Genomic DNA, 57671 nt, shown 5'->3' with positions numbered 1-57671 from the left:
CCTGGTCGACGATCGGCGCCGCGGCGTCACGCTCGGGCAGCTGCGCGCCGGCGATCCCGCCGATGACCGTGATCGAGTTCATCAGGTGATCGGTGAGGGCCGCCACATCGAACTCGGTGCACGGCGTCTGCCGCGCCGCATCGTCAGGCCCGAGACCGGCCAACACCCGCTCGAGCACGTCCAGACTGGCCTCGCCGGCCTCGATCACATCGGACGGAATCGTCATGGGCGAGACGCTACGCCCAGGTTGACCGGCTAGCCTGCCGATCATGGGTGAAACCTCGGGAAGCTTCGAATCGCTCTCCATTGAGACCAAGGACCACGTCGCACAGGTGACGCTGCTCGGGCCGGGCAAGGGCAATGCCATGGGTCCGGCCTTCTGGGCCGAGCTGCCGGTGGCCTTCGCCGCCCTGGACGCCGACCCCGACGTGCGGGCCATCGTGCTCACCGGGTCGGGCCGCAACTTCAGCTATGGACTGGATCTGCCCGCGATGGGCGGCATGCTGGCACCCATGCTCGGGGGCGGGCTGGCCAAGGAACGCGCCGACTTCCACACCGCGCTGCGGGCCATGCAGCAGGCGATCACCGCGGTCGCCGACTGCCGCACCCCCACCATCGCCTCGATCCAGGGCTGGTGCATCGGCGGCGGTGTCGACCTGATCTCGGCGGTGGACATCCGCTACGCGAGCGCCGATGCCAAGTTCTCGGTGCGCGAAGTGAAGTTGGCCATCGTCGCCGACGTGGGCTCGCTGGCCCGGTTGCCGCTCATCCTGAACGACGGTCATCTGCGTGAATTGGCGTTGACGGGCAAGGACTTCGACGCTGCCCGCGCCGAGAAGATCGGCCTGGTGAACGACGTCTACGCCGACGCCGACGCGTCGCTCGCTGCCGCGCACGAGACCGCACGTGAGATCGCCGCGAACCCGCCGCTGACGGTGCGCGGTGTCAAAGACGTACTGGATGAGCAACGCACGGAACGGGTTTCGGCCAGCCTGCGGTACGTCGCGGCCTGGAACTCGGCGTTCATCGCGTCGAAGGATCTGAGCGAAGGCATCACCGCGATGTTCGAGAAGCGCGCGCCGGAGTTCAAGGGCGAGTAAGGGCGAATCACCTTGAGCCTCAACTACATCGAAGCGATCGTAGTCGGCGCGTTCCAGGGTGTCACCGAGCTGTTCCCGGTGTCGAGCCTGGGCCACTCGATCCTGGTTCCGGCTCTGGTCGGTGGGCAATGGGCCCAGGATCTGAGCATGACGGCCGAGAAGTCGCCGTACCTCGCGTTCCTGGTGGCCGTGCACGTCGCGACGGCGCTGGCGCTGCTGGTGTTCTTCTGGCGGGACTGGGTGGCGGTCGCCGGCGGTTTGGTGACGTCGATCAAGAACCGGAAGATCACCACCTCCGCTGAGCGCCTGGCATGGCTGCTGATCCTGGCGACCATCCCGGTCGGTATCGCCGGGCTGGCGCTAGATCACGCGCTGCGCACGTCGCTGGGCAAGCCGATTCCGGCTGCAGCCTTCCTGGCGATCAACGGCGTCGTTCTCTTTGTGGGCGAACAACTTCGGCACCGCACTGCGTCGGCCGTACCGGCCGCGGCGCACTCGGAAAACCTCAACGACTCCGACGAGCGGTTGGCCCGCCTGCCGATCCCGGAGGCCATGGGCATCGGCGCGGCCCAGATCCTCGCGCTGCTGCCCGGCATCAGCCGCTCGGGCGCCACCATGGTCGCCGGTGTGCTGCGCGGGCTGTCCCACGAGGACGCCGCACGGTTCTCGTTCCTGCTGGCGACACCGGTGATCCTGGCCGCGGGGGCGCTGAAGATTCCCGAACTCTTCGGGCCGGCGGGCGACGGCATCGGCGGACAGGTGCTGGCCGGCAGCGCGGCGGCGTTCGTCGCGGCGTACCTGTCGGTGCGGTTCCTGGTGAAGTACTTCGAGACCCGCACGCTGACACCGTTCGCGATTTACTGCCTGGTGGCTGGTCTGGGCAGTCTGGCCTGGCTGACGCTGCACTGAAATACCCTGGGGTGTAACCCCGTTGCGTATCTGTTCGCATGAACAGAATCCGCTTTTCGGCCGGCGTTGTGGCGGCGGGCATCGTCGCCGCTTCGGCGCTGGCCCCGGCGGCAACTGCCGGCGCGGTAGGTGGGCCCGGCGGCTTCGGCAATGCGCAGGACACCATCAATACGCTTCAGGCACAAGGGTTCACCGTGCTGATCAACGGCGCCATCGTGTATCCGTTGTCGGGATGCAAGGTCACCGGCATCGAGGGACTGCGCAACGACAATGTCGATTCCTCGGGCGCCATCATCGACCGGACGAAGATGACCGTTGTGTGGGTGGACATCTCGTGTAAGGGCGGCTAGCTACAGCCGTGACCCGTGCAGGTTCTTCGCCGTGGGGCTGGTCTCGACGGTGGCGGGGTCGGGATAGGTGCCGAGCACCCGGTCGGACGTGCCCGACGTCGTGACCGAGAACCAGTAGTGCTCGTTCTTGAAATGGTGCAGGCGGTGATTGCGCCACACCGCCTTGTAGAAACGGTGGCGCGGCTTGTAGTCGGTGTGGACCAGGTAGTGCGTCCACTCATAGCCCATCAGGATCAGCGACTCGACCACGATGAACGACAGCGTGGCCGATACCGGCGCACCCACGAGGGCGCCGATGCCCAGCGGCAGCGCCACGATCGCCGCGATCAGCCACGGCAGGGTCGGCGTCGGGATGAACACCAGGTCGACGTCGCGGGGATTCGCGTGGTGCCGTCGATGGTCGCGGGCGACGAGGGTATCCACGGTGACAGGGCCGAGTTTTCGCGGCCGCCAGTGCAGGATGAAGACGTGAATCACCCACTCCACGAACGGAAACAGCAGTGCCAGCACCAGCGGCGCCCACAGGTCGCGTAGCGCCAGACCGCCGACGACGCTGCGCGCCGCGACCGCTCCGATGACGAGCGCCAGGATCATCCACGGCGTCGGATGGCGCCAGAACTCGCGAGCCGCCTGGCCGAGGGTCACACCCCGGGTGCTGGTGGTCGTCACTGTGCCTCCATCTGGTCGAGAAATTCGGTGAGCACCGTCGTCGCGCCACCGAGCACCGTCGACGCGGCGCGGCGGGCTTTCAGCGCGGCGCCCGACGTCACCGCATCGGCGAGCTTGCGGTACCCGGCTGCGGGCTCGGCGGCCGCCACGGCGTCGGCGACCACGGCCAGCATCGGTTCGTACACCCGGCGCATCCCGTTGAAGATCAGCGTCATCGCGATCGAATCCGCGCCGGTGACAAGGCAGTCCCAGAAGTCGAGCGCGGCCAGTTGTTGCGTCTGGCCGCTCTGCGCGCGCTCGATGTCGGCGAGGGCCCGCGCCAGTGGTTCGGCGAGCGTGCTCCCGGACCGCTCTGCTGCCCGTTCGGCGATCCACGGTCCGAGGTACTCGCGCACTTCCAGGACGCTGCGCACCACCGACGGGTTCACCATGGCCCCGTCGGGCGCGTCCACCAGCAGGTAGGGCAGCAGGTCGAGCCCGCCCGTACGCGTGATGTCGTTGACGACGGCGCCATCCCCCTGCCGGACGTCGAGATGCCCCGACGCGACCAGCCGCTGGATCGCCTCACGCACCACCGGCCGCGATACGCCCAGCACCTCGGCCAGCTTGCGCTCACTCGGCAGGCGCGAACCCGGCGGCTGTGCGCCCGCGACGAGCTGCCTGAGCAGCTGGTCGTGCACCTCGTCGGCGGCCGAGCGCCGCTTGATCGACGTCAACTCCATGACGGCGACACTAGCGCGCGAAAGGTAAGAGGTCTAGTGGTCTTACCAATATTGTTCGACCACGACTACGGTGTCGTCCTCGGGGTGGTCGATGACGAAGCGCATCACGTCCTCGGTCATGGGTAGCTCAGCAGGACCATCACCCGGCCGTCCGGTGATGGCTCGGGAAACGCATCCACCTGAAAGCCGTAGTACTCCGACTGGGTGTCGGTGATGGTGTCGATGACCTTGCCCTGCGCCTTCAGCTTGCCGTCCTTGACATCCCGCATCACCCCGATGAAGTCGGGCACCGACATCGACTCGGCCAGCAGCAGCGCCTCACCGCCGGACGAAAGTTTGACCAGCACACCGGAACCCGCGTAGTTGTCGCCGCCGCGCCCCGTCCCGCGCGGCGCCCAGTACACCGGCTCGGAGACGACCTCGCCGTCGACACGGCGATACTGACCGACGTGGTCGACACCGTCTTGCACGGAGACCACCGGCAATGCGGCGATGGTGCGCTGCTCCTGGAACCACATCCAGCCCAGTGGGATGCCGATGATGGCGTAGATCATCACCAGCAGCATCAGCACGGGTTTCCACGCGATCTCCCACGCCTGCCGCGGCCCCTGCTTGTCCAGCTGCTTGCGGCCGAATCGGAAGACGTACCAAGCCAATACGCGCGCCAGTGCCATCGCGGCCAGGATGCACAACCCGACGATGCCGGCCACCCGGAAGTAGAACGTACTGCCGCCGTGGTCGATGGTCGCCAGCACCATCACCAGCGGAATCGGCAGGGTGAGGAGCAGCAGCAGGGCATACGACGGGTGGCTCGTCAGGTACTTGTATTCGACGGTCCAGCTCTTGACCCCGACGCCCACGGTGAAGTCACCGATGTCCGCGGTCGAGACCGGCGTCCAACTCCCGTCCACTATCCGGGGCCGGACCAGTCCCCTTACGAAGAAGAAGCCCGCCACCAGCGATACGGCCAGCGCGCCCCAGAACACCGCAGGCAGCGACCCGCCGGTGCCCGGTACCCCGAAGCCGCCACGGATGTCGATGATCTTGGCGATGAAGAACATCAGCGGAACGACGAAAAACAGCTCTCCGAGCCAGATTTGAATCAGCTGCGGAATGCGTTTGCCGACACGGTCAAACGCCAGTACCCCACTCCAGATGAACCGCAGCACCCGCATGGACGGACATTAGCTGACAATCGTTGGCGCCGGGCTGATCTCGATGTAGGCCATCGGAATATCGAACGCGGAGCTGCTCTTGTCGAGAGTCCGCTCGAACAGTTTCATGGCCGGCGACCAGTTGGCGGCGATCACGGCGTCAGCGTGCGCGTGCTCGGCCTCCGGCAGGATGCGGGCGATGCCGGCCGCCGGTTGTCCCGTCGGCTTACCCCGAAGATTGCACGGCACCACCACCACGCGCGGATCGTTGCGCACTCGCTTCACCTTGCCCGTCGACGCGTCGGTGCGGACGTACAACTTCCCGTCGGCGACACCGTGATTGATCGGGCTCGGCATCGCTTCACCCGACCGCTTGAACGTGACCAGCACGATCTGCCGCGCCCGCTCGAAGCCCGCGAAATCGGCGGCCGTCGGCTCCCCGATGTCGAAGGCCTCCCGGTGGCGCAGTTTGTCCATGCCCCGAAACATCAACTTGCTCATGGCCGAAACCGCGTTACGGGGCATCTTCTCGTCCGATCACTCTGACAACAACCATGTCTTCACCGTCCAGTCGGTCATCGCGCCACCGACGACGAACGGGTCAGCCGCCGCGAACCGCTCGGCGGCGTCCTTGTCGGTGAACACCCCCAGCGCCCCGAACTCCCCCGGCGCGGCGTCCTGAACCGGCCCCAGCATCAGCAGGACTCCCGGCTGTTCCTTCCGGAACCGATCGGCGTGCGCCTGGTGCGCCGGAAACAGCTCGGGCACCTTCGCGCGTGCCTGCTCCGTCGACGAATAGATCAGCAGGTAGCGCGGCAACCACTGAGCCGTCATGACCGAAAGCCTAATCCGGAAGTTGAATTCATCGTGGGCGCAACGGTCGAACCCCGACGCCGACGCAAATAACGTCGGCGCATGACTGCTTCCGTGACTTCCCTCAACGCGATCACCGATGCCACCCGCGCAGCCGTCGCCGGCAATCCCGCCGCGGCCGCCGTGGTGTTCAAGGCCTCAGCGCAGCCGGAAGGCACCGTCGGTAGTGAGATCGCGCTCGGCAAGTACCGGGTGCACGTCGACGAGCCGCCAGCCCTCGGTGGGCAGAACACGGCACCCAATCCGGTCGAGTACTACCTGGCATCGCTGCTGTCCTGCCAGGTGGTGACCTACCGGTTCTGGGCCGAGCGGCTCGGGATCCAGGTCGACTCCCTCAGCGCCAGCGCCGAAGGCGACCTCGATGTGCGCGGCTTCTTCGGGCTGGACGACAACGTCCGCCCCGGCTTTCAGCAGATCCGGGTGACCGTCAACGTCTCGGGCCCGGAGACCGCCGAGCGGTACCGGGAGCTTCAGGACGCGGTGGATGCGCACTGCCCGGTGCTGGACTTGACCACCGCCGCGACGCCGGTGCACACGCAGCTGAATGTGGGGTGAGACTTGGCGGAAGGAAGGCGAGGTTCTTCGAACCCTCTCTCCAGCCTTAGCAGCATGGCCGGTTCAAACTGGGTTTGCACGCCGATGTCTCCGCCTGTCATGCCCAGTGCTGCCCGTCTCAAGCCCACGGTCGATGGTGCCCGCTGGTGAGCAGCGGCGGCACCGGCCGTACGCCTCTGAGTGGACGGGCTTGACAGCATCGTTCAGCCAGGAGTCGGCGCCGTCACTCGCCGGTGCACCAGAAGTAGCCCGCGTGTGCAGAGCAGTACCTGGACGACCAATGTCGAGCACTGGCTTGACAGCTTGGCCGCCACTACGGCGTATGACGAAGACGCATCCAGTCGTCGATAAGTTCCCACACCGAATTGCGCTTTCCCGCGTAGGAGACAAACTCGCCTGAATCGGTAGCCCAGATGTCGGTGTCCTCTGGGTCGGTGTCCACAAGGATGCAGGCGGAGGTGTTTTCGTCATAGACGATGAAGAGCGTTTCAGTGTTCGGCAGCCGTACTGGCGTGGGAGTCTGAAACCGAACATCAGCACTGTCTTGGGTACTCCATGACTTCCAGTCGATCAGTTCCCCGCTCCGAATGATGCCCATCGGTACTTGAAGGTGGTATCCGATGCCGTCGTGTAGTGACGTGTAGAAGGTTTGGAATTCTGGCGAAAAATTCGTCGCCGGAGGCGTGAGCTGCGCCGTCGGTGGGTACCCAATGATGAACTTCTGACCCCGCCCCGCAGTTTCAATGGCGTAGAGCAAACCCAGACCGTCGTACAAGTCGGATGTCGCTTTCACCAACACAACATCGATGCCCTCGCTTTCGAGCACCTGCAGAAAGCGGGGCAACTGCGTCGGCAACGCCTTGCGCCAGTGTTCAATGGCGATCTGTACTGCGCTCAATGGATCGGCGGTCACCAACTGGAGCCACCATGCAGGTATTGTTTGCTGCTCCTCGAGGGTGAGCGTGCCGATCTCGTCGACCAAGGTCAGTGTGCCGTGCATTTTCGAGGAAGAGGAGTCGGCCAAATCCTTGCGGGACAAGGTAATTCCTCCATCTTTGGTGAACTGTTGTGGTTCAGTCGGTGCCGCGCTCGAGCGAGTGTTTGGCGAGGTCAAGCCGTGGTTGTTTTCGGTGGACACAGTCACGATCCGGGCGTTGCTGTCACGCGGCGAGAGAAGCGCTCAACAGCAACAACGACGCCAGAACGCTGTCCTGATCAGTTTCAACGCAAAGAAGCGAACATTTGGCGGTGGCGGAGGGATTTGAACCCCCGGTTGGGTTTAACCAACTCTCGCTTTCAAGGCGAGTGCATTAGGCCGCTCTGCCACGCCACCGCCGAACAGCCTAAGGGGTCCGGGCCCGAACAAGCTCAGAGGGTCCGTGTGTAGCGTTGCGGCTATGCGCGCGATCGTCGTCGAATCCCCAGGTCAGCTGGCCTGGTCCGAGGTCCCGGACGTCACCGCCAAAGCGGGCGAGGTCGTCATCGACGTCACTACCGCCGGGGTGAACCGGGCCGACCTGCTGCAAGCCGCCGGCCTCTATCCCCCGCCGCCGGGTGCCAGCGACATTCTCGGGCTGGAGGTTTCGGGCGTCATCTCCGAGGTCGGGGCCGGTGTCGGGAACTGGGCTGTCGGTGACGAGGTGTGCGCCCTGCTGGCCGGCGGCGGCTACGCCGAGAAGGTGGCCGTGCCAGCGGCCCAGGTCATGCCGATCCCCGCGGGGGTGAGCCTGCAGCATGCCGCCGGTCTGCCGGAGGTCGCCGCCACGGTGTGGTCCAACCTGTCCATGACCGCCCACCTGCGGTCCGGCCAGCTGGTGCTGCTGCACGGCGGCGCCAGCGGCATCGGCACGCATGCGATCCAGGTCGCGCACGCGCTGGGCGCCCGCGTCGCGGTCACCGCGTCACTCGAAAAGCTGGAGCTGTGCCGCGAACTGGGCGCCGACATCCTGATCAACTACCGCGACGAAGACTTCGTCGAGCGGATCACCGAGGCGGGCGGCGCCGACGTCATCTTCGACATCATGGGTGCGGCGTACCTGGACCGGAACATCGACGCCCTGGCGCCCGACGGCCGCGTGGTGATCATCGGTATGCAGGGCGGCGTCAAGGGCGAACTGAACATCGCCAAGCTGCTGGGTAAACGGGCCGGCGTCATCGCCACCGCGTTGCGCTCCCGCCCGCTCGACGGGCCGTCCGGCAAGGCCGCGGTGATCTCCGAAGTGGTGCAACATGTTTGGCCCATGATTGCCGACGGCCGGGTGAAGCCCATCATCGGCGCCGAGCTGCCCATCGAACAGGCGGCGGCAGCCCACCAGCTCCTGCAGGCGGGGGCGGTATCCGGGAAAGTGCTTCTGCAAGTCAGGGATTGAGCTCGCCGAAACTGACCACATGGCGGTTTCGAGGCCGGTTTTCCGCCACCAGGTCACGCTCGCGGCGCTGAGCGGAATCGATGAACTCACCGAAAGCGCAACGCCCTGAACGCAGGATCAACCGAGGCCGATAGGTTGGCAGAGTGACGTTCACGTACACCGCGCCGGTCCGCTATCTCGAGGTCGACCAGCAGGGCGTGGTCTTCAACATGTGGTACCTGGCCTACATGGACGAGGCCTTCGGCGCGTTCATCGCCCGGACGGCGTCATGGCGCGACATCTTCGAGGCGGGCGTCGACGCCCAGGTGGTCCACACCGAACTGGACTGGTCAGGCTCCCTGAAGTGGGGCGACCAGATTCACGTCGACGTCACCGTGCCGGCCCGGGGCCGCACCTCGTTCACCGTCGAATTCCTCATCCACGCAGGCGATTCCGCGCGGCCCATCGTCACCGCGCGGACCGTCTACGTCTGTATCGCGACCGACGGCTCCGGGAAGGTCGAACCGCCGCAGCTGCTGCTCGACGCTCTGGCCTACGCGTAACTAACCGAGCGACGCCAGCGCCCGGACGAGCTGGTCCACTTCGGCCGTCGTCGTGTAGTGCCCGAGACCGACCGTCACGGCACCGCCGACGTCATTGACGCCGATGGCCTCCAGCACCCGGGAGTTGCCGTCCGACACGGCCAGTACGCCGTTGTCGGCGAGCCGGCTGATGACGCGGTCGGCGGGCACGCCCTGGACGGCGAAGCTCAGCACCGGAATGGCGGCCTCGGGTGCGCCGAGCACCATGACCAACGGCAACGACCGCAGCGAGTTACGCAGGTACCCGAACACCCGGCTGAGGTAGGCCTCGGCCGACTGCATGGATCGTGCGAGCCGTTCGCGGCGGGAGCCGGTCGCGGCGTCGTCGAGGTTCGCCAGGTACTCGATACTGGCGACGACGCCACCGAGCAGTCCGAACTGGTGCGCGCCCACTTCCAGGCGCGCGGCCCCGGTGGCGTTCGGATCGAGCGAAACCGCCGCCAGGGTGTCGATCATCGCGGGGTCGCGGAACACGAGCGCACCGATCGGCGGGCCACCCCACGCGATCGCGTTCAGCGCCACCACATCGGCGTCGACGTCGTTGATGTCGAGCAGTCGGTAAGGCGCGGCCACCGAGTGGTCGACGACGACCATGCCGCCGTTCTCCCGGGCCATTTTGGTCACGGGCCGCAGATCAGTGACGGTGCCGAGCTTCGAGGATGCCGACGTGATCGCGATCAGCCGGGTCGGCCGGGTGATGAGCGTCTCCCACTGCCAGCTGGGCAGTTCGCCGGTCTCGATGTCGACCTCGGCCCACTTCACCTTCGCGCCATAGCGATTCGCGGCCCGCAGCCACGGCGCGATGTTGGCCTCGTCGTCCAGGCGGGTGACGACCACTTCGTAGCCCAGCCCCGACCGCGACGCCGACGCCTCGGCCAGCGAGTTCAGCAGGACGGCACGGTCGGCGCCGAACACCACGCCGCGCGGGTCGCCACCGACGAGATCGGCGACCGCCTGTCGCGCGGCGGTCAGGACCGCGGCGCTGCGCTGCGCGGCCGGATGCGGCCCAGCGGCCGACGACATGGATCCGCGGAAGGCGGTCGAGACAGTGGTCGCTACCGAGTCGGGCAGCAGCATGCCGGTCGGCGCGTCGAAGTGCACCCAGCCGCCGCCCAGTGACGGGTGCAGACCGCGCACCCGGGCGACGTCGTATGCCATGCCATGCCAACCTTCGAGCGATTCAGGCCTGCCAGCCAAATTTTTCCGGCGGGCGCGCCCCGCTGCACACCGGCGAAAGCCGGGCTACCCGAACAGCCATACTAGTGCAGTGAGCTTGGCGTCCGGCGTCCTTGTCGCCCTGTTGATCATGGTGGTCCCTGGAGCAATCACCGCTCGTGTAGCACAGCTAACCTGGCCCGTTGCCGTCGCAGTCGGCCCCGCAGTGACCTACGGCATCGTAGCTTTGGCCGTCATTCCACTCGGGGCCATCGGCGTCCCGTGGAACGGCTGGACGGCGTTGCTGGCGTTCGTCATCGTGGTCGCAGTGGTGGCCGGGCTTCGTCGTGCGCTGCGGCGCTACCGGGACACCGCGGCCGAAGCCCTCGCGATCACCCGCGGCCCGGCCCTGTTCGTCGCCGCGGGCATTCTCATCGGTGCGACGGCGATTGCAATTTCAGCAATCCTCGGCATGCCGCATTGGCAATCCATTCCAAGCACCTGGGACTCGGTCTGGCACGGCAACACCATCCGCTGGATCCTCGACGTCGGTCAGGCCTCGCCGACGCACATGGGTGAGCTTCGTAACGTCGAGACGCACGCGTTGCTGTACTACCCGTCGACCTTTCACGCCCTGGCCGCCGTCTTCTGCCAGCTCACGGGCGCCGCCCCCGCGACGGCCTACACCCTGCACTCCCTGGCGGCCTCGATCTGGCTGTTCCCCGTCAGCGCGGCAAGCCTGACGTGGGCCATGGTCCGACCCCACGCCTGCCAGCGCTGGAGCGCCGGAGCCGCGGCCGCGGCGGGTGCGCTGGCGGCGTCGTTCACCGCGGTCCCCTACGTCGAGTTCGACGTCGCCGCCGTCCCCAACCTGGTGGCCTACGGTCTCGCCGGGCCGACGACCGTGCTGATCATGTCGTGCCTGCGGCACCGCGACCGGATCCCGGTGGCCGTCATTGCCCTGATCGGGGTGTTCTCCACCCACATCACCGGCGGCGTCGTGGTCGTCACGTTCGTCGGCGCGTGGTGGCTGTGCGACACCCTGCGCAATCCGGTGCGCGGCCGGCTCGCCGACTTCCTGACCCTGCTGTCCGTCGCCGTGCCGTCGCTGGTGCTGTTGCTTCCCCAGTTCATCGGGGTGCTCGCGCAGGCCGACATCATCGTCGGGCACGCCTTCGTCACCCATCAGACCCGGCTTCGGGTGCTGTTCAACGCCATCGTGCAGCACACCCGTCACCTCAACGACTATCCGATTCAGAACATGCTGATCGCGCTCGGTGGCATCGGCGGCCTGATCCTGCTGATCAAGCGCGTCTGGTGGCCGGCGTTGGTCTGGGTGGTGCTGATGGTCGCGATCGTGCATTCCGGTGCGCCGTTCGGCGGCCCGATCGGCGCGCTGATCGGGCCGTACGCCGACCTCTACTACAGCGACCCACGCCGGCTGTCTGCCGTGGTCACCCTGCTGATCACGCCCTTCGCCGGCATCGCGCTGTTCGCGATGATCAAGTTCGTCGTCGACTGGCTGCGGAAGCGGGCACCCCGCACCGAACGGTTCTGGGCCGTGGTGACGGTGGCCCTGCTCGCCTTCTCGACGGTCGGACTGGCCTGGCACTACTTCCCGCGGCACCGCTACCTGATCGGCCAGAAGTACGACCAGATCATGGTCAACGACAAGAACCTCGAGGCCTTCGCCTATCTGGCGACGCTGCCGGGCGCCAAGGACACCTTGATCGGCAACGCGAACACCGACGGCACGTCATGGATGTACGCGGTCGCCGGGCTGCACCCGCTGTGGACCCACTACGACTATCCGCAGCAGCAGGGCCCGGGCTACCACCGCTTCATCTTCTGGGCGTACGCCGACGACGCCGACACCGACCGGCGCATCGCGGAGGCCGTGCACGCCCTGAACATCAGGTACGTGATCACCAGCTCGACCATCGTCAAGGGGTTCGTGATGCCCGACGGACTAGTGTCGCTGGATAGGTCGAAGTCGTGGGCGAAGATCTACGACAACGGGCGGTCCCGTATCTACGAGTGGCGCGGCGACGCCGCGCCGGCGAACAGATAGGAACAGTGCAGGCATGACGCTGAAACCAGAAGACGACGACGACAACATCGAGGTCATCGGCGGAGACCTGGCGTTGGGCGGGGAATCAGGACAGGACCCCGACCATGGCGACGAAGGCAAGTCGCTGACCGACCTGGTCGAGCAGCCGGCCAAGGTCATGCGCATCGGCACCATGATCAAGCAGCTGCTGGAAGAAGTGCGCTCCGCGCCGCTCGACGAAGCCAGCCGGAACCGACTGCGCGACATCCACCGGTCGAGCATCCAGGAGCTCGAGGACGGCCTGGCCCCGGAACTGACCGAGGAGCTGGAGCGGCTGTCGTTGCCGTTCTCCGAGGAGAAGGTGCCGTCGGCGGCCGAGCTGCGCATCGCGCAGGCCCAGCTGGTGGGCTGGCTCGAAGGCCTGTTCCACGGCATCCAGACGGCCCTGTTCGCGCAGCAGATGGCGGCCCGTGCACAGCTCGAGCAGATGCGCCAGGGCGCCCTGCCCCCCGGCGCCGACGGCGGCCGCGGCCCGTTCCAGTCCGGCACCGGTCAGTACCTGTAGACCGTGTCGGAACCGCACATCTCCACGCAGAACGCGTGGGTCGAATTCCCGATCTTCGACGCGAAGTCCCGTTCGCTCAAGAAGGCCTTCCTGGGCAAGGCCGGCGGCGGGATCAACCGCAACGAATCGAATGTCGTTGTGATCGAAGCGCTTCGGGACATCACGATGTCGCTCAACATGGGTGACCGGGTGGGCTTGGTCGGGCACAACGGCGCCGGCAAGTCGACGCTGCTGCGCCTGCTGTCGGGCATCTACGAACCGACGCGCGGTTCGGCGACCGTCCGCGGCCGGGTGGCCCCGGTCTTCGATCTGGGTGTCGGCATGGATCCCGAGATCTCCGGTTTCGAGAACATCATCATCCGTGGCCTGTTCCTCGGGCAGACCCGCAAGCAGATGCTGGCCAAGGTCGACGAGATCGCCGAGTTCACCGAACTCGGGGAGTACCTGTCGATGCCGCTGCGCACGTACTCCACGGGTATGCGCGTGCGCCTGGCCATGGGCGTCGTCACCAGCATCGACCCCGAGATCCTGCTGCTCGACGAGGGCATCGGCGCGGTCGACGCGGAGTTCCTGAAGAAGGCGCGCACCCGGCTGCAAGCCCTGGTGGAACGCTCCGGAATCCTGGTGTTCGCAAGCCATTCCAACGAATTCCTGGCCCGGCTGTGTCAGACCGCGATGTGGGTCGACCACGGCACCATCCGCATGACCGGCGGCATCGAGGAAGTCGTGCGCGCCTATGAGGGCGAAGACGCGGCGCGGCACGTGCGCGAGGTGCTCGAAGAGAACGAGCGCGAGCGCCAGGCGTGACCGACATGTTGTGCGCGGTGATCGTCACCCACCGGCGGCCGGAGTTGTTGGCGAAATCCCTTGCCGTGGTGTGCTCGCAGACGCGACTGCCCGATCACGTCGTCGTCGTCGACAACGACAACGACCCGGCGGTGCGGGTTCTCGTCGAATCGCAGCCGGTCGCGACGACGTACCTCGGTTCGGTCCGGAACCTCGGTGGCGCAGGCGGTTTCGCGCTGGGCATCCTGCATGCCCTGGCCCTCGGCGCCGAGTGGGTCTGGCTGGCCGACGACGACGGACGCCCCGCCGACTCGTCCATACTCGCGACGCTGCTGGACTGTGCGGCCAAGCACGACCTGGCCGAGGTGTCCCCCATGGTGTGCGACCTGAATGAACCTGCCCGCCTGGCCTTTCCGTTGCGCCGCGGGTTGGTGTGGCGGCGTTATGTGTCCGAGTTGCAGGTCGACAAGAATGCCGGCGTCGACCTGCTGCCCGGCATCGCGTCGTTGTTCAACGGCGCACTGTTCCGGGCCGCGACGCTGGAAGCCGTTGGCGTACCGGACATCCGGCTGTTCGTCCGCGGTGACGAGGTCGAGGTGCACCGCCGGCTCGTCCGCTCCGGCCTGCCGTTCGGGACGTGCCTGAACGCGGTGTACCTGCACCCGCAGGGGTCCGACGAGTTCAAGCCGATCCTCGGCGGCCGCATGCACACGCAGTACCCCGACGACGCCACCAAGCGCTATTTCACGTACCGCAACCGCGGCTACCTGCAGTCCCAACCAGGTCTGCGCAAGCTGGTTCCCCAGGAATGGGTGCGATTCGGGTGGTACTTCCTGATCACCCGGCGTGATCCGGCCGGGTTGCGTGAGTGGATGCGGTTGCGCCGCTTGGGACGAGACGAGAAGTTCAGCAGGCCCGGTGCGGGCGGACCCACGACAGGAGGACAGCGATGACGTTCACCGACGCGGCCGCGCAGTCCAAGACGCTGCGCCGCGCCTGGGGCGACCTGGTGACCGGCTTCGGCAAGCGCGAGCTCTGGCTGCACCTGGGCTGGCAGGACATCAAGCAACGCTACCGGCGCTCGGTACTCGGCCCCATCTGGATCACCATCGCCACCGGCACCATGGCTGTGGCACTGGGTGGCCTGTACTCGCAGCTGTTCCACCTACCGCTGGCCGAGCACCTGCCCTACGTGACGTTGGGCCTGATCATCTGGAACCTGATCAACGCGTCGATCCTCGAAGGCGCTGACGTGTTCATCGCCAATGAGGGCCTCATCAAACAACTTCCGACGCCGCTGTCGGTGCACGTCTACCGGTTGGTGTGGCGGCAGGTGCTGCTGTTCGCGCACAACATCATCATCTTCGTGATCATCGCGATCATCTTCCCCAAGCCGTGGTCGTGGGCCGACCTGTCGGTGATCCCCGCGCTGGCGCTGATCGTGGCCAACTGCGTCTGGGTCGCGTTGTGTTTCGGCATCCTGGCGACGCGGTACCGGGACATCAGTCCGCTGCTGGCGAGCCTGGTGCAGCTGCTTTTCTACATCACGCCCATCATCTGGAACGACCAGACACTGCGCCTTCAGGGTGCGGGCACCTGGTCGAAAATCATTGAGCTGAACCCACTTCTGCACTACGTGGACATCGTGCGGGCGCCGCTGCTCGGTGAACCCCAGGAATTGCGGCACTGGCTCGTGGTGATCACCTTGACCGTTGCGGGCTGGATCGTCGCCGCGCTGGCGATGCGGCAGTACCGCGCGCGCGTGCCGTACTGGGTGTAGTTCGCCACCTCGCCGATCCGGCGCGGCGTTATCCACCGGCCGCGTGTCGCGCAGGTCACTGCGCCGGGATTAGCTGGTTGTCCCCACGGATCCGGCCGGTCACCTGAGCGTCACCTCGGGTTCGGTGGCGCGGAGTTCAATTGGGGCGACCGGCTTTCCGCGTTCCAACAGGAGCAACCATGACCATCACCGAAACTCCCACCACCAACGACACCGCGAACGGGCAGGTCATCGAGGCCGAGCTCGTCGAGACCACCAAGGCCGCCGCCGAAGAGGCGACCAACACCGGCCTGGCCATCCGCGAGGTGCTGAGCGGCGTGCTGGAGCGTCAGCTCGACGCCGGCCACAGCCTCACCCGTCAACTGGTCAGCGCGACCTCCGCCGCCACCGAGGCGGTCGTCGAGTCGCCCGCCAAGGTGATCTCCTCCATCCGTGACGGCGCCACCCTGCCGGATGCGGTGAGCGAGACCGGTTCGGCTGTCCAGGACGTCCTGGCCGAGTCGGGACGCGACATCCGCAGCGCCGTCGGCGAATACGTCGGCCGTAACGCCGTCGGCCCCAACGCCATCATCGCCGGTGCGTCGCAGGTGGCCGGCTCGCTGGTCCGCGCCCAGGGCGCCCTGACCGCGACCGCGGTGGACGGCCTGTTCACCGTGGCCGGGACCGCGGCCCAGGGCGTCGAGGACGTCCGCGAGGTCGCCTCGCGCGAGTGGGGCGAGCTGCGCACCACCGCGTCGTCGGCCCGCGAGGCCATCGAAGCGCAGGTCTCGGCCTCTCGCGAGAGCATCCGGGACGCTTTCGACACCACTGCTTGATTCACCGCGACGCTCGGGATCGGTCGGAGTGCGGGCCGATCCCGAGCACCAGCGCGTCCAGATTCAGGGCACCAGTCGGCTGTTACTCACCGCCGCCCTTGGCCGAACCATGATCGCTCTTGCCGGCACCCTGTGACTTGCCGGCCGCATCACGCGAGTGACCACTGTTGGTACCGGAGCCCGACGCGGCGTTGTCCGCGCCCTTCGCCTTCGCGTCCCGCTTGGTTTTCGGGGTGCTCTTGCGCGTGGGGGTCGTCGTCCCGTCGTCGGCACTCTTGGTCCCGTCTGCGGTGGACGCTCCGGTAGCGCTGCTCGACGACTTGGCACCGCGCGTCCGGCGATCCTGCTTCACCGCGGCCGCGGCGGAGTCGGTACCCGAATCAGCCGCCGGAGCCTCGCCCTTGTCGGACGCGGCCGGCTTGGTCTCCGACGCGGAGTCGTCACCGGCACCGGCCGCGGGCGCCGCAGCGTTGTCGTCAGCGCCCGCCGCGGTCTTGTCGGCACCGGTCTTGTCAGCCCCGGTCTTGTCGGCCGCGGTCTTGTCGGCTCCGGTCTTGTCCGCACCGGTCTTCTCGGAGGCCGTCTTGTCCGGCGACGCGGCCGGAGCCACCGCGAGCGGACTTGCCGCCGCGGCCGGCTTGGCAGTCAGCGCCGCCTTCGCGTCAATCGAGACGGAGACCGTCGCCGACGCCGGCGACGGAACACTGACTGCGGCGGCGGGCGGCGGGGTCACCGGCTTGATCGCGGTTGCGATGATGCCCAACGCATTTCGCAGCCCTTGCACGATGCCGTTCGGCCCGAGAATGCCCGCGCCGTCGCCGTTGTAACCGTTGAGCAAGGCACCGGTGATGGATCCGGGCATCGCAACGATCGCGTTCACGACAGCACCCAGATTCTTCGCGCTGAACGCGTTGACCACGTTCTGCAGTCCGTCGCCGGTGGCGGTCACGACGTCACTCATCACCGCAAGCAATGGCAATCCGGCCGTCAGAACCCAGCCCATGCCGGTCGGTGAGGTGATCGCCGTGTCGATCACGTTCAGCATGTTCTGCACCGGCTTACGGAATGCCGCTTGCACATCGGTGAGGATGCTCGTGGTCAGGATCGGCAGGACAAAGGGCGTGAGCACCGCGCTGTACAACGTCTGCACCGCGTCAGCGACATGCCCGGCGGCGAGCTGCTGGAACGCCTGCTTCAAGGACTCCGGCGTCGTGCCCAACTGCTGCCCGACCGCAACCAGATAGTCCCGCACGGATCCACCGACCGCGACGGCACTGGCGATCTGGTTCCGCACCACCTGGCCGAGGACGGGCGCCGGGTCTGCGATCACGCCGGTGACGATGCCCTTGGTGTTCTGCAGCGCCTCGGTGATGATCTGTCCCCATTGGGTGATCGGGTTCACCTGCGCGGCGAGTTGTACCGCACTTGCATGCAGTGCCGGCAGGTGCAGATCCGGCGCCGGCTGGTGGGTGACCGGAGCCAGAGCGATGACCCCGGCACCCATCAGTGCGACGCCCGTCGTGAGGCTGGAGCGAACAGCAATTTGCATGGTGCTTCCCCGAAGGTAGATGTGATATTGACCACAGCACCATAAATCCATATTGCCGCGCAGTTGCCGGAAATCGACGGATGGAACGTGTTTCATTTTCCGCGAAATGGCCACCCGGAGCGCCCATTTACGCCTAGGTTATTAGCTGGTCAGCCGAGATTTGGCGTTCGAAAACCAGAGTTAGATGCATTCATAATTGACTATTACGTCTATTTTTCTCTGGCTCCGGCCGCCGCCGCGCCAATTGCTGCCAATTGGAAATATTGCGCAAGCTACTGCTCGGCTCGGCGCTCGCAGATGGCCGCGATTCGCCGACTACGCCGCGTCGGCGTCCCGGGCCCACGCTCCCCGCGAGGCGCGTTCCCGAGCCCAGCGGCACCGCCGGGCCCCGGGCATGAGAGTTGCTACCGGGTCAGCCCGACCCACCACTCACGCACCGAGGACCGATCGGGCGACAGCCTCATCGCCGTCGACTTCGACCAGCCCGAGCGCACGCGCATCACCGAGGCTGAGTGCGCCCGCAGCGAGACCGAGGATGCAGGCGGGGATCGCCGTCACGGTGGCATCGAGCTTGCGGCCGTCGTGCGGACCGACCTCGAAGCCGGAGCGCGTCGCGCGGAGTTGCAGGGTCCGGTCGTCGACCACGAGGCCGATCGTCACGGCGGAGCGGACCTTGACCCGGCCGTTGAGCAGAGCCGGGACAGCGAGGGTCAGCCACTCGGGCCGGAAGGAGTCACCGCCCGCGGGACCGCTGATCATCAGCGGCGTGGACCAGCGGAGCAGGCTCTCGATCGGCTGGCGCAGCTGCGCGCCCCACGGGGTGAGGGTGTACTCGACCGCACTCCCCTCGCCGGCCAACCGCCGCTCGACGACGCCCGCCGCCTCGAGGTCCCGGAGCCGATCCGCGAGCAGGTTGGTTGCAATACCGGGGAGATGGTCGATCAGGTCGCGATAGCGGGCGGGTGCGATGAGCAATTCCCGGACGATCAGCAGATTCCATCTGTCGCCGACGATTTCGAGCGAACGGGCGAGCCCACAGTATTGGTCGTAGCTCCGCATCGCCATCCTTCTGCTTGAATTTCTCAAGTGACTGTGAGATGTTCAAGCATACCGGGAAAGCCGATCCAACAGGGGTTGCCATGACCAACACCGCACAGACCACACGGCCCGCCTGGGTCGACGACGAACTGTTCCCGTTCGAGAGCCACTTCATCGAGATCGACGGCCACACCGTCCACCACGTCGACGAGGGAGCCGGCCCCACGCTGTTGATGCTGCACGGCAACCCGACCTGGTCATTCCTCTTCCGCGACGTGATCAGCTTGCTGCGCAAGGACTTTCGGTGCATTGCCCTCGATTACCCCGGCTTCGGACTGTCGACGCCCAGGCCCGGTTATCGCTACCTGCCCGAGGAGCACGCGGATGTCGTCACCACGTTCGTCGACGCTCTCGATCTGAAGGACGTCACGCTGGTCGGACAGGACTGGGGCGGCATGATCGGCCTTGCGGTGGCCCAGCGGCGGCCGGGGGTCTTCCATCGGCTGGTGCTGGCGAATACCTGGGCCTGGCCGGTCAACGGCGAGCTGCACTTCGAAGCGTTCGGCCGCATCATGGGCGGGCCGCCGACGCGCTTCCTGGTCCGCCAGTTCAATCTGCTGGTCAACGCGTTCATCCCCACCGGCCACCGGAGACGGAAGCTCACCGACGCCGAGATGGACCACTACCGGCGGGCGCTGGACACCGCGGACCGGCGCCAGGCGTCGGCCGTGCTTCCCGGCCGCGTGCTGGCGAGCCGGGACTTCTTCGCGGAGGTCGAGCGCGGGCTGCCGGACATCGCCCACCTACCGACCCTGATCGTCTGGGGCGACGCCGACATCGCCTTCCGCACCCAGGAGCGCGAACGGCTGGAGGCGACGTTCCCCGACCACACGACCGTCATCGTCGAGGGCGCCGGAACCTATGTCGAGTCCGACGCCCCCGACGAATTCGCTTCTGCGATCCGCACATTCAGCGGCGGCGCGGGACGGCCTTCTTCGTAGCCACATTCAGCCGGTTCCAGGAGTTGATGACGGCGGCCATGCCGATGACGTGCGCAAGCTCGCGCTCGGTGAACACGGCTGCAGCACGGGCGTACACGTCGTCGGGAACCGACCGTTGACTCAGGTCGGTGATGGCCTCGGTGATGGCCAGCGCGGCCCGCTCGCGCTCGGTGAACAGATCACCGGCCTCTTCCCATGCCGCAACCAGGGCCAGGCGCTGCTCGGTCTCACCGGACCGGCGCGCGTCGTGGATGTGCATGTCCAGGCAGAAGGCGCAGTGGTTGATCTGCGAGGCGCGAATCTTGATCAGCTCGCCGATGGTCGAATCAAGTTCCTTGGACGCGGCATTGCTGAAGGCCATCATCCCCGCGTAGAGCTCGGGAGCGACGCCATAGATGTCGATCCGCTTGGCGTGGTCGGTGGTGGTCGGTGCGTTCAGTGTCTCGGTCATGGCGTCCACGCTAGCCACCAAAAGCCCGTGAACATGGTTCAATTTGGGCGTGGTTTCATGGGCCAATTCTGCGGCGAGCAGCGCTGGGCTGGACTTGCATCTGGATCTCGGCCAGACCGTCAAACCGGGCCGGCGCGGTGCCCGTGACCAGCTGATCCAGGCCGTACGAGACGCGGTCCGATCGGGCCGACTGCCCGCCGGCACCATGCTGCCGCCCTCCCGATCCCTGGCGATCGACCTGGGATTGGCTCGCAACACCGTCGCCGAGGCCTACGCCGAACTGGTCGCCGAGGGCTGGCTGGGCTCGCGCCAGGGCGCGGGCACGTGGGTCGTCGGCTCGCACACCGAATCGGCGCCCGCCACCCAGCGCGCCAAACCGGGCACCGCCACTCACAACCTCATGCCCGGTTCGGGAAACGTCGCGGCCTTCCCGCGGCAGGCCTGGCTGGCGTCGGCCCGACGGGCCCTGACCAACGCGCCGACCGAAGCGCTGCGAACGGGCGACGCCCGTGGCCGCCACGAACTGCGCACCGCGCTGGCCACCTATCTGGCCCGCGCCCGCGGCGTGCGCACCACGGCCGAATCGATCGTCATCTGCGCCGGGACCCGGCACGCCGTCGAATTGCTGTCGAAAGTTTTTGCGCCGGGCACCATTGCGGTCGAGAACTACGGTCTGTTCCTGTTCCGGGACGCCATCGCCGGCAGCGGCGCCGGCACCGTGCCCATCCGGATCGATGACCACGGCGCCATCATCGATGACCTCGAAAAGACCAGCGCTGCAGCGGTTCTGCTCACCCCGGCACACCACTTCCCGCACGGCGTACCACTGCATCCCACGCGGCGCACCCGCGCCCTCGAATGGGCCGTCCGTACGAAAAGCTATGTCCTGGAAGACGATTACGACGGCGAATTCCGCTACGACCGGCAGCCGATCGGCTCGATGCAGGGGCTGGATCCCGACCGGGTGGCCTATCTCGGCTCGGTCAGCAAGAGCCTGGCACCGGTGCTCCGGCTGGGCTGGATGGTGTTGCCCGACAACCTGATCGATCCGGTACTGGCGGCGGCGGGCGGGCAACAGTTCTACGTCAACGCCATCGACCAGCTGACCATGGCCGACTTCATCGAATCCGGCCAGTACGACAAACACATTCGCCGGATGCGCAACAGCTACCGGCGCCGGCGCGACGCATTGGCGGCCAAGCTATCCGGGCTCGATGTCGAGATCAGTGGACTGTCCGCCGGACTGCACGCGCTGATCCGGCTGCCGGACGGTACCGAACACGAGGTCATGCGGCGCGCGGCCGACGCCGGGATCGCACTGTCCGGACTGGCACTGCTGCGCCATCCGGATGCCGCACTCGACACGCCACAGCAGGACGGCGTGGTGGTCAGTTTCGGCACGCCCGCGGACCACGAGTTCACCGCGGCGCTCGACGCATTGCACGACGTGCTGAGGGCCGTCAGCCGCTGAGCGCCGCGAGCTCTGCCTGCAGATTGGTCCGCGCCGCGTCCTCCCACAGCCGCCGCCCCGCCTCCGTGCGGTACAGCGACGGCCCGGCGAGCATCGCCGCGATCATCCGGCCACGCCACAGCGCGAAATCCGCATCGCTGACGTGGCCGTACTCGGCCCGCACCCGGGCGGTGTTGTGCTGGTAATCGACCGGCGGCACCGCCAGCACCGCCAGGTCGGCGTCGGACAACACCTGGCCGTTGTGGTCGTCGGTTGCGGGATCGTGGGTGATGGTCACCCGCACCAGGCGGCCCACCTCCACCACGAACTCCTGGGCCACACCCAGATCGGTGAGGTCCGACTCCGCGAGCCGCGCGCTGTTCTCCTCGTCGTCGGACTGCCCGGCATAGACCGCGTCGTGGTACCAGGCCGCCAGACGCACGGCGTCCGGATCGTCCGCGTACTCCTCCAGGGCGTCCACTCCGGCCAGGATGCCACGCAGGTGACTCAGGTCGTGGTAACTGCGGTGCGGCTCGGCCCACCGGCCCAGCAGCGCCGCCCCGACGTCGTCGACTCGCGGCGACGACGAATGCCGCGCCAACAGGGTGTGCCATGCCTGGAGCAAATCGGTCACGTGTCCATGGTGCACGTAAGCTGCCCGCGTGGCCGAGCCAGTGGACATCCCCGCCGAACACAACGCCGAACACAGTGCCGAGAAGGCCGTCGAGGCGTCTCTAGGCCTGGTGACACAGGCGTGGCGGTTCGTCGTCACGGGTGGTCTGTCCGCGGTCGTCGACTACGGGCTGTACGCGCTGCTCAGTGCCGTTTTCGTCGCCAACGGCATGCCCGATGCCCGGGCGACCCTCATCGCGAAGACACTCAGCTTCATCGCCGGCACGACGACGGCCTATCTGATCAACCGGCGCTGGACCTTCCAGGCCGAACCGAGCCGGGCGCGCTTCATCGCCGTTGTGATCTTGTACGCAGTCACCTTCGGACTGCAGGTCGGCATCAATCAGCTGTTCTATCTGCAATTCGCCGGCGAGTCCTGGCGGCGGCCTGTGGCCTTTGTCATTGCCCAGGGGACGGCGACCGTCATCAACTTCGTGGTGCAGCGAACCGTGATTTTCCGGCTGAAGTGAGGTTGGCCGGTACCCTTTGACCGTTATGTCTACCCAGCCTGACGCCACGCTGCCCCTGACGCGCCGCGCCCTCACCGGGTTCGGCCGCACGGCACCGTCCGTGGCAAACGTGCTGTCCACACCCGATGTGTCAGTGATCGCCGAGGCGGTCAAGCGGGTCGCGGACGCAAACTCTTCCAGCCCCGCCCACCTGCGGCGAGGCATCCTCGGCCGCGGTCTCGGCCGGTCCTATGGCGACCAGGCGTGCAACGGCGGCGGCATCGTCGTCGACATGACGGCGCTCAACCGGATCCATTCGATCAGCTCCGAGACCGCCATCGCCGACGTCGACGCCGGGGTCAGCCTCGATCAGCTGATGAAGGCCGCGCTGCCGTTCGGGCTGTGGGTTCCGGTGCTGCCGGGCACCCGGCAGGTCACGGTCGGCGGTGCGATCGCCTCCGACATCCACGGCAAGAACCACCACAGCGCGGGCAGCTTCGGCAACCACGTGCTGTCACTGGACCTGCTGATGGCCGACGGCGAGGTGCACACCATCACGCCCGACGGACCGGACAGCGAGCTGTTCTGGGCCACCGTCGCCGGCAACGGGCTGACGGGCATCGTGATCCGGGCGCGCATCAAGATGACGCGCACCGAGAGCGCCTACTTCATCGCCGACGGCATCGCGACGCACGATCTCGAAGAGACCGTCGCCGTGCACCAGGACGGCAGCGAGGACAACTACACGTACTCGAGCGCGTGGTTCGACCTCATCAGCCCGGAGCCCAAGCTCGGCCGCGCCGCGGTGAGCCGCGGCAGCCTGGCCAAGGTGGATCAGCTGCCCGCCAAGCTGGCCAAGGACCCGCTGAAGTTCACCGCGCCCCAACTGCCGGCGATCCCGAACCTGTTCCCGGTCAGCTTCATGAACAAGCTCTCGCTGTCCATGATCGGCGAGGCGTTCTACCGCATGAGCGGCAACTACCAGGGCAAGATCGTCAACCTGACGCAGTTCTACCACATGCTCGACATCACCTCGGGCTGGCAATATGCCTATGGCCCAGCGGGTTTCGCGCAGCACCAGTTCCTGGTTCCGCCCGACGCGCTCGAAGAGTTCAAGGGCATCATCCGCTGGATGCACACGCAGAAGCAGTACTCGGCGCTGAACGTCTTCAAGCTGTTCGGCCCGGGCAACAAGGCGCCGCTGAGCTTCCCGATGCAGGGCTGGAACGTCGCCCTCGATTTCCCGAACCGGCCGGGCGTCAACGAGTTCCTCAACGAACTCGACAAGCGCGCAATGGAATTCGGCGGTCGGGTGTACACCGCCAAGGACTCCCGCGTCAGCGCCGAGAGCTTCCACAAGATGTACCCGCGGATCGACGAGTGGATCGCCACCCGCCGCAAAGCCGACCCGAACGGCGTGTTCGCCTCCGACATGGCCCGCCGCCTCGAACTTCTCTAGGAGACTCAGTGATTGACGCAACCGGCAACCCGCAGACGATTCTGCTGTTCGGCGGTACCTCGGAGATCGGCCTGGCCATCGTCGAGCGCTACCTCAAGAACGCCAAGGCCCGCGTGATCCTCGCCGACCTGCCCAACGCCCCCAAGCGCGACGCGGCCATCGCCCAGATCGAGGCGGCCGGCGCCAAGGAGGTTGTCTACCTCGACTTCGACGCGCTGGACACCAAGTCGCACCCGGCCGTCATCGAATCCGCTTGGGAACAGGGCGATGTCGACGTCGCCATCGTCGCGTTCGGTGTCCTGGGCGACGCCGAGGAACTGTGGCAGAACCAGTCCAAGGCCGTGCTGACCGCCCAGATCAACTACACCGCAGCGGTTTCCGTCGGCGTGCTGGTCGGCGACAAGATGAAGGCGCAGGGCTTCGGGCAGATCATCGCCATGTCGTCGGTCGCCGGCGAACGGGTCCGCCGTTCCAACTTCGTGTACGGCTCCACCAAGGCCGGCCTCGACGGCTTCTACCTGGGCCTCGGAGAAGCGTTGCGGGAGTTCGGGGTTCGCGTTCTGGTCATCCGCCCCGGCCAGGTACGCACCACCACGACGCTCGAGCACTGGAAGGCCACCGGCGCCAAGGAGGCGCCGTTCACGGTCGACAAGGAAGACGTCGCCAACCAGGCCGTCGCTGCCGCCGCCAAGGGCAAGGAGCTCATCTGGGCGCCCAATCCGGTGCGCTACCTGATGGCCGTCATCCGGCACATCCCCCGGTCGATCTTCCGCAAACTCCCGCTCTGATGCGCAGCGCGCTGGCCGCAAGCGCCAGGGTGAGCGGCCAGATGCTGGCCGCCATGGCGCTGGCGGTGATCATCGCGGTCATTGCGCTGCAAGCGATTGCGCGCGTGCAATGGCCGGCGTTCAACTCGTCGAACCAGTTGCATGCCCTGACCACCGCCGGCCAGTGCGCCGTGCTCATCGGGCTACTGCTCGCGGGGTGGGCGTGGCGTCGCGGTTGGCGCAAGAGCGCCAAGGTCGCGGCCACGTCGCTCCTGGCGGCGTTCTCGGTCGTCACCCTCGGCATGCCGTTGGGCGCGACGAAACTGTACCTGTTCGGCATCTCGGTCGACCAGCAGTTCCGCACCGAGTACCTGACGCGGCTCACGGATACCGCTGTGCCGCACGACATGACGTACCTGGGGCTGCCGCCGTACTACCCGTCGGGCTGGTTCTGGCTCGGCGGCCGGGCGGCTGCGCTGACCGGCACGCCGGCATGGGAGATGTTCAAGCCGTGGGCGATCGTCACGATCGCCGCGGCGATCGTGGCCGCATTCGTGTTGTGGACGGCCATGATTCGCTTCGAGTACGCCCTGGCGGTGACGACGGCCACCGCGGCCGTCACGCTGGCGTACTCCTCCACTGAGCCCTACTCGGCCGTCCTCGTCGTCATGCTGCCGCCGGTGTTCGTGCTGGCGTGGTCGGGGCTCAAGGCTTCCTCGCCGGAGGCGAGCGATGGCGGACGCCGCGGCTGGGCCGCGATCATCGGCACGGGGATTTTCCTCGGCATCGCCGCGCTGTTCTACACCTTGTTGTTCGGCTACGCGGCGTTCACTCTCACGCTGATGGCGCTGCTGCTCGCGGTGTCCCGGCGCCAACTCCAGCCGCTGATCCGGGTAGCCGTCATCGCCGTCATCTCCGGCGTCATCGCCGCCATCCACTGGGCGCCGTACTACCTCGCCGTGCTCAAGGGGCACCCCGCCGACAAGGGCACCGCGCAGCACTACCTGCCGATGGCCGGCGCGCAGCTGACCTTCCCGATGCTCGACGCCACCCTGCTGGGCGTCATGTGCCTCGTCGGCACACTGTGGCTGGTGGTCAAGGGCCGCAGCTCGACACGCGCTGCCGCGCTGGGCATGGCGGTCGTGTCGGTGTACGCGTGGTCGCTGCTGTCGATGCTCGCCACCCTGGCCCGCACCACGCTGCTGTCGTTCCGGCTGCAGCCCACCCTGCTGGTGCTGCTCGTCGCGGCCGGCACCTTCGGCTTCCTGGAGGCCGCCCGCGCGCTGGCCAACCGGTACGCGCAGCCGACCACCAACCGGATCATCGCGGTGGCCGCCGTCATCGGCGCGATCGGCGCGGTGTCGTTCAGTCAGGCGATCCCGGACATCCTGCGGGCCGACATCGCCGTCGCCTACACCGACACCGACGGTTCCGGCCAGCGCGCCGACCGCCGGCCGCCGGGCTCCGAGCGGTATTACCAGGAGATCGACCGCAAGATCACCGCGGCGACGGGCAGGCCCCGCAACGAGACCGTCGTGATGACCGCCGACTACAGCTTCCTGTCCTACTACCCCTACTACGGGTTCCAGGGCCTGACGTCGCACTATGCGAACCCGCTGGCGCAGTTCAAGGAACGCTCCGGCGCCATCGAGAGCTGGGCGACCATGACCAACCCCGACGCCTTCGCCAAGGCGCTCGACACGCTGCTGTGGCCGGCGCCGACGGTGTTCCTGATGCGCCATGGCGGCACCGGCACCTACACGCTGCGCCTGGCCGAGGACGTCTACCCCAACCAGCCCAACGTGCGGCGCTACCAGGTGGCCCTCGACGAGCGGCTGTTCGACAGCAAGCACTGGCAGGTCACCGATATCGGCCCGTTTGTGCTGGCCATCCGTAGCGGCCACTAACATCTAGGCCCGTGGCCGGGGAACCTGAGGTAGAGCGCAATCACCGCACAGCGCGGTGGATCGCGATCGTGGCCGGACTGCTCGGCGCGTTCCTGGCGATGGCGACGCCGCTGCTGCCGGTCACTCAGACCACGGCGCAGCTGAATTGGCCGCAGGCGGGCGTGCTCAAGAGCGTCGACGCGCCGCTGATCGGCTACGTGGCCACCGACCTCGACATCACCATCCCGTGTTCGGCGGCGGCCGGCCTCACCGGCCCGGCCACCACACTGCTGTCCACCGTGCCCAAGCAGGCACCCAAGGCCGTCGACCGTGGCCTGCTGATCGAGCGCGTCGGCGGCGACCTGCTGGTGATCGTCCGCAACACCCCGGTCGTCAGCGCACCGCTGACCCAGGTGCTCAGCCCCGCGTGCAAGGAACTGCGATTCACCGCACATGCCGACAAGGTCACCGGCGAGATCGTCGGCCTCGTGCAGGGACCGAAGGACAAGAACCCCGGCAAGCCGCTGCGCGGTGAGCTCACCGGCTACGACTTCCGCCCGCAGATCGTCGGCGTCTTCACCGACCTGTCCGGTGCGGCGCCGCCGGGGCTGACGTTCTCGGCGACCATCGACTCGCGCTACAGCACGGCCCCGACCCTGCTGAAGATGCTGGCGATGATCTTCGGCGTGGTGCTGACCGTCGTCGCACTCAGCGCCCTGCACGTGCTGGACCGCGCCGACGGCGTCCCGCACAAGCGGTTCCTGCCATCGCGCTGGTGGTCGGTGAAGCCGCTGGACGGCGTCGTGATCACGACGTTGGTGTGGTGGCACTTCGTCGGCGCCAACACCTCGGACGACGGCTACATCCTCACCATGGCCCGCGTCTCCGAACACGCCGGCTACATGGCCAACTACTACCGCTGGTTCGGCACCCCCGAGGCGCCGTTCGGCTGGTACTACGACCTGCTGGCGCTCTGGGCGCACGTCTCCACGTCGAGCATCTGGATGCGCCTGCCCACGCTCCTGATGGCGCTGGCGTGCTGGTGGGTGATCAGCCGCGAGGTGCTCCCCCGGCTCGGCCACGCGGTCAAGAACAGCCGCGCCGCCGCCTGGACGGCCGCCGGCATGTTCCTGGCGTTCTGGCTGCCGCTCAACAACGGCATCCGGCCGGAGCCCATCATCGCGCTCGGCATCCTGCTGACCTGGTGCTCGGTCGAGCGCGGCGTCGCGACCAGCCGGCTGCTGCCGGTGGCCATCGCCATCATCATCGGTGCCCTGACGTTGTTCTCCGGCCCGACGGGTATCGCCGCGATCGGCGCCCTGCTGGTCGCCGTCGGCCCGCTGAAAACGATTGTGGCGCGGCATACTTCACGCTTCGGTTATCTGGCTCTGCTGGCACCGATCCTCGCCGCGGGCACAGTGACGGCGATCCTGATCTTCCGCGACCAGACGCTGGCCGCCGAGCTCGACGCCAGCTCCTTCAAGACCACCGTCGGCCCCGCGCTGAGCTGGTTCGACGAGCACATCCGCTACGAGCGCCTGTTCACCACCAGCCCCGACGGCTCGGTGGCCCGCCGGTTCGCGGTGCTGACGCTGCTGCTGGCGTTGGCGGTGTCGCTCGCAATGTCGTTGCGCAAGGGGCGAATTCCGGGCACCGCCGCCGGGCCGGCCCGCCGCATCGTCGGCATCACGATCATCTCGTTCCTGGCGATGATGTTCACGCCCACCAAGTGGACGCACCACTTCGGCGTGTTCGCCGGGCTGGCCGGTTCGCTGGGTGCGCTGGCCGCCATCGCGGTCGGCACCGTGGCCATGCGCTCACGCCGCAACCGCGCGATGTTCGCCGCGACGGTCCTGTTCGTCATGGCCCTGTCGTTCGCCACGGTGAACGGCTGGTGGTACGTGTCCAACTTCGGTGTGCCGTGGTCGAATCAGTTCCCCGAGTGGCACTTCGGCTTCACCACGTTCCTGTTCGGGCTGTCGTTCCTGACGCTCCTGTGGGCGGCGTGGCTGCACTTCTACGACCACGATCCCGAGCGTCCGGTCAGTCGCCGGATTCCTCAGGCGCCCTTGGCAATTGCGTCGTGGATCGTGGTGTTCTTCGAGGTGCTGTCGCTGACCCTCGGTATGACGCAGCAGTGGCCGGCCTGGTCGGTGGGCCGCTCGAACCTGCAGGCGCTGACCGGTAAGACCTGCGGCCTGGCCGACGACGTCATGGTCGAACAGGACACCAACGCCGGCAAGCTCGTTCCGCAGTCCGGGACAGTCGGCGACGCCCTCGGCGCGGGCAGCGCAGAAGGCTTCACCCCCAACGGAATTCCCGCCGACGTCTCCGCGGACCCCGTCATGGAACCGCCCGGCGGCACCAACTTCGCCGACAACGACGGCGGCCCGGTCAGCGGCGCGGAGCCGGGCACCGAAGGCGGCACCACCTTTGCCGCGGGAGTGAACGGATCAAAGGCCCGGCTGCCGTACAACCTCGATCCGGCCACCACCCCGGTGCTCGGCAGCTGGCGCCCCGGCGTGCAGATCCCGGCGCGGATGCGCTCCGGCTGGTACAAACTGCCGCCGCGCGATCAGGCCGGACCGCTGCTCGTCGTCGCCGCTGCAGGCCGTTTCAACCAGGGCGAGGTGCGCGTCGAGTACGCCACCGACGCCCAGGCCGCGGCCGGCAAGATCGCCGGCGCGGTCGGCTTCGCCGATGTCGGTGCCGCACCCGCCTGGCGCAATCTGCGCGCCCCGATGGCCGCCATCCCGTCCGACGCCACCCTGATCCGCATCGTCGCCACCGACGACGACCTCGCGCCGCAGCACTGGATCGCCCTGACCCCGCCGCGCATCCCGAAGCTGCGCACACTGCAGGACGTCGTCGGCTCCAAGGAGCCGGTGATGCTGGACTGGCTCGTCGGCCTGGCGTTCCCGTGCCAGCGCCCGTTCGGTCACAACAACGGCGTCACCGAGGTGCCCAAGTGGCGCATCCTGCCGGACCGCTTCGGCGCCGAGGCCAACTCGCCCGTCATGGACTACCTCGGCGGCGGGCCGCTCGGCATCACCGAGCTGCTGTTCAAGGCCACCCCGGTGCCGACGTATCTGAAGGACGACTGGTTCCGGGACTGGGGCTCGCTGCAGCAGTTCACGCAGTACTACCCCGACGCGCAGCCGGCCCAGATCGACCTCGGGAAGGCCACGCGCAGCGGGCTGTGGGCCCCGGCGCCGCTGCGGCACTCGTAGTCAGTGGCCGCCGGACGGCCGCGGGCGTGTCGGCTCTGCGGACACATTTTTGAGCTGTCCCGGGAGGCGAGCACGCCATTCCTGACCAGGTGGCGGTAAACCGGCCCACAAATCGCCGTGCCGTCAGTCTCGCCGCCGACATATTTGTCGCGATCGTGCGCACCCGGAAGTGGCGCACGACGAGTACGCCGTCCGGCTGTCTGCCCAGGGCAGCGGGCTCTATTGAGGGTCACATTCCGGCCAACTAGCTCGACATTCCCCGTCAGTGGCCCAGGCCACATATAACTGTCGCCTAGTCTTGAGCCTCGTGCCTGCCAGGACTGCCCGTCTCGTCGCGATCATCGCGGGCCTTGCCGGTCTGCTGCTCTGCGCGCTGACCCCACTGCTGCCCGTCAAGCAGACGACCGCGACCATCTTGTGGCCCCAGGCCCCCGGTGCCAGCGGAAACGTCTCCGATCTCACCGCCCCGCTGGTGTCGGGTGCGCCGCTGGCGCTGGATGTCTCCATCCCGTGCTCGGCCATCGCCACCCTGCCTGCGGCCGGTGGTCTGGTGTTCTCGACGATCCCGCCCGACGGCATCGACGCCAGCCGCAACGGCCTGTTCGTGCGCGCCAACGCCGCCGACGTCGTCGTCGCATTCCGGGACACCGTCGCCGCGGTCGCCAAGCGGTCCGACATCGCTGCCGGGAAGTGCAGCAACCTGCATCTCTGGGCGACCAACGGCGGCGTCGGCGCCGACTTCATCGGCCTGCCGGGAGCCGCCGGCACCGGCAGTGTGGAGAAGAAGCCCCAGGTGGCCGGCATTTTCACCGGCCTCAAGGTGCCCGCACAGCCCGGCTTGTCCGCGCGCGTCGACGTCGACACCCGGTTCATCGTGGTCCCGACGTTCGTGAAGTCGGCTGCCATGGCGCTCGGTGTGCTGCTGACGCTGGTCTCGATCGTCGCGCTGGCACTGCTGGACCGCCTGGACGGCCGCCGCGTGCACGACGGCTGGCAGCGCTTCTGGAAGGTCAGCCGCTGGCACTGGCTCGCGGACATCGCGGTGTTCGCCGGCCTGGCCGGCTGGCACCTGATCGGCGCCATCTCCTCCGACGACGGCTACAACCTCACCATCGCGCGGGTCTCCAGCCAGGCCGGTTACGTCGCCAACTACTACCGCTACTTCGGCACCTCCGAGGCGCCGTTCGACTGGTACCAGTCGGTGCTCGCACATATGGCGAGCATCAGCACCGCCGGTGTGTGGATGCGGCTGCCCGCACTGCTGGCCGGCATCGCGACCTGGACGCTGCTGTCCCGCTGGGTGCTGCCGCGGCTCGGCCCCGGCGCCCGCGGGGTGTCGTCGAACGCCATCGCGATCTGGACCGCGGCGGCTGTCTTCCTGGCGGCCTGGTACCCGTTCAACAACGGCCTGCGTCCCGAGCCGCTGATCGCCTTCGGCGTCATCGCGACCTGGGTGCTCCTCGAATACGCCATCGCCACCCGGCGCCTGGCGCCCGCGGCCGTCGCGATCATCGTGGCGGCGTTCACCGCGACGACGGCGCCGCAGGGCCTGATCGCACTGGCCCCGCTGCTCGTCGGCGCCCGCGCGCTGGTCCGCACGGTCCGCAGCCGCCGGGCCGGGACGGGCCTGCTGGCTCCGATCGCGACGCTGGCCGCGTCGGCGTCGCTGATCCTGACGGTGATCTTCCGGAACCAGACCCTGGCGACCGTGGCCGAATCGGCGCGCATCAAGTACACCGTCGGCCCGACCATCTCCTGGTACCAGGAATTCCTGCGCTACTACTTCCTCACGGTCGAAGACAGCGTCGACAGCTCCATGACCCGCCGCTTCTCCGTGCTGATCCTGCTGCTGTGCCTGTTCGCCACCCTCGCCCTCCTGCTGCGCAAAGGCCGGGTCCCCGGCCTGGCCAGCGGTCCGGTGTGGCGCCTGCTCGGCAGCACCATGCTCGGCCTGCTGCTCCTGCACTTCACCCCGACCAAGTGGGCCGTGCAGTTCGGTGCGTTCGCGGGCCTCTCCGGTGCGTTCGGGGCGATCATCGCCTTCGCGTTCGCGACGGTCGGGCTGCACAGCCGGCGGAACCTGGCGCTGTACGTGACGGCACTGCTGTTCGTGCTGGCCTGGGCGACGTCCGGGATCAACGGCTGGTTCTACGTCGGCAACTACGGCGTGCCGTGGTTCGACCGGCAGCCCGTGCTGGCCGGCCACCCCGTCACCTCGATGTTCCTGGTGCTGGCGATCATCTCCGCCCTGCTTGCGGGCTGGCTGCACTTCCGCATCGACTACGCCGGGCACACCGAGGTCGCGGAGACCCGCCGCAACCGGGCGCTGGCGTCGACGCCGCTGCTGATCGTCGCGGTGATCATGGTCGTGCTCGAGGTCGGCTCGATGGCCAAGGGCTTCGTGCAGCGCTACCCGCAGTACACGACCGCGCGGGCCAACCTGGATGCGCTCGGGTTGTCCGACAAGAGCTGCGCGATGGCCAACGACGTGCTGGTCGAAGCCGACACCAATGCCGGCACGCTGCAGCCGGTGCCCGGCCAGACGTGGGGCAAGTACGGACCGCTGGGCGGCGAGAACCCCGTCGGCTTCACGCCGAACGGGATCAGCGACTCGCTCGCACCGCCGCATCCGGTGGTCGCGAACCCCGGCACCGTGAACTCCGACGGGTCGCCCAACAAGCCCAACGTCGGCGTCGCCTTCGCGGCCGGCACCGGTGGCGGCTACGGCCCGACGGGTGTCAACGGCTCCAACGTGTTCCTGCCGTTCGGCCTGGACCCCGCCCGCACCCCGGTGATGGGCAGCTTCAAGGAGAACGGCGTCGCCGCCAAGGCCACCTCCGCCTGGTACCAACTGCCGCCGCGCAGTGCGGACCGGCCGCTCGTGACCGTCGCCGCGGCCGGTGCCATCTGGTACTACGACGAAGAGCACGAGTTCCACTACGGCCAGTCGCTCAAGCTCCAGTGGGGCGTGCACCGGCCGGACGGCAGCTACCAGGCCCTCGCCGAGGTGCAGCCCATCGACACCTTCGCCCAATATGCTTGGCGCAACCTGCGATTCCCGCTCGCGTGGGCACCGCCGGAGGCCAACGTCGCCCGCATCGTGGCCGACGATCCGAACCTGTCGGAGGACCAGTGGTTCGGGTTCACGCCGCCGCGGGTCCCGACGCTGCAGACCGCGCAGCAGTTCCTGGGTTCGCAGACGCCGATCCTCATGGACATCGCCACCGCCGCGAACTTCCCGTGCCAGCGCCCGTTCTCCGAGCATCTCGGTGTCGCGGAGCTGCCGCAGTACCGCATCCTGCCGAACACCAAGCAGGTCGTGGTGTCGTCGAACATGTGGCAGTCCGCGCAGAAGGGTGGCCCGTTCCTGTTCATCCAGGCGCTGTTGCGGACGTCGACCATCCCCACCTACCTGCGCAACGACTGGTACCGAGATTGGGGCTCCATCGAACGGTACGACCCGGTGGTGCCGCCGTCAGTGGCGCCGCCCGCAGCGATTGACCAAGGCACCATGACCGTCAACGGCTGGAGCCGCCGCGGCCCGATCAGGGCCCTGCCATGAAGCCCGATCAGGGTCTTCCGATGACCGGGACGGGAATGAACGCACAGCAAGTCAAGGTCACCCGCTGGGTGGCCATCGTCGCGGGCCTGATCGGCTTCGTGCTGTCGGCACTGACGCCGCTGCTGCCGGTGGTGCAGACGACAGCGCAGCTGAACTGGCCGCAACAGGGCCAGTTCGGCAACGTGACGGCGCCGCTGATCTCGCAGACGCCGGTGACGATGACGGCGACCATCCCGTGCGACGTGCTGCGGACGCTGCCGCCCTCGGGCGGGCTGGTGTTCGGCACGGTACCCAAGGACGGCAAGCAGGCCGCACTGAACGGCCTGCTGGTCAACGTGTCCAGCAGCCGCGTCGACATCACCGACCGCAACGTGGTGATCGCCAGCGTGCCGCGACTGAAAGCCATTGGTAATCCCGGTTGTTCGCGCATCGAGATCATCTCCGACAAGAACGGCACCTTCGCGACGTTCGTCGGGCTGACCGGCACCGACGGCAAGGAACTGCGCACCGGGTTCGCCGACCCGAACCTGCGGCCCACCGTCGTCGGCATCTTCACCGACCTCAAGGGCGCTGCTCCGCAGGGACTTTCGGTGTCCGCCACCATCGACACCCGGTTCATCAACCGGCCGACCATCATCAAGTACACCGCCATGTTCGGCGGCATCGCGGCGACCATCGTTGCGCTGCTGGCACTTTGGCGGCTGGACCGCCTCGACGGACGTCGCATGCAGCGCCTCATCCCGAGCCGCTGGCGGACCTTCAACATCGTCGACGGCGTCGTGATCGGCGGGTTCCTGCTGTGGCATGTGCTGGGCGCCGGGTCATCTGACGACGGCTACATCCTGGGCATGGCGCGCGTCGCGCCGCATGCGCAGTACATGATCAACTACTTCCGCTGGTTCGGTAGCCCCGAGGATCCGTTCGGCTGGTACTACAACGTGCTGGCCCTGATGACGCACGTCAGCGACGCCAGCATCTGGATCCGCCTGCCGGACTTGATCTGTGCGCTGATCTGCTGGCTATTGCTGTCCCGCGAGGTGCTCCCCCGCCTCGGACCCGCAGTCGTGGGCAGCAAGGCCGCCATGTGGGCCGCGGGCCTGGTCCTGATGGCCGCGTGGATGCCGTTCGACAACGGCCTGCGCCCCGAAGGCCAGATCGCCACTGGCGCCCTGATCACCTACGTCCTGATCGAACGTGCCATCGGCACCAGCCGGCTGACCCCGGCGGCGCTCGCCATCATCAGTGCGGCGTTCACCCTCGGGATCCAGCCGACCGGCCTGATCGCCGTGGCGGCGCTGCTCGCCGGTGGCCGACCGATTCTGCGCATCCTGGTGAAGCGGCGCCGCGAGGTCGGCACCTGGCCGCTGGTGCTCCCACTGCTGGCCGCCGGTTTCGTCGTCCTCACCGTGGTGTTCGTCAACCAGACCGCGGCAGGCGTGTTGGAGGCCACCAGGATTCGCACCGCGATCGGCCCGAGCCAGGCGTGGTACACCGAGAACCTTCGGTACTACTACCTGTTCCTGCCGACGGTCGACGGCTCGATGACCCGGCGCTTCGGCTTCCTGTTGGCCGCGCTGAGCCTGTTCACGTCGATGTTCATGATCCTGCGGCGCAAGCGGGTTCCCGGTATCGCCCGCGGACCGGTGTGGCGCCTGATGGGCATCATCTTCGCCACCATGTTCTGCCTGATGTTCACCCCGACCAAGTGGGTGCACCACTTCGGCCTGTTCGCGGCCGTGGGCGCCGCGATGGCCGCGGTGGCCACCGTGCTGGTGTCGCGGTCGGTACTGAAGTCGGCGCGCAACCGCATGGCCGTCACCTCGGCGGTGCTGTTCCTGCTGGCGCTGGTTTCGGCCACCACCAACGGCTGGTGGTACGTGTCCAGTTACGGTGTGCCGTTCAACAACGACATGGTCGCTGTCGGCGGAATCAAGCTCAGCACAATCTTTTTGGTGCTGTTCGTGATCACCGCGGTGTGGGCGTTCTGGCTGCACTTCAACAGCGACCGTCCCGAAGGCCGCCTCACCCGGCTGGTCACGGCGGCCCCGATTCCCCTGGCCGCCGCGTTCATGGTGGTGGTGTGCGTGGCATCGATGGCGATCGGCGCGGTGCGCGAGTACCCGACGTACTCGAACCTGGCGAGCAATCTGCGGGCGCTCAAGGGTGGCTGCGGACTGGCCGACAACGTGCTGGTCGAGCCGGATTCGAACGCCGGCTTCCTGACGCCGCAGCCCGGTGAGTACGGGCCGCTCGGCGCGCTGGGCGGCGTGGGCCCCGTCGGCTTCACCCCCAATGGCGTGCCGGATCGTATTGTCGCCGAGGCAATTCGGCAGGACTTCCCGATGCCGGGCACCGACGCCGACTGGGACGCCGCGACGAAGCTCAAGACACCGGGTATCAACGGATCGACGGTGCCGCTGCCCTACGGCTTGGACCCCGCGCGGGTGCCGGTCGCCGGCACGTACATCACCGGCCCGCACTCGCAGGCCAAGCTGACGTCGGCCTGGTACGGCCTGCCGGCCGCCGACGCCGCGCATCCGCTCGTGGTCGTCACGGCCGCCGGCACCATCACCGGCTACAGCTCGCTCAAGGGCCGCACCGAGGGTCAGACCGTCGAGCTGGAGTACGGCCGCACCGGCCCCGACGGGCACCCCGTCGCCGGCGGACGCGTCGCGCCCTACGACATCGGCCCCACGCCGTCGTGGCGCAACCTGCGCTTCGACCGTCGCGAGATTCCGGCCGACGCCACCTACGTCCGCGTTGTGGCGGTGAACCTTTCGCTCAACGAGGGCGACTGGATCGCCGTCACCCCGCCGCGCGTGCCCGAGCTCAAGACCGTCGAGCAGTTCATCGGCAAGACCCAGCCGGTGCTGATGGACTGGGCTGTCGGCCTGGCGTTCCCGTGTCAGCAGCCGATGCTGGTGCGCAACGGCGTGACCGAGGTGCCGAAGTTCCGCATCACACCGGACTACACCGCCAAGAAGCAGGACACCGACACCTGGCAGGACGGCATCAACGGCGGCCTGCTGGGCATCACCGACGTGCTGCTGAAGGCCCACGTGATGTCGACGTACCTGTCCGACGACTGGGGCCGGGACTGGGGCTCGCTGCGTCAGTTCACGACCGTCGTCGACGCGACGACGGCCGAGCTGGACCTGGGCACCGCGGTCCACAGCGGGCTGTGGTCACCGGGGAAGATGCGGATCAAGCCCTAGCTCACTGCGCCGGATGGCCAGTTGTCACACGCTTTCGTCGGAAAGCTGTGATGACTGGCCATTCGGCGTTTGTGGGTATGCCCGTCTGATGGCGCGCCGAGGCGCCCTTGACAGATTCCCAATAAAACACAATCATTAGCAATCAAATCCAAGTGTTGCAGATCACAGATCGAGGGAGGTGTCGTGGCATCCACAGGACCCGCCTCCCGCGATGCTGCGGGCGCTCTCTACGCCGACCAGCGCAAACAGCAGCTACTCGAGATGCTTCGCCGCGATGGTCGAATCGACGCCGCCCGGACGGCGTTGGAGCTCGGCGTGACGGGCGAGACCATCCGCAAGGACCTCATCCTGCTGGAGCGCCAGGGCCTGTTGCGGCGGGTGCACGGTGGCGCGGTACGCGTCGACTACCTCCCCTACGAACCTGCCGTCGAGACCCGGACCGAGTTCCTCGCCGAGAAGGCCCGCATCGCCAAGGCCGCGCTCGCACATCTTCCGGAACGTGGATCGGTTCTGATCGACGCCGGGTCCACCACCGCGCAGCTGGTCGAGCAGTTTCCCGGCGACCGCGAACTCACCGTGTACACCAACTCGTTGACGCAGGCACTGACCCTGCTCAACCGGCCACTGCTGACGGTCTACACATTGGGCGGCCGGGTCCGGTCGAAGACCTTTGCCGAGGTGGACGATTGGGCGGCCCGCGCGCTCGCCGAGATCAACGTCGACGTCGCCTTCCTGGGCGCCAACGGCATCAGCATCGACCGCGGGCTCACCACCCCCGCCCCGTCTGAAGCCGCCGTGAAACGACGCATGCTCGCGTGCGCACACCGCCGCATCCTGCTCGCCGACCACAGCAAGTTCGGGGCCGTCAGCGGCGCCCAGTACGGCCGGCTGGAAGACATCCAGCTGCTGATCACCGACACCGGCGTCGACAGCCGGCAACTCTCCGAGCTTTCCGCCGCCGGCGTGACCGTGGAGCAGGCGTGATATCTGCCGCCAACGCAACAACTTTCGCCAATCCATGAGTTCACCAGCCGTCGCCCGCTGCCCAGAAGGAGAATGCACATGGCCGATCCGAAAATCCTCGGTCTGGTCCTGGCCGGAGGCGAAGGCAAACGGCTGTCCCCACTGACACTCGACCGAGCCAAGCCCGCGGTGCCGTTCGCCGGACTGTACCGACTCGTCGACTTCGCGCTCTCGAATCTGGTCAACGCCGGCGTACTGCGGATCGCCGTCCTCACGCAGTACAAGAGCCACAGCCTCGATCGCCACATCACCACGACGTGGCGAATGAGCAGCCTGCTCGGCAACTACGTGACTCCCGTACCCGCCCAACAGCGTCTGGGCCCGCAGTGGTACACGGGTTCGGCCAACGCCATCCACCAGTCACTGAACCTCATTCACGACGAAAAGCCCGATCTCGTTGCGGTTTTCGGCGCCGATCACGTGTACCGCATGGACCCGCGGCAGATGATCAAGCAGCACCTCGACGGTGGCGCCGGCGCCACCGTCGCCGGAATCCGGGTGCCGCGTGGCGAGGCGAGTGCCTTCGGCGTGATCAAAACCGCGGGCGACGGACGGCAGGTCGAGGCGTTCCTGGAGAAACCCAGCGACCCGCCGGGCCTACCCGACGCCCCCGACGAATCGTTCGTCTCGATGGGCAACTATGTCTTCTCGACCGAGGTACTCATCGATGCGCTACATGCCGACGCCGCCGACGAGTTCAGCAAGCACGACATGGGTGGCGACATCATGCCGATGATGGTCGAACAGGGCCGCGCCCAGGTCTACGACTTTCAGAGCAACCAGGTCCCGGGCACCCATGCCGAGAACAGCGGTTACTGGCGCGACGTCGGAACGTTGGACTCCTACTACGACTCCCACATGGACCTGTGCGCCGTGGTCCCGGCTTTCGACTTGTACAACAGCGCGTGGCCGATCCTGACGCACATTCCGCCCCACCCACCGGCGAAGTTCGTCCACGATGATGGCGACCGGGTCGGCCGCGCCGTCAACAGCGTCATCTCCAACGGCGTGATCATCTCCGGCGCGCTGGTCCGAGAATCGGTCCTGTCACCTGGTGTTCGCGTCGAGGAGCACGCCACGGTGGACCGCTCGGTGATCCTGGACAACACCGTGATCGGCGCACATGCCTTGGTCCGCAACGCCATTGTCGACAAGAACGTCGTGATTCCGGCCGGCGCCCAGGTCGGCGTCGACAAGGAGCATGACAGGGCACGCGGCTTCGTCATCTCCGACGGCGGGGTGACGGTCGTCGGTAAAGGCCAACGGGTCACCGCATGACCAACAACCGAGTAGGAAGCAGGAGGTAGAACATGATCGGGAAGCGAACCGCGTTGCCACTGCCCGCACCGGCGATCCGGCCGGTGGCCGACGAATGGGAATGGCAGGAGTCTGCCCGTTGCCGCTCAATGGATTCCAGCGTCTTCTTTCACCCCGACAACGAACGGGGCCGGGCGCGTAGACAACGCGAACAACGCGCCAAAGAGATTTGTCGCCAATGTCCGGTGAAGGCCCCGTGCGCCGCCTTTGCACTGCTGTCCGGCGAGCCGTACGGCATCTGGGGTGGCGTATCTGAATCCGAACGTCTTGCTGCGCTGGGTATTTCAGATCCGCGCGCGGCCGGAAACCTGAGTACGTCGAAGCGCCGGGAGGCCCGACGCGCCGGACTGGCTGCTGCGAGCGGTGAATAGGAATAGCGCCACACCGCCGGGAACACTGAACTCACTCGTGGTCGGTGACGGCACTGCGCACGCACTCCCGCAGCCACTGGTGGCGACGATCGAGTTCGAACGCAGGATGCCAGATCATCCGGTAGGGCATCGTCGCGATCTCGGCCGGCGCGGGCAGCAGGCGTAGTTCAGAGCCGGCGATCCAAGCGTCGACAAATCGACCGGGAAGTGTTGCCACCAAATCGGTTCCATGAAGCATCGGAAGCGTCGCGGTGTGATACGGCACCGTGACCACCGCCCGGCGGACCCTGCCCAGCTCCGCGATGCGGTAATCGATATCGGGCTGCACCCCATCCGCCACGTCCACGACCACGTGGCCGAACTCGAGATACTCCTCAAGGGTTATCGCGCCTCGCGCCGCCAGCGGATGCCCTTCGGATACAACGCACTTGAAGTGCTCGGTGACGAGCTGAGTGGCGTTCAGATCGTCCGGCGTGTGGCCCCCGTAGAGCCCCAGATCGACCGCGCCACGGCGGATCTGATCCTCGATCCCGTCGGGGCGCCAGCTGCGGAAACGTATTGTCGTGCCAGGTGACTGCGATCGGATCAAGCGTGCGATGGCAGGGCCGTAGGTGTGGACAGCGTAGTCACTCCCGGCGATGTGGACCGGCTGCGTTGACGCGCCGGGATCGAACTCCGCTGGCGCCAGGAGGGTTTCGAGCAGCGGTATCAGCGTGGTGAGCTGGCGGTGAATGTCCTCGGCACGGGCCGACAGCCGGAATCCGTCCGGATCGCGAACGAGCAGCGGGTCATCGAGCAGTCTGCGCAGCCGCTGCAGGGCGCGGCTCATGGCAGGTTGGCTGAGCCCGATTCGGGACGCAGCGCGCGATACCTGCCGTTCCTCGAGCAGTGCGACCAATGGTGTCAGCAGATTCAAGTCTGCCCGCTCGGTATGCGTCGTGAGCATAGCGAATATCATAGATATGCATGTGACAAATGGTCGGTGCGCGAGCAGGCTTGGAGCCATGAAGATTTCCGGCAACACCATTTTCATCCCGGGTGCCACGAGCGGCATCGGGCTCGCGTTGGCAATCGCCCTGCGGGACAAAGGAAACAACGTCATCATCGGCGGCCGCCGCGAACAGCTGCTCCGCCAGATCACCGCCGAACATCCCGGGATCGATGCGGTCCGTATCGACACCGCGGACCCCGACAGCATCCAAGCCGTGGCCACTCAGGTGCTGGCCGAGCATCCCGATGTGAACGTGGTGATCACCATGGCCGGGGTGATGAAGATCGAAGACTGGCACGCACCGGAGAGCTTCCTGGCTGCGGCAGAAACGACCATCAACACCAACGTGCTGGGCACGATCCGGCTCATCGCCGCATTCATCGAACATCTGCAGACCCAACCCGCTGCCACTGTCATCACCGTGTCGTCAGGCCTGGGATTCACTCCGCTGAAGGTGACTCCGAGCTACAACGCCTCCAAAGCTGCCATCCACCTGCTGACCGAGACGCTGCGGCTGCAATTCGCCGGTTCCTCGGTGGAATTCAAGGAACTCCAGCCGCCCGCGGTGCGGACCGACCTGGTGCCCGGGCAGCGCGACAGCGAGTGGGCCATGCCGCTCGAGCAGTTCGTGAGCGAAGTCGTCGCGATCCTCGAGAACCAGCCGGCTGCCGATGAGATTCAGGTCGAGAACGTCAAGTTCTTACGTTATGCCGAAGTGCGCGGTGAGTACGACCATGCGGTGGCCGTTCTCAACTCGGCCGACCCGCACAGCAACTGACCGGACGGCCGACTCAGGCCACGCCGACCGCTTCGGCCGGCTGGGCGGGTTCGATCACAGGCAGCGGGGTCCGGATGTAGCGCGTCCAGGTCAGCGTCAGGGCGGCGATGTAGAAGGTGACGAACACCCAGAACGCCGCGGTGGCAGAACCACTGGACAGGTAGGACTGCCGCAACGCCAGGTTGATGCCCACGCCTCCCAGCGCGCCGATGGCACCGGCGAAGCCGATGAGGGCGCCGGACATCCCGCGGGACCAGTTCTGCCGGTCGATCTTGCTGCCCACCACCGAGTGGCTGCGGGCCTCGAAGATCGACGGGATCATCTTGTACACCGAACCGTTGCCGATACCCGACAGGATGAACAGCGCGACGAAGCCGACGATGAAGCCGGTCAGGGTGGCCGCGTCGACGGCACCGCCAGTGTGGTCGTGGTAGGTCGACACCGAAATCAGCAGTGCGCCAAACACGATCATGCCGGCGAAGGCTGCCACGGTCACGCGAGCACCGCCGATGCGGTCGGCGAGCTTCCCGCCGTAGACCCGGGCCACCGAACCGAGCAGCGGACCCACGAACGCGATCTGAGCCGCGTGCAGCGCCGCCTGCGCGGCACTCTGGCCACCCGCGACGAAGTTGATCTGCAGGACCTGGCTGAAGGCGAACGAGAAGCCGATGAACGAGCCGAACGTCCCGATGTACAGGAAAGCGATGCTCCAGGTGTCCGGCTCGGTCAGGATGGCACGCATCGCCCCGGAGTCGATTCGGTGCTGTGCAAGGTTGTTCATGAACAAAGCGGCACCGATCGCGGCGACAGCCAACAGGACAAGGTAGATCGCGCACACCCAGTGGGGTGCGCGGTTACCCGCCACGGCGATCACCAGCAGGCCCACCACCTGAATGGCCGGCACACCGAGATTGCCTCCGCCGGCGTTGATTCCGAGCGCCCAGCCCTTGAGTCGCTGCGGGTAGAACGCGTTGATGTTGGTCATCGACGACGCGAAGTTGCCACCACCGAGGCCGGCGAGTGCCGCACACACGAGATACGGCCACAACGGAAGCCCCGGATGCGCCAGCAGCCACATGCTGCCCAGCGTCGGAACGAAGAGCACGAGCGCGGAGAAGACGGTCCAGTTGCGGCCACCGAAGGTCGCGGTCGCCATCGTGTACGGGATGCGCAGGCAGCCACCCACGAGAGTCGCGGTGGCGGCCAGCAGGAACTTGTCCCCGGCGGTGAAGCCGTACACGGACTGCGGCATGAACAACACCATGACCGACCACATGGTCCAGACCGAGAGCCCGATGTGCTCCGCGATCACCGACCAGATCAGGTTCCGCCGGGCGACATTCTTGTTACCGGCCTCCCAGGCAACGATGTCTTCGGGGTCCCAGTCAGTAATGGTTCGAGATCGAAACATGTTGCAAACATAGAATTTTCATGTTTCCCCGAGGCTCCGAGCGATGACCCGGCGGTGACAATTCACTCACCCGCAGGCGGGTCATCGTGTGAGGCGTCTCAAACGCCGAACGTGAAGTAGATGACCAAGATTCGGCGATTTCTCGCTCTTGACGTTCGGCACAGCAGCAGGATCTAGACCCAGCGACTGCGAGGAGGCGGCGCCTGCGGCGTCACCCAGGCCTTCGCGTACCGACTGTTGCTGGCGCGCTGCGGGTCCCGGCTGCGGTAGACGACGTACGGCCGCACCAGGTACCCGACCGGGGCGCTGAACATGTGCACCAGCCGCGTGTAGGGCCAGATACCGAAAAGCGTCAGGACGATGAGCACGTGCACCTGGAAGGACAGGGGCGCTGTCGACATCAATTCGGGCGTCGGGTGCGGAGTGAAAAGACTCCGTAGCCAAGGGGATACGGTCTCCCGGTAGTTGTATGCCGACACCACGTTGCCCAGGGTGTTGACCATGCCGGTGACCAGTGCGCCGACCAGCAGCAGGTACATGAGCTTGTCACTGACGGTGGTGGCAGCGCGTACGGCGGGCACCTTCGTACGGCGGTACAACAGGATGGCGGCGCCGGCGATCACCGCGAACCCCGCCGGCGCACCCATCCCGATCGCCATCAGGTGATAGGTGTGTTCGGAAATGCCGATCGCCGAAGTCCACGATTCCGGGATGAGCAGGCCGACTACGTGTCCGCCCAGCACGCCGAGGATGCCGAAGTGGAACAGTGGGCTGCCGAGCCGCAGCAGTCGGCTCTCGTAGATCTGCGATGACCTTGTGGTCCAGCCGAATTGGTCGGTCCGGTAGCGCCAGATGTGCCCCAACACGAACGACGTGAAGGCGATGTACGGCAACGTCATCCACAAGAGGTTGGTCATCGTCTGCCTCCAGTCATGGCGGGATCCATCATCATCGGATCCATGCCGAACGGATCCAGGCCGACGTCCTCCTCTGGCGGGCCGTCGGCGGCGAGTTCAGTGATGCGCCGGCGATCGGCGGTGTTGATCGGCGGCAGGGTCGCCAGGACCGCGGCCAGCAGAGCGGCATATGGAGAACCGCTGTCCTGCAACGACAGCCGCAACAGCTCGAGAACCGGCACGTGCTCGGCCAGGAGTCGTTCGCCGCGCGCCTGGTCGACGGTGGCGGCGAATTCGAGCACCAGCGGCAGGTAGTCGGGCAGCTCTTCGTCGCCGATGGTGATGTCCGCCTGCCGATAGGCGTGCTTGAACCGCAGCAGCGCCATCCCTCTCTTGCGGGTGTCGCCGTAGGCGTAATACGTCAGGTGCAGGCTCGTCCGTCGGCGCATGTCGAACGTCTCGACGTACCGGGTGGCGCGCTCGGTGGCGTTGGTCTCGCAGAAGTACCACAGGAAGTCGGTCACGTGAGTGCGGATCGGCTCCGGCAGTTCACCTGCGGCAGCAGCCAGTTCGTCGGTGAGGGCGCATGTTTCGGCGGTCGGGTAGTCGAGCAACAGCGCCGTGATGCGCCACACCAGCCGTTGCTGGTGCTCGGACAGGTCCGGACCGGTCGCCGTCCGGCGCCCCAGGGACAGGAGCTTCATCGGCTCGGCACCAGTCCGTCGGGACTGCGGCCGTCCCAGCTGAGCAGGTTGACCCGCGTCGGATCGTCCTTCGGCACAGCACTGTTGGTGTCGACGAGGTGGAACTTGTCAGCCATCGCGTCGAAGGCCGACATTCCCGGACCACCGTCACCGTCGAGGCTGCAGCCGGTGGCGATCGCGTCGAGTCGGTGCGCGTCGGAACCCGCACCGCTCGGAATGACGTATCGGTCTTGGTATTTGGCGATGGCCAGCAGCCGGTACATCGACTCGATCTCCTCGCCGGTGAGTCGCACCGACTCGGGAATGGTCTCGTCGAACTCCTCGCCGAGGTTCGCCGACCGCATGTAGGCGCGCATGGCGGCCAGTCGCTGTAAGGCCGCCCGGACGGGCCCGACCTCCCCCGCGGTGAACAGCTCGGCGAGGTACTCGATCGGGATCCGCAGCGTGTCGATGGCGCCGAACAGGTTGTTCTTGTTCTCGCCGTCGTGGCCGGTTTCCTTGAGGATGTCCACCACCGGCGACAGCGGAGGGACGTACCAGACCATCGGCATGGTGCGGTATTCCGGGTGCAACGGCAGCGCCACCTGGTAATCGACGATCAGCCGGTAGACCGGTGAATTCTGCGCAGCCTCAATCCATTCGGGCGAGATGCCGGCTCGCTCGGCCTCGGCGACCACGCGCGGGTCGTGCGGGTTGAGGAACACCCCGAGCTGCGACGGATACAGGTCCTTTTCATCGGTGACCGACGCCGCTTCCAGCACCTTGTCGGCGTCGTAGAGCATCACACCGATGTACCGCAGCCGGCCGACGCACGTCTCGGAGCAGACCGTCGGGATACCCACCTCGACACGGGGGTAACAGAAGGTGCACTTCTCGGCCTTGCCGGTCTTGTGGTTGAAGTAGATCTTCTTGTACGGGCAGCCGGTGACGCACTGGCGCCAGCCGCGGCACTTGTCCTGATCCACCAGGACGATGCCGTCCTCGGCACGCTTGTAGATGGCGCCCGACGGGCACGCCGCGGCACAGGCCGGGTTCAGGCAGTGCTCGCAGATCCGCGGCAGGTAGAACATGAACGTCTGCTCGAATTCGAGCTTGACCTTCTGGCTGACCTCTTCGACCTTGGCCAGCAACGGATCCCGGCCCACCTGCTCGGGTCCGCCGCCGAGATCGTCGTCCCAGTTGGCGCCCCAGGTGACCTTGGTGTCCTGCCCGGTGATCAGCGACTTGGGCCGGGCCACGGGCGTCGTGTCCATCAATGGCGACGACAGCAGGTTGTCGTAGTCGTACGTCCACGGGTCATAGTAGTCGCTGACCGTGGGCAGGTCCGGATTGGCGAAGATGTTCAGCAGCCGCTTGAACCGCGAGCCCGATCTGAGCGTGAGCTTGCCGCGCTTGTTGAGCGTCCACCCGCCCTTCCAGCGCTCCTGGTCCTGGTACTGGCGCGGATAGCCCTGCCCGGGGCGGGTTTCCACATTGTTGAACCAGACGTACTCGACACCGCTGCGGTTGGTCCACGCCTGCTTGCAGGTGACGCTGCAGGTGTGACAGCCGATGCACTTGTCGAGGTTCATCACCATCGCAAGTTGCGCCATGACTCTCATAGGTCAGTACTCCACTTCTTGCGAACGGCGACGGATCGTCGTCACCTCGTCGCGCTGATTACCCGTGGGGCCGTGGTAGTTCAGTGCGAAGGACTGCTGGGCATAGCCGCCGATCAAGTGCGTGGGCTTGATCATGATGCGGGTCAGGGCGTTGTGAATACCGCCGCGCTTGCCGGTCTTCTCGGTACGCGGCACGTCGACCGCCTTGTCCTGGGCGTGGTACATGAAGACCAGGCCCTCGGGCATCCGGTGGCTGACGATCGCGCGCGCGTTCACCACACCGTTGCGGTTGGTGCACTCGATCCAGTCGTTGTCCTTCACCCCGATCTTGGCGGCGTCGACATCCGACATCCAGATCGCCTGTCCACCACGGGAAAGCGTGAGCATGTACAGGTTGTCCTGGTACGCCGAGTGGATGGACCACTTGGAGTGCGGTGTCAGGTAGCGGACGGTGATGCCACCACTGGTGTCACCGACGGCCGGCTCGTCGAACAATGCGGTCATGTCCAACGGCGGGCGGAACGTCGGCAACTGCTCCCCCATCTCGTCCATCCAGTCGTGGTCGAGATAGAAGTGCTGGCGCCCGGTGAGGGTGTGCCACGGCTTGAGCCGCTCGGTGTTGATGGTGAAAGGTGAATAGCGCCGGCCACCGGTTTCGGACCCCGACCACTCCGGCGAGGTGTTGACCGGCATGGGCCGGGACTGGGTGTCCGCGAAGGTGATTCGCTTGCCTTCGTTCTCGGCGGCCAGGTCGACGAGTTCGGTTCCCGTCCGACGCTGCAGGGCCTCAAAGCCCTCCACCGCCAGGCGGCCGTTGGTGGTGCCGGACAGCGCGAGGATGGCTTCGGCCGCGTGCGTGTCCTTGGCCAGCGACGGCCGTCCCGCCGCGACGCCACGATCGGACACTCCGTTGACGCCGGCCAGGTACTCGACTTCGGCATCGGGGTGGGTGGTGACGCCCTTGACCGTCAGACCCAGCGTTTCGACGAGGGGGCCGAGCGCGGCCATCTTGTCGGCCAGCGCCGGGTAGTCGCGTTCCACCGTCACCAGGCGCGGCATGGTCTTTCCCGGAATCGGTTCGCATTCGCCGGCTTTCCAGTCCAGAACCTTTCCGCCGGGCTGGGCGGTGGCGTCGGAGCTGTCGTGGGCCAGCGGCATCGCGACGATGTCCTTGCGCTTACCCAGGTGCTTCTCGGCGAGCCAGGAGAAGCCGCGGGCGATCCGGTGAAAGGCGTCGAAGTCGGTCTTGGTTTCCCACGGCGGCGAGATGGCCGGCGAGAAGGCGTGGACGAAAGGATGCATGTCGGTACTCGAGAGGTCGTGCTTCTCGTACCACGTCGCGGCCGGGAGCACGATGTCCGAGTACAGCGTCGTGCTGGTGTTGCGGAAGTCCAAGGACAGCAGCAGATCCAGCTTCCCTGCCGGTGCCTCGTCGCGCCAGCGCACATCCTGCGGATGTACGCCGTCCTCATCGCTGGCCGCCACGTTGTTGTCGGCGCCCAGCAGGTGCTTGAGGAAGTACTCGTTGCCTTTCGCCGACGAGCCCAGCAGGTTCGACCGCCACACCGTCAGGCAGCGCGGGAAATTCTCCGGAGCATCCGGGTCCTCGCAGGCGAACTGCAGGTGCCCGGACTTCAGGCCGTCCAGTACATGCTGTGCAGCGTCCTTGCCCTGACGCTCGGCTTCGTCGGCCAGATCCAGCGGATTACGGTTGAACGTCGGGTAACTCGGCATCCACCCCAGCCGGCTCGCGAGAGCGATGTTGTCCGCCGCGGTGCGGCCCGCCAGCATGCCGGTGGCGAGCGGTGAGGTCATCGGCTCGGTGGTGAACCTGTCGTAGCGCCACTGGTCGGTGGCCAGGTACCAGAAAACGGTGCCCTGCATCTGGCGCGGTGCCCGCTGCCAGTCCAGCCCGAATGCCAGTGTCCCCCAGCCTGTTACCGGACGACACTTCTCCTGGCCGACGTAGTGTGCCCAGCCGCCGCCGTTGACGCCCTGACAGCCGGTGAGCATCACAAGAGACAGGAACGAGCGGTAGATCTGATCCGAATGGAACCAGTGATTCGTGCCGGCACCCATGAGGATCATCGAGCGGCCTTTGGAACGCTCTGCGTTGTCGGCGAATTCGCGCGCGATACGCTCCGCGGCCTGCGCCGGCACGCCGGTGATGGCCTGCTGCCACGCCGGGGTGTACGGCTCGGTGGCGTCGTCGTAGCCGGTGGGCCAAGTGCCCGGCAGACCGTCACGGGCCACGCCGTACTGGGCAAGCATGAGGTCGAAGACCGTGGTGACACGCTGTCCCGCAACGATTCTGGTCGGGACGCCGCGCTCCAGGACGCCGGGCTGGTCGGTATCGAACCGAGGGAGTGCAACGGTAGCGACATCATTGGCGCCACCGTGCAGCGTGAGGAGGGGGTCGACCCCCTGCAGGTCCAGGTTCCATTTTCCTTCACCGGAGGCGGTGAAGCGATGGCCCAGGGACCCGTTCGGCACCACCGGGGCGCCGTCGGCGTCGAGCAGTACCGGCTTGGAGACCGCGGCTTCCGTGTCCGCGTGTTCGCCGCCGAGATCCGCTGCGGTGAGGAACTTTCCGGGCACCAACCGGCCGTCGCGCTCGGTCAGAGCGACCAGGAACGGCAGGTCGGTGTACTTCTTGACGTAGTCGGTGAAGTACGGGGTGTTCTTCTCGACGAAGAACTCCTTGAGGATGACGTGGCCCATCGACATCGCGAGCGCGGCGTCGGTACCCGGGTGGGCCGGCAGCCATTCGTCGGCGAACTTGGTGTTGTCGGCGTAATCCGGCGACACCACAACGACTTTCTGGCCGCGGTAGCGCGCCTCGGTCATGTAGTGCGCGTCGGGCGTGCGCGTGACGGGGACGTTCGAGCCCCACATGATCAGATAGCCGGCGTCGAACCAGTCGGCGGATTCGGGGACGTCGGTCTGGTCACCGAACACCTGCGGCGATGCCACCGGCAGGTCGGCGTACCAGTCGTAGAACGACAGCATCGACCCGCCCATGAGCGAAATGAACCGTGCCCCAACGGCATGACTCACCATCGACATGGCGGGGATCGGTGAGAAGCCCGCGACACGGTCCGGGCCGTAGGTCTTGACGGTGTAGACGTGGGCGGCCGCGGCGATCTCGGCGGCCTCCCACCACTCGGCGCGGACGAAGCCGCCGCGGCCGCGCGCCGACTTGTAGGCCTTGGCCTTCACCGGGTCCTCGACGACGTCGGCCCAGGCCAGCACCGGGTCCTGCAACCGTTCCTTGGCTTCGCGGTAGTAGTCGAGCAGGAGACCCCGGACGTACGGATAACGCACGCGCGCAGGCGAATACGTGTACCAGGAGAAGGACGCGCCACGAGGGCAGCCGCGCGGCTCGTATTCGGGCTTGTCGGCGCCGATCGACGGGTAGTCGGTTTGTTGCGACTCCCAGGTGATCACGCCGTCCTTGACGTAGATCTTCCACGAGCACGAACCGGTGCAGTTGACGCCATGCGTGGAGCGCACCACCTTGTCGTGGGCCCAGCGGTCGCGATAGAAGTCGTCCGCCGAGCGCCCGCCGACCTTGTGGATCGTGCGCTGGTCCCCGGAGATCTCGCCGCGGTGAAAGTACTTGGACAGTCGCAACAACGCATCGCCGGACGTCGCCGGGCTTCCTGCCAACTCGGCCACAAAGCCCTCCTTTCGAGCCGTCGAAACATGAGGCTAGAACCGGCCGAACGACTGTCAAAAGAACGCACAGAACCCCTCTGAGCCTGTGCGACCGCGTTAACAGGGCTGTCATGTCCTGAAACAGACGCGATTTCGGCATCGTGGTTTCTACCTGCGAAGATTCGCCCGTCAGGACTGACGCGCAGCAGCCGGTGTGCGTCACCCGTCACATTGCCGCGGCCGTGCGCCCCGGATTTCTTATCAGCGCGGTAACAAACCGGAGGCGGTGCCCGGAACGGTAGATCCCCTTCCACAGACAACCCTCACGCGCGATTCCGCCGCCTACAAAATCGACGTACACCACGCCTTCGGACGGGCTCTGGCCATCACCGCCGGGCGAGTCAACCATCATCACCGGCCTACTCGGTGAGGTCCTCGCCGAATACACCGACCCGCACCCGGCCTACGCCCGGCAACCGTCGGCCGCGCTCGCCGGTGTCCTGAGACCTCACCACAAAAATGCGAAAACCCACCGTTGCGAGTCGAACATATGTTCGATATAGTGTGTTATGGGAATCGCACCGGAACTCACCACCAGCCTCGACACCCTCCGCGGCGTGCAGGTCCCCGACGACATGCCCGCGGGCGACATTCTGGAGGCGCTGCCGTACGTGGTGAAGCTGCGCAATGTGATCGATCATCTGGCAGCGATGGTGACCGGGGTGCTGGATCGCCGCGGGGTCGCGGCCGCGCAGGGACGGACGTCGCGGGAGGTGTTGATGGCGTTGGGGTGTGCCCCGTCGGTGGCACAGCGACTGGTGCGTGTCGGCGGCGCGTTGCCAATGTTGCCGACCCTCGCTGCGCACGCTCGCGATGGGGCGATCTCCGGTGAGCATGTGGATGCGATCGTCAAAGGCATCAACCACATCCAAGCCCGCGCACCCGGTGAGGTGGACGAGGAGACCCGGTTCGCGCAGGTGACCGATCTGTTGGGGCAGTTCTTCTCCGGCGCCACCCCCGCAGACATCGACAAACGCGCCCGCCGGCTGGGCAACCGGGTCGCCGCCGCCGAAGGGGGCCTGCCGGCCGCCGAGGATCGGTCGGTCAACACCGTCGAGCACCGCGTCACCTCCGATGGTCGGGTGCAGGTGCGCGCGGACTTGGACGTGGAGGTGGGCGCCAAGCTGGTCGCAGCGATCGAGGAACACTCGGCACCGCGGCCAGAACCCGACGGCACCCCCGACACCCGCACGGCGGGCAGGCGGCGGGCCGACGCGCTGGAAGCGGTGCTGGACATCGCCGCCCGCGGCGGCGACACCGCGTCCGCGCCGCGCACCCAACTGCTGATCACCGTGCCCGCCGACGCCCCCGACCTGGCCACACTGGAATTCATCGGATCGATCAGCACCATGACCCTGGAACGAATCTGCTGCGACACCACCGTCACCACCATGATCGTCGACGGCGAACACGTACCCCTCGATATGGGGCGCGAGAAACGCCTGTTCCCGGCGCACCTACGCAAAGCGCTCTATCACCGCGATGAATGCTGCATCAAATGCGGCGCCCCACCCGGACGCACCCACGCCCACCACATCATCCACTGGACCCACCACGGTGAGACCTCACTAGCCAACGGCTGCCTGCTGTGCCCAGCCTGCCACGCCAACGTCCACCACGACGGCTGGGACGTCGTCATGGGCCTGGACAAACACCCCTGGCTCATCCCACCCGCGGCCGTCGACCCACACCGAAAACCCATCCCCGCATACAACCGCCGCACCATGCACCTCGACACAGCCGCCTAACACGCAAAGCATTGCGCACCTTGACAACTCAATAGAGAACCTGGCCCTCATGTTCGCGCGGCGGGTCGAATTCGCATCCGCCGCGCGAACATCACGGCTCGCCAATTTCGGCAGCGCCTAGGGTGTCCCGATGAAGTCGACGCCGGCGGTGATCGCCGGGCGATGCCGCAGAATCCGGTAGTGGGCCAGCCGGCCCAGGCCCTTCGTGGTCTCGAGCCGCGCGCCAGGCCACACCTCTGCGATCTCGACACTGGACGAGTAGGGGCTGTCCGGATCATCCGGATCGTGGATGAGCAGTAGCGGCCGGTCGCCGGCGTATTTGGCCGACGCGGTGATGTCGGTGCCCAGCAGCGGCATGCCGAGCCGTCGGTCCAGGCGCCGGTGCAGGCGGTCCCGGATCCGCGGCCCGAAGTTGTGGCGTTCGGCGAAAGCGTCCAGGTACCAGGTGAAGTCGCCCATCGGGGCGAGGAACACCAAGCGCCCCGTCTGCGCACCGCGCGCCGCGGCCAGCGCCGCCGCCTTTGCACCCAGCGAATGACCGACTACGGCGTGCGCCGGCCCGTGCTGAGCGATGACGGCCCGCACTGCTTCCGCGCACTCGACGATGGTGGTGCGGCCCGGCGCCAGTGCCCCCGGCTCCGAATCGTGGTGGCTGGGGAGGTCGAACGCGATGACCCGATACCCCGCCGCGACAAGGGGTTTGACGAAAACCGCCATGTGCGCCCGGCACCCGCCCCAGCCGTGTACCAGGTAGACCAACGGGCCCGAACCCCACGACTGCCCGGCAATGCGGTGGCCGTCCCACGCCGCTTCAAACGGCGTGCTGTCCGGCAGACCGGGCGGCATCTTGGTGCTCAGGTCGACGTCCGGAACCGTGCACCACAATTCGGTGGCCCAGCGAGCTCCGATCGCGGGCGCGAACCGCTCCAGCCACCAGAAGGCCCGGCGCGTTCGGGCCGGGACCGGGGGGAGCACACCGGCATCGGTGTCGGTCACCGCTTCGCCGTTTCGAGCCTGACCGGCACGCGATTCCGTCAATGCCATGCGTCAACCACCTTGGTACGAAGAGTGTCATCCTGCGACGACCGTCGCTGACGGTCTGGCACTACCCACGACGGCCCCATCGCAAACATCGGCCACCAGACGCAAATGTCCCCCAAACACTGTGTGTCGGGGGACATTTGAGTCAGCTCGCGCGAGATCAGAGTGGCGTCAGGCCGTGCTTGCGGGCGATGCGGTCGTGCTTCTGCTTGTCGCGCAACAACTTCAGCGACTTGCGCAGCAGCAGCCGGGACTCGTGCGGCTGGATCACGGCATCGATGTAGCCACGTTCTGCCGCGGTCCACGGAATCGCCATGTTGGCGTTGTAGCCCTCGATGAAGTCCGCCTTGATCTTCTGCACCTCGGGCGCATTCGGATCGGGGAAGCGCTTCACCAGCAGCTGCGCCGCACCCTGGGCACCGATCACCGCGATGCGTGCGGTCGGCCAGGCGAAGTTGAGGTCGGCCGACAGCTGCTTCGAGCCCATGACGGCGTAACCACCGCCGTAGGCCTTACGGATCACGAACGTCACCTTCGGCACGTCGGCCTCGACGATGGCGTTGAAGAAGCGGCCACCGCGCTTGATGATGCCGCCGGTCTCCTCGGCGACACCCGGCAGGGCGCCGGGGGTGTCGACGACGAAAACCAAAGGCAGGTTGAAGGAGTCGCAGAACCGGATGAACCCGGCCGCCTTGTCGGAGGCCTCGTTACCGATGGCGCCCGCCATGAACAGCGGCTGGTTGGCGATGACGCCGACCGGCCGGCCGTCGACCCGCGCGAACGCGGTGATCATCTCCGGAGCGCGCTGTTCGGCGATCTCGAAGATGTCGCCGTCGTCGAACATGCGGAGCAGGATGTCCATCATGTCGTAGCCGGCGTTGTCGGCGTCCGGCACGATCTTGTCCAGCTCGAAGTCGCTGGGCGTCAGCTCCGGCTCCAGGCCCGGGTTGACGATCGGCGGGTCGTCCCAGGTGTTGGCAGGCAGGAAGCTCAGGTAGTCGCGGACGTACTGGAAGGCGGCGGCCTCGTCCTCGACGACCTTGTGGATGTTGCCGCGCTGCGCCTGGACATCCGCGCCACCGAGCTCGTCGAACGTCACGTCCTCGCCGGTGACGTCCTTGATGACGTCCGGGCCGGTGATGAACATGTAGCCCTGATCGCGCACGGCCACCAACAGGTCGGTCTGGATCGGCGAGTACACCGCACCACCGGCGCACTTGCCGAGGATGATCGAGATCTCCGGCACCGTGCCGCGCAGCATCTCGTGGCGGCGGCCGAGCTCGGCGTACCAGGCCAGCGAGGTGACGGCGTCCTGGATGCGGGCACCCGCGGAGTCGTTGATGCCGATGATCGGGCAGCCGACCATGGCCACCCACTCCATCAGCTTGGCGACCTTGCGGCCGAACATCTCGCCGACCGAGCCCTGGAACACCGTCTGGTCATGGCTGAACACCGCGACCGGACGGCCGTCGATGGTGGCGTGGCCGGTCACCACACCGTCGCCGTACAGCGCGTTCGGGTCGCCGGGCGTCTTGGCGAGCGCGCCGATCTCGAAGAAGCTGCCCGGGTCGACGAGCGCGTGGATGCGGGCGCGGGCCGACGGAATGCCCTTCTTGTCGCGCCGCGCCTTGGCCTTCTCGTCACCGGGATCGGCTGCCAGCTCCAGCTTTCGGCGAAGCTCTGCGAGCTTCTCTGCCGTCGTGGCAGGGCTGCGCTGTTCGGTAACTTCAGTCACGGTTCTCCTACTACTTCCCGGCCTGGATCTGGTTGATGGCCTGGCTCATGTGCGCCCCGACCTTGGCAATGTACGGCTCGTCGATGGCCTGGATGTGCTCGCCGCCGATATTCACGACCTCGAGATCGGGCGCGAACTCGCCCCATCCGCCGTCGGGCTGACGGGTCGCGTACGCAGGTTCGAACACGATCGCGTCGTCGTGGTAACGGTCCGCCATGTAGAGCACGACGTGGCCGTCATACGGCTGGATGTCGATGGTGTCCAGCGCGCGGTTGTCGAGATACGACGTGCGCTGGTGCTCGATGATGCCGCCCGGGATCTGCACGCCGCTCTGCGCGACGATGTCCAGCACGAACTTCACCTGGCCCTCGTCGTCGAGCTTCTCCAGCTCCTCGTACGGAATCTCCGGAATCTCGACGTTGAAGGTGCGCTCGGCGAAGCGGGCATAGCGATCCCAGCGGGCTCGCATACCGGCCTGGCTCTTGTCGATCGGCGTGCCGGGTCGCACGCAGTCGATCAACCCGACGTACTGCACATCGGCACCGGCCTGCTTGAGCCCGATGGCGCACGCGTATGCCAGCGCCCCACCCAGCGACCAACCGGCCAGCACGAACGGGCCCTTGTGCATCTCCAGCAGCTTCGGCACGTACTCGGCGGCGCGCTCCTCGATGGAGCCTTCGACGCGTTCGATGCCGTAGACCGGGATGTCCTCGGGCAGGCGCTTCAACAGCGGCTCGTAGACCACCGTCGAGCCACCGGCCGGGTGGAAGACGAACAGGGGTACCTGCGACCCACCTTCTTTCGGTGCCCGCAGGGTGCGGACGAAGCCGTCCACCACGCCGTCTTCCAGCTGATCACGCACGATCGTGGACAGCTCTTCGATCGTCTTGGCCGTCCGCACCTGCTCGACCGTCACGATGCCCTCGGCGCGCTCGGAAAGCCGCTCGGACAGTTTGGTCGCGGTCGCGTCGTCGACGGCCGGCAGCTCGTTGAAGATGCCACCCGGTGACTTGCCGGTGACGATCGCCCACGTCGCGAAGGTGACGCGCTCAGCCGCATCGCGCGGCGGCACGTCGGCGCCGAGCGCCTCGGTGACCGCCTCCTGCGTGAGGACCTTGGCGGCAGCCGCCGCAGCGGTCGCCTGGCTCGGTCCGGCCGGTCCCGACGGGTTCGTCGGCGGCGGCGGGACGGCCGCCGGGCCGGCGGGGTTCGTCGGGGGCGGCGGAACCTCCAGCGCGACAGCGGAGTCCGTGGCGATCTCGGCCGCCGCCGGCTTGTCGTCGTCCTTGTCGGCCAGCGGGTGCCCGGCCTCGGCCAGCTTGGCCTCCAGCTCGGCGACCGTCGTCGCGCCACCCATCAATTCGGCCTGCGCGGCGGCGATCTCCTCGGCCGTCTGCCCCTTCTGTGCCTCGGCAAGCTGGCCGACCTCGTCGCGGTGCTCGATGGCGTAGTGGATCAGCTTCTCCACCGCGTACAGGTTGGCGTCACGCACCGCGGTCAGCTGGATCGGAGGCAGGTCGAAGTCGTACTCGACGCGGTTCTTGATCCGGACCGCCATCAGCGAGTCCAGACCCAGCTCGATCAGCGGCACCTCCCACGGCAGGTCCTCAGGCTCGTAGCCCATGGCGCCGCCGACGATGGCACCCAACCGGTCCGCGACGGTCTCGCCGGAATCCGGCGACCACTTCTTGAAACCGGCGGCCAGGCCGGCGCCCGCGGTCAGGTTGTCCTGCAGGATGGCGGCGTCGTCTTCGGGTTCCGGTGCGGCGGCGGCGGTTTCGGCCACTGATGCGCCGACGGCGGCCGGCAGGGCCGCACCACCCATGGCGACCGGCAGCGCCGCACCATCACCACCGCGGGTGACGACGGCGTCGTACACCAGGGTGAAGGACTCGCCCATGCGGGCGTGCACCTGCACCGTGCCGCCACCGGGGTGCCGGGTCAGCGTGGTGACCAAGCGCGCGCCCTCACCCGGGATGGCACGCTGCTCGTAAGCGGTCAGCGCCGCATCCGGAAGCACCTGCGCCGCAGCGGCTTTCACCAGCTTGGCCAGCGCCGCGGCGTCGACCTCGCCGCGCGGGGCGTACTCCCACACGTGCCGGCCGTCCGGGGTCGCGACGTGGCTGCCCGGCTCGATGGCCGAGCTGTCGGCGGTGAAGTGCGCGTCCAGCCAGTGCGGCTTGCGCTTGAAGCGCGTCGGCGGGATGGGCGCGTAGTCGACGGCCGGGTTCTCGGCCGGCGAGAACAGCGTCCGGAAGTCCAGGTCGTGGCCGTGCACGAACAGCTGGGCCATGGCGTTGGTCATCGAGTCGACCTCGTCCTGCTTACGGGCGAGGGTCGGGATCAGCTGACCGTCATGCAGGCCGGCCGACATCGTGGTGAGCCCAACCTGCATGAGTGCCACCGGGTTCGGCGCAAGCTCGAGGAAGGTGGTGTGCCCGTTGTCGACGGCGTTGCGGATGCCGTGGGTGAAGTAGACGCTGTGGCGCAGCCCCTTCTTCCAGTACTCGACATCGTGGATCGGCTCCGCACCGGCCCGGATCAGCTGACCCTCGTGCACCGTCGAGTAGTAGGCCGTCTGCAGCGGGCGCGGCTCGATGCCCTGGATTTCCGCGGACAGCTCACCGAGCAGCGGGTCCATCTGCTGTGTGTGGCTGGCGCCCTTGGTCTGCATCTTGCGGGCGAACTTGCCCTCGGATTCGGCGCGGGCGATGATCGCGTCGACCTGCTCCGGCGGACCTCCGATGACGGTCTGGGTCGGGGCGGCGTAGACGCACACCTCGAGGCCCGGGAAGTCGGCGAAGACCGTCTTGATCTCCTCGGCCGAGTACTCGACCAGCGCCATCAGGCGGATGTACTCGCCGAACAGCATGGCCTCGCCCTCACCCATGAGGTGGGCACGCGAGCAGATCGTGCGGGTGGCGTCGGCCAGCGACAGGCCACCGGAGAAGTAGGCCGCGGCCGCTTCACCGAGCGACTGGCCAACTACCGCACCGGGTTTCGCGCCGTGCGCCTTCAGCAGCTCGCCGAGCGCGATCTGCAGCGCGAAGATCACGGTCTGGACGACCTCGATCGGGTATTCGCAGGTCTCGTTGGTGTAGTCGATGGCGTCGTCGAGGATCAGCTCGACGACCGAGTAGCCACGCTCGTCCTGGATGAGCGCGTCGACCTTGTTG

The 57671-nt window shown here is 67.0% G+C and carries 47 protein-coding genes and 1 tRNA gene (2 of these 48 only partly in view); 26 read left to right on the top strand and 22 right to left on the bottom strand.

All coding sequences use genetic code 11. The features are described from left to right. On the bottom strand, positions 1-226 hold the start of the coding sequence (locus tag ACJH6I_RS11915) for a TIGR03086 family metal-binding protein (protein WP_212807452.1). It extends 332 nt beyond the left edge of the window; 226 of the gene's 558 nt are visible here — the first part of the coding sequence; its start codon is at positions 224-226; its stop codon lies beyond the left edge, outside the window. A gap of 43 nt (positions 227-269) precedes the next feature. On the opposite strand from ACJH6I_RS11915, the gene ACJH6I_RS11910 reads away from it, so the two are divergent. The 3 genes from ACJH6I_RS11910 to ACJH6I_RS11900 are packed head-to-tail and all read left to right on the top strand — an operon-like array spanning position 270 to position 2359. Next, complete coding sequence (locus tag ACJH6I_RS11910; protein ID WP_212807453.1) at positions 270-1100, top strand: crotonase/enoyl-CoA hydratase family protein; 831 nt, start codon at positions 270-272, stop codon at positions 1098-1100. Positions 1101-1106: 6 nt separating this feature from the next. Further along, on the top strand, positions 1107-2009 hold the full coding sequence (locus ACJH6I_RS11905) for an undecaprenyl-diphosphate phosphatase (RefSeq protein ID WP_212814515.1): 903 nt from the start codon (positions 1107-1109) through the stop codon (positions 2007-2009). A gap of 38 nt (positions 2010-2047) precedes the next feature. Next, entirely contained in the window at positions 2048-2359 is a 312-nt protein-coding gene (locus tag ACJH6I_RS11900; RefSeq protein ID WP_212807455.1) for a hypothetical protein, read from the top strand. Here the strand turns inward: ACJH6I_RS11900 and ACJH6I_RS11895 are convergent, their stop codons facing one another. The 5 genes from ACJH6I_RS11895 to ACJH6I_RS11875 form a co-directional block, all read right to left on the bottom strand. Continuing rightward, positions 2360-3028: a sterol desaturase family protein gene (locus ACJH6I_RS11895; RefSeq protein WP_212807459.1), complete on the bottom strand. Its 669-nt coding sequence runs from the start codon at positions 3026-3028 to the stop codon at positions 2360-2362. After that, positions 3025-3750: a FadR/GntR family transcriptional regulator gene (locus ACJH6I_RS11890; protein ID WP_212807461.1), complete on the bottom strand. Its 726-nt coding sequence runs from the start codon at positions 3748-3750 to the stop codon at positions 3025-3027. The genes ACJH6I_RS11895 and ACJH6I_RS11890 overlap by 4 nt, the downstream gene beginning before the upstream one ends. 116 nt (positions 3751-3866) lie before the next feature. Then, positions 3867-4925 carry a hypothetical protein gene (locus ACJH6I_RS11885; RefSeq protein ID WP_212807463.1) on the bottom strand — a complete coding sequence of 353 codons (1059 nt, stop codon included), beginning with the start codon at positions 4923-4925 and terminating at the stop codon, positions 3867-3869. Positions 4926-4934: 9 nt separating this feature from the next. Beyond that, the gene (locus ACJH6I_RS11880; protein ID WP_212807465.1) at positions 4935-5405 is read right to left on the bottom strand and encodes a PPOX class F420-dependent oxidoreductase; all 471 of its coding nucleotides are present in this window, start codon (positions 5403-5405) and stop codon (positions 4935-4937) included. Positions 5406-5441: 36 nt separating this feature from the next. Then, entirely contained in the window at positions 5442-5738 is a 297-nt protein-coding gene (locus tag ACJH6I_RS11875; protein WP_212807467.1) for a YciI family protein, read from the bottom strand. A gap of 81 nt (positions 5739-5819) precedes the next feature. Here ACJH6I_RS11875 and ACJH6I_RS11870 point away from each other — a divergent pair, with 81 nt between their 5' ends. Continuing rightward, positions 5820-6332, top strand: coding sequence for an OsmC family protein (locus ACJH6I_RS11870; protein WP_212807469.1), 513 nt, complete (start codon positions 5820-5822; stop codon positions 6330-6332). 313 nt (positions 6333-6645) lie between these two features. Here ACJH6I_RS11870 and ACJH6I_RS11865 read toward each other — a convergent pair whose 3' ends face one another. Further along, positions 6646-7476, bottom strand: a complete 831-nt coding sequence (locus ACJH6I_RS11865) for a hypothetical protein (protein WP_212813573.1) — start codon at positions 7474-7476, stop codon at positions 6646-6648. A gap of 99 nt (positions 7477-7575) precedes the next feature. After that, a tRNA-Ser gene (locus ACJH6I_RS11860) sits at positions 7576-7665 on the bottom strand. A 64-nt stretch (positions 7666-7729) separates the two neighbouring features. On the opposite strand from ACJH6I_RS11860, the gene ACJH6I_RS11855 reads away from it, so the two are divergent. Together ACJH6I_RS11855 and ACJH6I_RS11850 are read left to right on the top strand one after the other, a co-directional pair. Further along, complete coding sequence (locus ACJH6I_RS11855) at positions 7730-8701, top strand: NAD(P)H-quinone oxidoreductase (protein ID WP_212807473.1); 972 nt, start codon at positions 7730-7732, stop codon at positions 8699-8701. A 143-nt stretch (positions 8702-8844) separates the two neighbouring features. Beyond that, a complete protein-coding gene (locus ACJH6I_RS11850; protein WP_212807475.1) occupies positions 8845-9243 on the top strand; it encodes a thioesterase family protein in 399 nt (132 codons plus the stop codon). Here ACJH6I_RS11850 and ACJH6I_RS11845 read toward each other — a convergent pair whose 3' ends face one another. Further along, positions 9244-10440, bottom strand: a complete 1197-nt coding sequence (locus ACJH6I_RS11845; RefSeq protein WP_212807477.1) for a cysteine desulfurase-like protein — start codon at positions 10438-10440, stop codon at positions 9244-9246. Positions 10441-10549: 109 nt separating this feature from the next. Here ACJH6I_RS11845 and ACJH6I_RS11840 point away from each other — a divergent pair, with 109 nt between their 5' ends. The 6 genes from ACJH6I_RS11840 to ACJH6I_RS11815 all read left to right on the top strand — a co-directional run bounded on the left by ACJH6I_RS11840 (position 10550) and on the right by ACJH6I_RS11815 (position 16433). Further along, on the top strand, positions 10550-12508 hold the full coding sequence (locus tag ACJH6I_RS11840) for a DUF6541 family protein (protein ID WP_406784094.1): 1959 nt from the start codon (positions 10550-10552) through the stop codon (positions 12506-12508). A gap of 13 nt (positions 12509-12521) precedes the next feature. Beyond that, complete coding sequence (locus tag ACJH6I_RS11835; protein ID WP_212807483.1) at positions 12522-13052, top strand: bacterial proteasome activator family protein; 531 nt, start codon at positions 12522-12524, stop codon at positions 13050-13052. 3 nt (positions 13053-13055) lie between these two features. After that, the gene (locus ACJH6I_RS11830; protein ID WP_212807487.1) at positions 13056-13859 is read left to right on the top strand and encodes an ABC transporter ATP-binding protein; all 804 of its coding nucleotides are present in this window, start codon (positions 13056-13058) and stop codon (positions 13857-13859) included. A 5-nt stretch (positions 13860-13864) separates the two neighbouring features. Next, positions 13865-14791: a glycosyltransferase gene (locus ACJH6I_RS11825; protein ID WP_305798841.1), complete on the top strand. Its 927-nt coding sequence runs from the start codon at positions 13865-13867 to the stop codon at positions 14789-14791. Further along, a complete protein-coding gene (locus ACJH6I_RS11820; protein ID WP_212807491.1) occupies positions 14788-15618 on the top strand; it encodes an ABC transporter permease in 831 nt (276 codons plus the stop codon). The genes ACJH6I_RS11825 and ACJH6I_RS11820 overlap by 4 nt, the downstream gene beginning before the upstream one ends. 179 nt (positions 15619-15797) lie before the next feature. Then, positions 15798-16433 carry a hypothetical protein gene (locus ACJH6I_RS11815; RefSeq protein ID WP_212807493.1) on the top strand — a complete coding sequence of 212 codons (636 nt, stop codon included), beginning with the start codon at positions 15798-15800 and terminating at the stop codon, positions 16431-16433. Positions 16434-16515: 82 nt separating this feature from the next. On the opposite strand, the gene ACJH6I_RS11810 is transcribed toward ACJH6I_RS11815, so the two are convergent. Both ACJH6I_RS11810 and ACJH6I_RS11805 read right to left on the bottom strand, forming a co-directional pair. Then, a complete protein-coding gene (locus ACJH6I_RS11810) occupies positions 16516-17982 on the bottom strand; it encodes a hypothetical protein (protein WP_212807495.1) in 1467 nt (488 codons plus the stop codon). A gap of 429 nt (positions 17983-18411) precedes the next feature. Beyond that, on the bottom strand, positions 18412-19041 hold the full coding sequence (locus ACJH6I_RS11805; RefSeq protein WP_318983965.1) for a helix-turn-helix domain-containing protein: 630 nt from the start codon (positions 19039-19041) through the stop codon (positions 18412-18414). 80 nt (positions 19042-19121) lie between these two features. Here ACJH6I_RS11805 and ACJH6I_RS11800 point away from each other — a divergent pair, with 80 nt between their 5' ends. Next, entirely contained in the window at positions 19122-20021 is a 900-nt protein-coding gene (locus tag ACJH6I_RS11800) for an alpha/beta fold hydrolase (RefSeq protein WP_318983966.1), read from the top strand. Here ACJH6I_RS11800 and ACJH6I_RS11795 read toward each other — a convergent pair. Beyond that, positions 19990-20472 (bottom strand): carboxymuconolactone decarboxylase family protein, encoded by a 483-nt coding sequence (locus ACJH6I_RS11795; RefSeq protein WP_318983967.1) that lies wholly within the window; start codon positions 20470-20472, stop codon positions 19990-19992. The two genes, ACJH6I_RS11800 and ACJH6I_RS11795, sit on opposite strands and share 32 nt — an antisense overlap. Positions 20473-20521: 49 nt before the next feature. On the opposite strand from ACJH6I_RS11795, the gene ACJH6I_RS11790 reads away from it, so the two are divergent. After that, on the top strand, positions 20522-21943 hold the full coding sequence (locus ACJH6I_RS11790; RefSeq protein WP_318983968.1) for a PLP-dependent aminotransferase family protein: 1422 nt from the start codon (positions 20522-20524) through the stop codon (positions 21941-21943). Here ACJH6I_RS11790 and ACJH6I_RS11785 read toward each other — a convergent pair. Continuing rightward, positions 21933-22556, bottom strand: a complete 624-nt coding sequence (locus tag ACJH6I_RS11785) for a metal-dependent phosphohydrolase (protein ID WP_318983969.1) — start codon at positions 22554-22556, stop codon at positions 21933-21935. The two genes, ACJH6I_RS11790 and ACJH6I_RS11785, sit on opposite strands and share 11 nt — an antisense overlap. A gap of 46 nt (positions 22557-22602) precedes the next feature. Here ACJH6I_RS11785 and ACJH6I_RS11780 point away from each other — a divergent pair, with 46 nt between their 5' ends. The 10 genes from ACJH6I_RS11780 (at position 22603) to ACJH6I_RS11735 (ending at position 39873) form a co-directional block, all read left to right on the top strand. Next, positions 22603-23064, top strand: a complete 462-nt coding sequence (locus tag ACJH6I_RS11780) for a GtrA family protein (RefSeq protein WP_318984282.1) — start codon at positions 22603-22605, stop codon at positions 23062-23064. A 25-nt stretch (positions 23065-23089) separates the two neighbouring features. Continuing rightward, entirely contained in the window at positions 23090-24502 is a 1413-nt protein-coding gene (locus ACJH6I_RS11775) for an FAD-binding oxidoreductase (RefSeq protein WP_020099515.1), read from the top strand. Between the two features lie 8 nt (positions 24503-24510). Beyond that, positions 24511-25290, top strand: coding sequence for a decaprenylphospho-beta-D-erythro-pentofuranosid-2-ulose 2-reductase (locus tag ACJH6I_RS11770; RefSeq protein WP_064861198.1), 780 nt, complete (start codon positions 24511-24513; stop codon positions 25288-25290). Further along, positions 25290-27176 carry a galactan 5-O-arabinofuranosyltransferase gene (locus ACJH6I_RS11765; RefSeq protein WP_406784093.1) on the top strand — a complete coding sequence of 629 codons (1887 nt, stop codon included), beginning with the start codon at positions 25290-25292 and terminating at the stop codon, positions 27174-27176. Before ACJH6I_RS11770 ends, ACJH6I_RS11765 begins: the two co-directional genes overlap by 1 nt. An 11-nt stretch (positions 27177-27187) precedes the next feature. After that, positions 27188-30385 (top strand): arabinosyltransferase domain-containing protein, encoded by a 3198-nt coding sequence (locus ACJH6I_RS11760; protein WP_406784092.1) that lies wholly within the window; start codon positions 27188-27190, stop codon positions 30383-30385. Positions 30386-30692: 307 nt separating this feature from the next. After that, positions 30693-33947, top strand: a complete 3255-nt coding sequence (locus tag ACJH6I_RS11755; RefSeq protein WP_406784091.1) for an arabinosyltransferase domain-containing protein — start codon at positions 30693-30695, stop codon at positions 33945-33947. 20 nt (positions 33948-33967) lie between these two features. Next, a complete protein-coding gene (locus ACJH6I_RS11750; protein ID WP_244872734.1) occupies positions 33968-37162 on the top strand; it encodes an arabinosyltransferase domain-containing protein in 3195 nt (1064 codons plus the stop codon). 183 nt (positions 37163-37345) lie between these two features. Continuing rightward, positions 37346-38146: a DeoR/GlpR family DNA-binding transcription regulator gene (locus tag ACJH6I_RS11745; RefSeq protein WP_212807507.1), complete on the top strand. Its 801-nt coding sequence runs from the start codon at positions 37346-37348 to the stop codon at positions 38144-38146. Between the two features lie 78 nt (positions 38147-38224). Continuing rightward, complete coding sequence (gene glgC, locus ACJH6I_RS11740; RefSeq protein WP_212807509.1) at positions 38225-39463, top strand: glucose-1-phosphate adenylyltransferase; 1239 nt, start codon at positions 38225-38227, stop codon at positions 39461-39463. A gap of 53 nt (positions 39464-39516) precedes the next feature. Then, positions 39517-39873 (top strand): WhiB family transcriptional regulator, encoded by a 357-nt coding sequence (locus tag ACJH6I_RS11735; RefSeq protein WP_371824588.1) that lies wholly within the window; start codon positions 39517-39519, stop codon positions 39871-39873. Between the two features lie 31 nt (positions 39874-39904). Here the strand turns inward: ACJH6I_RS11735 and ACJH6I_RS11730 are convergent, their stop codons facing one another. Further along, a complete protein-coding gene (locus ACJH6I_RS11730; protein WP_318983975.1) occupies positions 39905-40819 on the bottom strand; it encodes a LysR family transcriptional regulator in 915 nt (304 codons plus the stop codon). A gap of 58 nt (positions 40820-40877) precedes the next feature. Between ACJH6I_RS11730 and ACJH6I_RS11725 the strand changes: the two genes are divergently transcribed. After that, positions 40878-41642 carry an SDR family NAD(P)-dependent oxidoreductase gene (locus tag ACJH6I_RS11725; RefSeq protein WP_318983976.1) on the top strand — a complete coding sequence of 255 codons (765 nt, stop codon included), beginning with the start codon at positions 40878-40880 and terminating at the stop codon, positions 41640-41642. A 13-nt stretch (positions 41643-41655) separates the two neighbouring features. Here ACJH6I_RS11725 and ACJH6I_RS11720 read toward each other — a convergent pair whose 3' ends face one another. The 5 genes from ACJH6I_RS11720 to ACJH6I_RS11700 form a co-directional block, all read right to left on the bottom strand. Continuing rightward, on the bottom strand, positions 41656-43053 hold the full coding sequence (locus tag ACJH6I_RS11720; protein ID WP_318983977.1) for a nitrate/nitrite transporter: 1398 nt from the start codon (positions 43051-43053) through the stop codon (positions 41656-41658). A gap of 173 nt (positions 43054-43226) precedes the next feature. Then, positions 43227-43970 carry a respiratory nitrate reductase subunit gamma gene (narI, locus tag ACJH6I_RS11715; RefSeq protein WP_318983978.1) on the bottom strand — a complete coding sequence of 248 codons (744 nt, stop codon included), beginning with the start codon at positions 43968-43970 and terminating at the stop codon, positions 43227-43229. Then, entirely contained in the window at positions 43967-44653 is a 687-nt protein-coding gene (gene narJ, locus ACJH6I_RS11710; protein WP_318983979.1) for a nitrate reductase molybdenum cofactor assembly chaperone, read from the bottom strand. Before narJ ends, narI begins: the two co-directional genes overlap by 4 nt. Then, positions 44650-46245 carry a nitrate reductase subunit beta gene (gene narH / locus ACJH6I_RS11705; protein WP_406784090.1) on the bottom strand — a complete coding sequence of 532 codons (1596 nt, stop codon included), beginning with the start codon at positions 46243-46245 and terminating at the stop codon, positions 44650-44652. The genes narJ and narH overlap by 4 nt, the downstream gene beginning before the upstream one ends. 12 nt (positions 46246-46257) lie before the next feature. Next, positions 46258-49923 carry a nitrate reductase subunit alpha gene (locus tag ACJH6I_RS11700; RefSeq protein WP_406784112.1) on the bottom strand — a complete coding sequence of 1222 codons (3666 nt, stop codon included), beginning with the start codon at positions 49921-49923 and terminating at the stop codon, positions 46258-46260. A gap of 557 nt (positions 49924-50480) precedes the next feature. On the opposite strand from ACJH6I_RS11700, the gene ACJH6I_RS11695 reads away from it, so the two are divergent. Continuing rightward, positions 50481-51719: a DUF222 domain-containing protein gene (locus tag ACJH6I_RS11695; protein WP_318983982.1), complete on the top strand. Its 1239-nt coding sequence runs from the start codon at positions 50481-50483 to the stop codon at positions 51717-51719. A gap of 117 nt (positions 51720-51836) precedes the next feature. Here the strand turns inward: ACJH6I_RS11695 and ACJH6I_RS11690 are convergent, their stop codons facing one another. The 3 genes from ACJH6I_RS11690 to pks13 all read right to left on the bottom strand — a co-directional run. Then, entirely contained in the window at positions 51837-52763 is a 927-nt protein-coding gene (locus ACJH6I_RS11690; RefSeq protein ID WP_318983983.1) for an alpha/beta fold hydrolase, read from the bottom strand. Between the two features lie 157 nt (positions 52764-52920). Then, a complete protein-coding gene (locus ACJH6I_RS11685; protein ID WP_212807528.1) occupies positions 52921-54495 on the bottom strand; it encodes an acyl-CoA carboxylase subunit beta in 1575 nt (524 codons plus the stop codon). Between the two features lie 10 nt (positions 54496-54505). Beyond that, on the bottom strand, positions 54506-57671 hold the 3' portion of the coding sequence (gene pks13 / locus ACJH6I_RS11680; RefSeq protein ID WP_406774513.1) for a polyketide synthase Pks13. It continues 2273 nt past the right edge of the window; only the last 3166 of its 5439 coding nucleotides appear in the window; the start codon falls outside the window, past its right edge — the gene reads right to left on this strand; the stop codon is at positions 54506-54508.

Origin of the sequence: Mycobacterium sp. SMC-13 (genome assembly GCF_045311035.1) — a bacterium.
Taxonomy (GTDB): domain Bacteria; phylum Actinomycetota; class Actinomycetes; order Mycobacteriales; family Mycobacteriaceae; genus Mycobacterium.
Note: the sequence above shows the minus strand (reverse complement) of the source record. Positions and strands in the feature narration are given on the sequence as shown.

Coding starts and splice junctions, on each gene's coding strand:
- ACJH6I_RS11910 (WP_212807453.1), top strand. CDS start 270: ATGGGTGAAACCTCGGGAAGCTTCGAATCGCTCTCCATTGAGACCAAG.
- ACJH6I_RS11900 (WP_212807455.1), top strand. CDS start 2,048: ATGAACAGAATCCGCTTTTCGGCCGGCGTTGTGGCGGCGGGCATCGTC.
- ACJH6I_RS11890 (WP_212807461.1), bottom strand. CDS start 3,750: ATGGAGTTGACGTCGATCAAGCGGCGCTCGGCCGCCGACGAGGTGCAC.
- ACJH6I_RS11885 (WP_212807463.1), bottom strand. CDS start 4,925: ATGCGGGTGCTGCGGTTCATCTGGAGTGGGGTACTGGCGTTTGACCGT.
- ACJH6I_RS11880 (WP_212807465.1), bottom strand. CDS start 5,405: ATGAGCAAGTTGATGTTTCGGGGCATGGACAAACTGCGCCACCGGGAG.
- ACJH6I_RS11875 (WP_212807467.1), bottom strand. CDS start 5,738: ATGACGGCTCAGTGGTTGCCGCGCTACCTGCTGATCTATTCGTCGACG.
- ACJH6I_RS11870 (WP_212807469.1), top strand. CDS start 5,820: ATGACTGCTTCCGTGACTTCCCTCAACGCGATCACCGATGCCACCCGC.
- ACJH6I_RS11855 (WP_212807473.1), top strand. CDS start 7,730: ATGCGCGCGATCGTCGTCGAATCCCCAGGTCAGCTGGCCTGGTCCGAG.
- ACJH6I_RS11845 (WP_212807477.1), bottom strand. CDS start 10,440: ATGGCATACGACGTCGCCCGGGTGCGCGGTCTGCACCCGTCACTGGGC.
- ACJH6I_RS11835 (WP_212807483.1), top strand. CDS start 12,522: ATGACGCTGAAACCAGAAGACGACGACGACAACATCGAGGTCATCGGC.
- ACJH6I_RS11825 (WP_305798841.1), top strand. CDS start 13,865: ATGTTGTGCGCGGTGATCGTCACCCACCGGCGGCCGGAGTTGTTGGCG.
- ACJH6I_RS11820 (WP_212807491.1), top strand. CDS start 14,788: ATGACGTTCACCGACGCGGCCGCGCAGTCCAAGACGCTGCGCCGCGCC.
- ACJH6I_RS11815 (WP_212807493.1), top strand. CDS start 15,798: ATGACCATCACCGAAACTCCCACCACCAACGACACCGCGAACGGGCAG.
- ACJH6I_RS11810 (WP_212807495.1), bottom strand. CDS start 17,982: ATGCAAATTGCTGTTCGCTCCAGCCTCACGACGGGCGTCGCACTGATG.
- ACJH6I_RS11805 (WP_318983965.1), bottom strand. CDS start 19,041: ATGCGGAGCTACGACCAATACTGTGGGCTCGCCCGTTCGCTCGAAATC.
- ACJH6I_RS11800 (WP_318983966.1), top strand. CDS start 19,122: ATGACCAACACCGCACAGACCACACGGCCCGCCTGGGTCGACGACGAA.
- ACJH6I_RS11795 (WP_318983967.1), bottom strand. CDS start 20,472: ATGACCGAGACACTGAACGCACCGACCACCACCGACCACGCCAAGCGG.
- ACJH6I_RS11775 (WP_020099515.1), top strand. CDS start 23,090: ATGTCTACCCAGCCTGACGCCACGCTGCCCCTGACGCGCCGCGCCCTC.
- ACJH6I_RS11765 (WP_406784093.1), top strand. CDS start 25,290: ATGCGCAGCGCGCTGGCCGCAAGCGCCAGGGTGAGCGGCCAGATGCTG.
- ACJH6I_RS11750 (WP_244872734.1), top strand. CDS start 33,968: ATGACCGGGACGGGAATGAACGCACAGCAAGTCAAGGTCACCCGCTGG.
- glgC (WP_212807509.1), top strand. CDS start 38,225: ATGGCCGATCCGAAAATCCTCGGTCTGGTCCTGGCCGGAGGCGAAGGC.
- ACJH6I_RS11730 (WP_318983975.1), bottom strand. CDS start 40,819: ATGCTCACGACGCATACCGAGCGGGCAGACTTGAATCTGCTGACACCA.
- ACJH6I_RS11725 (WP_318983976.1), top strand. CDS start 40,878: ATGAAGATTTCCGGCAACACCATTTTCATCCCGGGTGCCACGAGCGGC.
- ACJH6I_RS11720 (WP_318983977.1), bottom strand. CDS start 43,053: ATGTTTCGATCTCGAACCATTACTGACTGGGACCCCGAAGACATCGTT.
- narI (WP_318983978.1), bottom strand. CDS start 43,970: ATGACCAACCTCTTGTGGATGACGTTGCCGTACATCGCCTTCACGTCG.
- narJ (WP_318983979.1), bottom strand. CDS start 44,653: ATGAAGCTCCTGTCCCTGGGGCGCCGGACGGCGACCGGTCCGGACCTG.
- narH (WP_406784090.1), bottom strand. CDS start 46,245: ATGGCGCAACTTGCGATGGTGATGAACCTCGACAAGTGCATCGGCTGT.
- ACJH6I_RS11695 (WP_318983982.1), top strand. CDS start 50,481: ATGGGAATCGCACCGGAACTCACCACCAGCCTCGACACCCTCCGCGGC.
- ACJH6I_RS11690 (WP_318983983.1), bottom strand. CDS start 52,763: ATGGCATTGACGGAATCGCGTGCCGGTCAGGCTCGAAACGGCGAAGCG.